The organism is Sulfitobacter sp. TMED3 (assembly GCF_002167505.1).
Classification (GTDB): Bacteria; Pseudomonadota; Alphaproteobacteria; order Rhodobacterales; family Rhodobacteraceae; genus Sulfitobacter; species Sulfitobacter pontiacus.
In genome coordinates this window covers 1-57,671 of record NZ_NHBI01000022.1, presented here as the reverse complement: position 1 = coordinate 57,671, position 57,671 = coordinate 1, and the positions used below count along the sequence as shown (strand labels likewise).

The 57,671-nt window shown below is 62.4% G+C and carries 48 protein-coding genes and 3 pseudogenes (1 of these 51 running past the window's edge); 18 read left to right on the top strand and 33 right to left on the bottom strand.

Going from position 1 to position 57,671, the window contains the following annotated elements; genetic code table 11:
* A protein-coding gene (locus tag CBB63_RS06380) for an S-(hydroxymethyl)glutathione dehydrogenase/class III alcohol dehydrogenase (RefSeq protein WP_286698634.1) crosses the window boundary here: on the bottom strand, positions 1-613 show its 5' portion. Its footprint begins 500 nt before the window's first position; 613 of the gene's 1,113 nt are visible here — the first part of the coding sequence; its start codon is at positions 611-613; its stop codon lies off the left edge, out of view.
* 234 nt (positions 614-847) lie between these two features.
* Here CBB63_RS06380 and pcaC point away from each other — a divergent pair.
* The 4 genes and pseudogenes from pcaC (at position 848) to CBB63_RS06360 (ending at position 3,385) form a co-directional block, all read left to right on the top strand.
* Positions 848-1,229 (top strand): annotated as a pseudogene (gene pcaC / locus CBB63_RS06375) (4-carboxymuconolactone decarboxylase).
* Positions 1,226-1,957 (top strand): protocatechuate 3,4-dioxygenase subunit beta, encoded by a 732-nt coding sequence (pcaH, locus tag CBB63_RS06370; RefSeq protein WP_286698541.1) that lies wholly within the window; start codon positions 1,226-1,228, stop codon positions 1,955-1,957. The pseudogene pcaC and the gene pcaH overlap by 4 nt, the downstream one beginning before the upstream one ends.
* Positions 1,957-2,562 (top strand): protocatechuate 3,4-dioxygenase subunit alpha, encoded by a 606-nt coding sequence (gene pcaG / locus CBB63_RS06365; protein ID WP_286698540.1) that lies wholly within the window; start codon positions 1,957-1,959, stop codon positions 2,560-2,562. Before pcaH ends, pcaG begins: the two co-directional genes overlap by 1 nt.
* Positions 2,555-3,385 (top strand): 3-oxoadipate:acetyl-CoA acetyltransferase, encoded by an 831-nt coding sequence (locus tag CBB63_RS06360; RefSeq protein ID WP_286698539.1) that lies wholly within the window; start codon positions 2,555-2,557, stop codon positions 3,383-3,385. Before pcaG ends, CBB63_RS06360 begins: the two co-directional genes overlap by 8 nt.
* Before the next feature lie 43 nt (positions 3,386-3,428).
* On the opposite strand, the gene CBB63_RS06355 is transcribed toward CBB63_RS06360, so the two are convergent.
* Positions 3,429-5,669, bottom strand: a complete 2,241-nt coding sequence (locus CBB63_RS06355; RefSeq protein WP_502695875.1) for a sulfatase-like hydrolase/transferase — start codon at positions 5,667-5,669, stop codon at positions 3,429-3,431.
* 865 nt (positions 5,670-6,534) lie between these two features.
* Positions 6,535-7,980: a hypothetical protein gene (locus CBB63_RS06345; RefSeq protein WP_286698536.1), complete on the bottom strand. Its 1,446-nt coding sequence runs from the start codon at positions 7,978-7,980 to the stop codon at positions 6,535-6,537.
* A 2,917-nt stretch (positions 7,981-10,897) separates the two neighbouring features.
* Here CBB63_RS06345 and CBB63_RS06330 point away from each other — a divergent pair.
* On the top strand, positions 10,898-11,968 hold the full coding sequence (locus CBB63_RS06330) for a glycosyltransferase family 2 protein (RefSeq protein ID WP_502695869.1): 1,071 nt from the start codon (positions 10,898-10,900) through the stop codon (positions 11,966-11,968).
* 74 nt (positions 11,969-12,042) lie between these two features.
* Here the strand turns inward: CBB63_RS06330 and katG are convergent, their stop codons facing one another.
* Positions 12,043-14,265, bottom strand: coding sequence for a catalase/peroxidase HPI (gene katG, locus CBB63_RS06325; protein WP_286698532.1), 2,223 nt, complete (start codon positions 14,263-14,265; stop codon positions 12,043-12,045).
* 164 nt (positions 14,266-14,429) lie between these two features.
* Between katG and CBB63_RS06320 the strand changes: the two genes are divergently transcribed.
* Entirely contained in the window at positions 14,430-15,311 is an 882-nt protein-coding gene (locus CBB63_RS06320; RefSeq protein ID WP_009826441.1) for a hydrogen peroxide-inducible genes activator, read from the top strand.
* Between the two features lie 28 nt (positions 15,312-15,339).
* Here the strand turns inward: CBB63_RS06320 and CBB63_RS06315 are convergent, their stop codons facing one another.
* The 12 genes from CBB63_RS06315 to CBB63_RS06270 form a co-directional block, all read right to left on the bottom strand.
* A complete protein-coding gene (locus tag CBB63_RS06315; RefSeq protein ID WP_037954268.1) occupies positions 15,340-16,500 on the bottom strand; it encodes a lytic murein transglycosylase in 1,161 nt (386 codons plus the stop codon).
* 93 nt (positions 16,501-16,593) lie between these two features.
* Positions 16,594-17,067 carry a CreA family protein gene (locus CBB63_RS06310; RefSeq protein ID WP_005852196.1) on the bottom strand — a complete coding sequence of 158 codons (474 nt, stop codon included), beginning with the start codon at positions 17,065-17,067 and terminating at the stop codon, positions 16,594-16,596.
* Positions 17,068-17,134: 67 nt separating this feature from the next.
* On the bottom strand, positions 17,135-18,232 hold the full coding sequence (locus CBB63_RS16360; protein WP_353744256.1) for a DUF6880 family protein: 1,098 nt from the start codon (positions 18,230-18,232) through the stop codon (positions 17,135-17,137).
* Positions 18,171-18,572, bottom strand: a complete 402-nt coding sequence (locus CBB63_RS16355) for a DUF6880 family protein (protein ID WP_353744255.1) — start codon at positions 18,570-18,572, stop codon at positions 18,171-18,173. The genes CBB63_RS16360 and CBB63_RS16355 overlap by 62 nt, the downstream gene beginning before the upstream one ends.
* A gap of 57 nt (positions 18,573-18,629) precedes the next feature.
* A complete protein-coding gene (locus CBB63_RS06305; RefSeq protein WP_502695874.1) occupies positions 18,630-19,346 on the bottom strand; it encodes an adenosylcobinamide-GDP ribazoletransferase in 717 nt (238 codons plus the stop codon).
* 35 nt (positions 19,347-19,381) lie between these two features.
* Positions 19,382-20,407 (bottom strand): nicotinate-nucleotide--dimethylbenzimidazole phosphoribosyltransferase, encoded by a 1,026-nt coding sequence (gene cobT / locus CBB63_RS06300; RefSeq protein WP_286698530.1) that lies wholly within the window; start codon positions 20,405-20,407, stop codon positions 19,382-19,384.
* Between the two features lie 50 nt (positions 20,408-20,457).
* Positions 20,458-20,994, bottom strand: coding sequence for a bifunctional adenosylcobinamide kinase/adenosylcobinamide-phosphate guanylyltransferase (cobU, locus tag CBB63_RS06295; protein ID WP_286698529.1), 537 nt, complete (start codon positions 20,992-20,994; stop codon positions 20,458-20,460).
* 54 nt (positions 20,995-21,048) lie between these two features.
* Entirely contained in the window at positions 21,049-21,672 is a 624-nt protein-coding gene (gene cobO / locus CBB63_RS06290) for a cob(I)yrinic acid a,c-diamide adenosyltransferase (protein WP_286698528.1), read from the bottom strand.
* 3 nt (positions 21,673-21,675) lie between these two features.
* On the bottom strand, positions 21,676-22,422 hold the full coding sequence (locus CBB63_RS06285; RefSeq protein ID WP_502695873.1) for an ABC transporter substrate-binding protein: 747 nt from the start codon (positions 22,420-22,422) through the stop codon (positions 21,676-21,678).
* Positions 22,423-22,538: 116 nt separating this feature from the next.
* Positions 22,539-23,516 carry a threonine-phosphate decarboxylase CobD gene (cobD, locus tag CBB63_RS06280; protein ID WP_286698526.1) on the bottom strand — a complete coding sequence of 326 codons (978 nt, stop codon included), beginning with the start codon at positions 23,514-23,516 and terminating at the stop codon, positions 22,539-22,541.
* A 12-nt stretch (positions 23,517-23,528) separates the two neighbouring features.
* Entirely contained in the window at positions 23,529-24,470 is a 942-nt protein-coding gene (gene cbiB / locus CBB63_RS06275) for an adenosylcobinamide-phosphate synthase CbiB (RefSeq protein WP_286698525.1), read from the bottom strand.
* Positions 24,467-25,204 carry a hypothetical protein gene (locus CBB63_RS06270; protein ID WP_286698524.1) on the bottom strand — a complete coding sequence of 246 codons (738 nt, stop codon included), beginning with the start codon at positions 25,202-25,204 and terminating at the stop codon, positions 24,467-24,469. Before CBB63_RS06270 ends, cbiB begins: the two co-directional genes overlap by 4 nt.
* Before the next feature lie 369 nt (positions 25,205-25,573).
* On the opposite strand from CBB63_RS06270, the gene CBB63_RS06265 reads away from it, so the two are divergent.
* Positions 25,574-31,441, top strand: coding sequence for a DUF6923 family protein (locus tag CBB63_RS06265; protein WP_502695868.1), 5,868 nt, complete (start codon positions 25,574-25,576; stop codon positions 31,439-31,441).
* Positions 31,442-31,579: 138 nt separating this feature from the next.
* Here the strand turns inward: CBB63_RS06265 and CBB63_RS06260 are convergent, their stop codons facing one another.
* The 3 genes from CBB63_RS06260 to CBB63_RS06250 form a co-directional block, all read right to left on the bottom strand.
* Positions 31,580-32,338 (bottom strand): MauE/DoxX family redox-associated membrane protein, encoded by a 759-nt coding sequence (locus CBB63_RS06260; protein ID WP_286698522.1) that lies wholly within the window; start codon positions 32,336-32,338, stop codon positions 31,580-31,582.
* 7 nt (positions 32,339-32,345) lie between these two features.
* A complete protein-coding gene (locus CBB63_RS06255) occupies positions 32,346-32,822 on the bottom strand; it encodes a DUF305 domain-containing protein (protein ID WP_009826428.1) in 477 nt (158 codons plus the stop codon).
* Positions 32,823-32,965: 143 nt separating this feature from the next.
* Positions 32,966-33,463: a lactoylglutathione lyase family protein gene (locus CBB63_RS06250; RefSeq protein ID WP_286698521.1), complete on the bottom strand. Its 498-nt coding sequence runs from the start codon at positions 33,461-33,463 to the stop codon at positions 32,966-32,968.
* Positions 33,464-33,556: 93 nt separating this feature from the next.
* On the opposite strand from CBB63_RS06250, the gene CBB63_RS06245 reads away from it, so the two are divergent.
* Positions 33,557-34,441, top strand: coding sequence for a LysR family transcriptional regulator (locus tag CBB63_RS06245; protein WP_286698520.1), 885 nt, complete (start codon positions 33,557-33,559; stop codon positions 34,439-34,441).
* Positions 34,442-34,461: 20 nt separating this feature from the next.
* Here the strand turns inward: CBB63_RS06245 and CBB63_RS06240 are convergent, their stop codons facing one another.
* The 10 genes from CBB63_RS06240 to CBB63_RS06190 form a co-directional block, all read right to left on the bottom strand.
* Positions 34,462-34,869: a universal stress protein gene (locus CBB63_RS06240; protein WP_037963283.1), complete on the bottom strand. Its 408-nt coding sequence runs from the start codon at positions 34,867-34,869 to the stop codon at positions 34,462-34,464.
* An 87-nt stretch (positions 34,870-34,956) separates the two neighbouring features.
* The gene (gene fnrL, locus CBB63_RS06235; RefSeq protein WP_009826423.1) at positions 34,957-35,709 is read right to left on the bottom strand and encodes a transcriptional regulator FnrL; all 753 of its coding nucleotides are present in this window, start codon (positions 35,707-35,709) and stop codon (positions 34,957-34,959) included.
* Between the two features lie 48 nt (positions 35,710-35,757).
* Positions 35,758-36,933: a kynureninase gene (kynU, locus tag CBB63_RS06230; protein WP_286698633.1), complete on the bottom strand. Its 1,176-nt coding sequence runs from the start codon at positions 36,931-36,933 to the stop codon at positions 35,758-35,760.
* Positions 36,934-36,944: 11 nt separating this feature from the next.
* Positions 36,945-37,775, bottom strand: a complete 831-nt coding sequence (locus CBB63_RS06225) for a tryptophan 2,3-dioxygenase (protein ID WP_286698519.1) — start codon at positions 37,773-37,775, stop codon at positions 36,945-36,947.
* On the bottom strand, positions 37,772-38,542 hold the full coding sequence (locus CBB63_RS06220) for a GntR family transcriptional regulator (RefSeq protein WP_286698518.1): 771 nt from the start codon (positions 38,540-38,542) through the stop codon (positions 37,772-37,774). Before CBB63_RS06220 ends, CBB63_RS06225 begins: the two co-directional genes overlap by 4 nt.
* Before the next feature lie 107 nt (positions 38,543-38,649).
* Entirely contained in the window at positions 38,650-39,609 is a 960-nt protein-coding gene (locus tag CBB63_RS06215) for a 2-hydroxyacid dehydrogenase (RefSeq protein ID WP_286698517.1), read from the bottom strand.
* A 177-nt stretch (positions 39,610-39,786) separates the two neighbouring features.
* A complete protein-coding gene (locus CBB63_RS06205; protein ID WP_286698632.1) occupies positions 39,787-41,133 on the bottom strand; it encodes an amidase in 1,347 nt (448 codons plus the stop codon).
* Positions 41,134-41,137: 4 nt separating this feature from the next.
* Positions 41,138-42,556: a TRAP transporter large permease gene (locus CBB63_RS06200; RefSeq protein WP_286698515.1), complete on the bottom strand. Its 1,419-nt coding sequence runs from the start codon at positions 42,554-42,556 to the stop codon at positions 41,138-41,140.
* A complete protein-coding gene (locus tag CBB63_RS06195) occupies positions 42,553-43,137 on the bottom strand; it encodes a TRAP transporter small permease subunit (protein WP_286698514.1) in 585 nt (194 codons plus the stop codon). Before CBB63_RS06195 ends, CBB63_RS06200 begins: the two co-directional genes overlap by 4 nt.
* Positions 43,138-43,210: 73 nt before the next feature.
* Positions 43,211-44,341 (bottom strand): TRAP transporter substrate-binding protein, encoded by a 1,131-nt coding sequence (locus tag CBB63_RS06190; protein ID WP_286698513.1) that lies wholly within the window; start codon positions 44,339-44,341, stop codon positions 43,211-43,213.
* A gap of 192 nt (positions 44,342-44,533) precedes the next feature.
* Between CBB63_RS06190 and CBB63_RS06185 the strand changes: the two genes are divergently transcribed.
* From CBB63_RS06185 to CBB63_RS06170, 4 genes and pseudogenes are all read left to right on the top strand, one after another.
* Positions 44,534-45,232 (top strand): ZinT family metal-binding protein, encoded by a 699-nt coding sequence (locus CBB63_RS06185; protein WP_286698512.1) that lies wholly within the window; start codon positions 44,534-44,536, stop codon positions 45,230-45,232.
* A 65-nt stretch (positions 45,233-45,297) separates the two neighbouring features.
* Positions 45,298-45,602, top strand: a pseudogene (locus CBB63_RS06180) (DUF6525 family protein).
* Between the two features lie 110 nt (positions 45,603-45,712).
* A complete protein-coding gene (locus CBB63_RS06175; RefSeq protein WP_286698511.1) occupies positions 45,713-46,663 on the top strand; it encodes a class II glutamine amidotransferase in 951 nt (316 codons plus the stop codon).
* A gap of 3 nt (positions 46,664-46,666) precedes the next feature.
* Positions 46,667-47,275 carry a poly-gamma-glutamate hydrolase family protein gene (locus CBB63_RS06170; RefSeq protein WP_286698510.1) on the top strand — a complete coding sequence of 203 codons (609 nt, stop codon included), beginning with the start codon at positions 46,667-46,669 and terminating at the stop codon, positions 47,273-47,275.
* Here the strand turns inward: CBB63_RS06170 and CBB63_RS06165 are convergent.
* Positions 47,259-48,197: an alpha/beta hydrolase gene (locus tag CBB63_RS06165; RefSeq protein ID WP_286698509.1), complete on the bottom strand. Its 939-nt coding sequence runs from the start codon at positions 48,195-48,197 to the stop codon at positions 47,259-47,261. The genes CBB63_RS06170 and CBB63_RS06165 overlap by 17 nt on opposite strands.
* Positions 48,198-48,540: 343 nt before the next feature.
* Here CBB63_RS06165 and CBB63_RS06160 point away from each other — a divergent pair, with 343 nt between their 5' ends.
* The 4 genes from CBB63_RS06160 (at position 48,541) to CBB63_RS06145 (ending at position 53,650) form a co-directional block, all read left to right on the top strand.
* Positions 48,541-49,491 carry an asparaginase gene (locus tag CBB63_RS06160; RefSeq protein WP_286698508.1) on the top strand — a complete coding sequence of 317 codons (951 nt, stop codon included), beginning with the start codon at positions 48,541-48,543 and terminating at the stop codon, positions 49,489-49,491.
* A 161-nt stretch (positions 49,492-49,652) separates the two neighbouring features.
* Positions 49,653-51,080 (top strand): alanine/glycine:cation symporter family protein, encoded by a 1,428-nt coding sequence (locus CBB63_RS06155; protein ID WP_009826408.1) that lies wholly within the window; start codon positions 49,653-49,655, stop codon positions 51,078-51,080.
* A 163-nt stretch (positions 51,081-51,243) separates the two neighbouring features.
* Positions 51,244-52,401: a saccharopine dehydrogenase family protein gene (locus tag CBB63_RS06150; protein ID WP_074635416.1), complete on the top strand. Its 1,158-nt coding sequence runs from the start codon at positions 51,244-51,246 to the stop codon at positions 52,399-52,401.
* 166 nt (positions 52,402-52,567) lie between these two features.
* Entirely contained in the window at positions 52,568-53,650 is a 1,083-nt protein-coding gene (locus CBB63_RS06145) for an SMP-30/gluconolactonase/LRE family protein (protein WP_286698507.1), read from the top strand.
* 35 nt (positions 53,651-53,685) lie between these two features.
* Here CBB63_RS06145 and CBB63_RS06140 read toward each other — a convergent pair whose 3' ends face one another.
* Both CBB63_RS06140 and CBB63_RS06135 read right to left on the bottom strand, forming a co-directional pair.
* Positions 53,686-54,864, bottom strand: coding sequence for an amino acid aminotransferase (locus CBB63_RS06140; RefSeq protein ID WP_286698506.1), 1,179 nt, complete (start codon positions 54,862-54,864; stop codon positions 53,686-53,688).
* A gap of 5 nt (positions 54,865-54,869) precedes the next feature.
* Positions 54,870-55,790 (bottom strand): DMT family transporter, encoded by a 921-nt coding sequence (locus CBB63_RS06135; RefSeq protein WP_240790793.1) that lies wholly within the window; start codon positions 55,788-55,790, stop codon positions 54,870-54,872.
* Positions 55,791-55,904: 114 nt separating this feature from the next.
* Here CBB63_RS06135 and CBB63_RS06130 point away from each other — a divergent pair, with 114 nt between their 5' ends.
* Entirely contained in the window at positions 55,905-56,363 is a 459-nt protein-coding gene (locus CBB63_RS06130; protein ID WP_286698505.1) for an Lrp/AsnC family transcriptional regulator, read from the top strand.
* 6 nt (positions 56,364-56,369) lie between these two features.
* On the opposite strand, the gene CBB63_RS06125 is transcribed toward CBB63_RS06130, so the two are convergent.
* The gene (locus CBB63_RS06125; protein ID WP_286698504.1) at positions 56,370-56,843 is read right to left on the bottom strand and encodes a MarR family winged helix-turn-helix transcriptional regulator; all 474 of its coding nucleotides are present in this window, start codon (positions 56,841-56,843) and stop codon (positions 56,370-56,372) included.
* 96 nt (positions 56,844-56,939) lie between these two features.
* On the opposite strand from CBB63_RS06125, the pseudogene CBB63_RS06120 reads away from it, so the two are divergent.
* Positions 56,940-57,671 (top strand): annotated as a pseudogene (locus CBB63_RS06120) (NAD-binding oxidoreductase); the annotation flags it as partial.

The following is a 57,671-nucleotide window of genomic DNA, read 5'->3' as shown; positions in this document are numbered from 1 at the left end:
GAATGACGTTCAGCCCGATGCCGCCCAGGCCAAAGACCACGCAGCGCGCGCCGATCTCTACNTTGGCGGTGTTGATCACCGCGCCGATGCCCGTGGTCACACCGCAGCCGATATAGCAGATCTTGTCAAAGGGCGCGTCCTTGCGGACCTTGGCAAGGGCGATTTCAGGGATGACCGTGTGATTGGCGAAGGTCGAACAGCCCATGTAGTGGTGGATCGGCGTGCCATCCATCATCGAGAACCGCGTGGTGCCATCGGGCAGCAGCCCNTGNCCTTGGGTCACGCGGATCGCCTGACAGAGGTTGGTTTTACCCGANAGGCAATANTCACACTCGCGGCATTCGGGCGTGTAAAGCGGGATCACGTGATCGCCGACCTCGAGCGTGGTGACGCCCTCGCCGACCTCAAGCACGACGCCTGCGCCCTCGTGGCCCAGAATGGCCGGGAAAATCCCTTCGGGGTCGTCGCCCGAACGGGTGAATTCATCGGTGTGGCACAGGCCGGTGGCCTTGATTTCGATCAGGACTTCACCCCGCTTGGGGCCTTCGAGATTTACGTCCATCACTTCAAGCGGTTGACCTGCGGCAACGGCGACGGCGGCGCGTGTTTTCATCATAAGAAGCGTCCTTTTGCTGTTTCGGCCAAAAGGACGAAAAAGCGCTGCGATGTCAAGGTCAGGGGGATGCCGGACAGGCCTAAGGGGGCGCTGCCCCCGGCACCGCTTTGCGGCCCCTCCCCCGGGATTTTCAGCCATTTGGAAGGGCGGATATGCGTTTGCGCGCCGCGTGTTTTTCCTGTCCAATCGGCAGCGCGACAATGAACACCCACCGTGACCGAGGAGAAGAACATGGCCGACCGAACCGAGATCGGTATGACCACCCGCCGCGCCGTTTTGGGCGATGCCCATGTGGACCGCGCCGAAGCCGCCAAGACCGAGCTGGACGCGCCGTTCCAAAGTCTGATCACCGAAAGCGGCCTGGGGCACCGTCTGGGCCAGCGACAAGATCAGCCGCCGCGAACGGTCGATGCTGACNNTGGCACTGCTGGCGGCGACCGGCAANTTCGAGGAAATCCCCATGCACATCCGCGCCACCGCCAATACCGGTGCCAGCAAATCCGATGTGATCGAGGCGTTCCAGCATGTTGCCATTTANGCGGGGGTGCCAAAGGCGAACCATGCGCTTAAACTCGCCAAACAGACCTATCAGGAAATGGAAGCCGCCGAATGACCGATCAGAACGGAGCGTTCTTTCACCGTGACCGGAGCTGGCACCCGCCCGCGCTGGCACCGGCCTATAAGACATCGGTGGTGCGGTCGCCGCAAAAGGCGCTGATCTCGATGAATACCACGCTGAGCGAGCAGACCGGCCCGGTCTTTGGCCACAATATGCTGGGGGCGCTGGATAATGACCTGATCCTCAACTACGCCGCCGAGGGCGAGATGGCGATTGGCCAGCGGATCATCGTGCATGGTCGNGTGCTCGACCAGAACGGGCGCGGTGTGCCTGGTGTGTTGCTCGAATTCTGGCAAGCCAATGCGGGGGGGCGCTATCGCCACAAGAAAGAGGGNTATCTGGCCCCGCTCGANCCCAATTTTGGNGGNTGNGGCCGCACGGTGACCGATGNNANCGGCGGCTANAGCCTGCGCACNGTCAAACCNGGTGCCTACCCCTGGCCCAANGGGGTGAATGACTGGCGCCCTGCGCATATCCACTTTTCCGTTTTCGGACAGGGTTTTGCGCAGCGCTTGATCACGCAGATGTATTTTGAGGGTGACCCGCTGATCTGGAAATGCCCCATCGTACAGACAATCCCGTCGCGCGCCGCGGTAGAGCAGTTGATCGCGCCGTTGGACATGGACAATACCGTGCCTATGGATGCGCGGGCCTATAAATTCGACATCGTGCTCAGGGGCCGCCGGTCCACCATGTTTGAAAACCGGATGGAGGGGAACTGATGCAAGAGCTGACCCAGTTGAAAGAAAGCCCGTCGCAGACCGCAGGGCCCTATGTGCATATTGGCTGCGTGCCGAATTTCTGCGACATCACCGGCGTCTACCCCGAGGATCTGGGCGCGCGTATGGTCAATGCCGAGACCAAAGGCGAACGGATCACGGTGAAGGGCACGATCTATGACGGCACCGGCACGCCGTTGAAAGACGCGCTGGTCGAGATCTGGCAGGCCGATGCGGCGGGGCTGTATCCGGGCAATGACCCCCGCGGGGCCGCCGATCCGAACTTTACCGGATGGGGCCGCAAGGCGGGCGATTATGACACCGGCGAATGGCAGTTCGACACCATTCGCCCCGGTGCCGTGCCCTTTCCCGACGGGCGTATGATGGCCCCGCATATCAGCTTGTGGATCGTCGCGCGCGGGATCAATATCGGCTTGAATACACGTATGTATTTCCCCGATGCCGATAACAGCGCCGACCCGTTGCTGACCCGTATTGAACATCAAAACCGCGTNGCGACCCTGATCGCGGAGAANGAANCCGATGGCNTCTATCGGTTTGATATTTACCTTCAGGGCGAGAAAGAAACAGTGTTCCTAGATGTCTGATCCATGCATTCTTTGCGTTGCCATCACCGGCAGCGTACCGACCAAAGCCGCCAACCCCGCCGTGCCCGTCACGATCACCGAGCAGATTGAAAGCACGCATGAAGCTTTTGAAGCCGGGGCAAGCATCTGCCACGCNCATGTGCGCAATGANGACGAGACGCCCTCCTCTGACCCAGAGAAATTNGCGCGGTTGAAAGAGGGGCTGGAGAAACANTGCCCCGGGATGATCATCCAGTTCTCGACCGGCGGGCGGTCAGGTGCGGGCAAGGCGCGCGGCGGCATGCTGTCGCTGCGGCCTGATATGGCCTCGCTGTCGGTGGGGTCGAACAACTTTCCCACCCGCGTCTACGAGAACCCGCCGGATNTGGTGGATTGGCTGGCGTCCGAAATGCGCNCCCATGAGGTTGTGCCCGAGATNGANGCCTTNGATCTGAGCCACATCCTGCAGGCGATCCAGCACCACNAGGACGGCAAGCTGTTCGGGCGGCTTTATGTGCAATTCGTNATGGGGGTGAAAAACGCCATGCCCGCGGATAAAGAGGTTTTTGACTTCTACGTCGCGCAGTTGAANGCCCGCGCGCCCGAGGCCGCGTGGTGTGCCGCAGGGATCGGGCCGAACCAGATCGTCGTGAACGAATGGGCGATTGCGGCGGGCGGTCACACNCGGGCCGGNCTGGAAGACAANGTGCGTCTGGACCGCAACNCGCTCGCCCCATCCAACGCGGCGCTGATCAAACGCGCGGCGGATCTATGCGAGAAATACGAACGCCCCGTGGCGACCTGGCAGCAGGCGCGCGACATTCTGGGGCTGCGCAGCGCCTAAGNCATCCGCTGTCGNCCCGGGCTTTCGGCGGGCGACAGCGCTTTCATCGGCTTTGCTGGATNTGCGACTGTAATTGACTGGCGCTGACGGCGGCGTTGATCCGCACGACGGCGACGCCGAGCCTCAGTTCCGCACCACGGCCTTCGTCGATTGTGATGGTCGGGGCGGCCGGCCAGTCGGATAGGTCGAGCGTATAGTCGTCCTCCCATCCGGTAAGTGTCGTCACGCCGCCATAGGCCACGTGGAAGGTCGCACGCCCCTTGCCGGGTTCAATCGTGTTGTGCCCGCTGCCGATATAGATCGTATCATCCCCGCCTGCGGATTTCACGCGGTTACGGCCGGGGCCGGTGTGGATTTCGGACCCGCCTTNGCCNTCGGAAATATCGTCATTGCCCGGCCCGCCGTAGATCTTGCTGCGCCCTGCCCCGCCACGGATCACGTCGTTGCCCGCGCCCCCGTCGAGGATGTCGCGCCCNTTGCCGCCGATCAGCGTGTCATTGCCCGCGCCNCCGTAGAACAGGTGCACATCCTTGCCGCGCCCNGATTTGGCGATCAACATATCGTCGCCGGCACCGCCATAGAAGGTCGCGCCCGCGTATTTTGCACCGATCATCACATCGGCCCCGCGGCTTCCTTGGACATTCACCGCGACCCTTTCGGAGGTTTCGAAGTTCATCGGGGTATCGGGATGCGCCACAACCGCAATGGGCTTGCCCTTCGAGGGGTCTTGCTCTTCCCGGGCGACGACAGTGGCGATGCGGATATTCTCGATATAGGCGGGCATATGCAGCACATAGTCATCTGGCCCCGCCATATACCACAAGGTGTCATTGCCGCCGTCTTCATCTTCCGAAATCTTCTCGGCATTGGCCCCATAGGCCCAATAATCATTATCCGCCGTGCCTCCTGCCAGCACCACAGAGCCGTCCAGCGCCATCATCGCATTGACCCCGCGCTGCGGGTTCTCGAACCCGCGCAGGTCAAGCCCGAGGTCGAGCGCATTATCCACCATNGTNCGGCGCAACNCGTCGAGCGGGGCCGTTTCCACGATATTTGTCGTCTCGCCGGGGTCGGCGACCAGATCATAGATATGCTCTTCGCCGTTGGGGTAGCGGAAGTAGCGGTATTGGCTCAGATCGGGATCGGCGGCGCGCACGGATAGCGTGCCGAAAACGCTCGTCACCGGAGACTTGCTATGGTCATACGATCCGAAACTGTCGTCGATCAGCGGCAGCAGGCTTTGGCCCGACGTCCAGTCGGGGCGGTATGGCAGCCCTGCCAGGTCCATGATTGTCTTAGGCACATTGTGCAGCGATACGGGCATCTCGACCACGCGGCCCTGCGTCATGCCTGCGTGCCAGATCCCCAGCGGCACATGGGCGGCGCTGTCCCACTGGCTCATCTTGTGNAAACTGTCGTGGGTGCCAAGGTTGAACCCATTGTCTGACAGCAACAGGACGGTGGTATTTTGCGCCAGNTCCGAGCCGCGCAAGGCGTCCATGAAGCGGNCGATTTCCGCATCCACATGGCTGATGGCCGCGAAATAGGCGCGNACAACCTGTCGCCACGCATGATCGCCCGCCTTCTCCGGGGTCCAGGGACCGTTGGCGATATAGGCGGCCTCGTAGACGGCCATGCCCTCCTGCGGGCCAAAGTAATCTTCCGGCGCGGCNGAATTGGGCCAGACAATCTGGTCGGGATCATACTGCTGATANAANCGGTCGGGGCATTGCAGGTTGTAATGCGGGTGCTTGAAGCCCAGCTGGATCAGGTGCCGCCGCGCAGGGTCGGCCCGATCCAGATAGTCGATNGCNTTCTGCGCCACCCTATTGTCGTAGAAGCGGTCATCCTGGCTGCCATCGTCATCGGGATGGTTCACGCCCGCGATCCCCGGCCCCTTGTCGAGGTATTTCTTGACCTTGGATCGCCGCCCCGCNTCCTTTGCCTCNGGCTGTTCATGAAAGAGGATGCGCGCATATTCATGGGGCATNGGTTTGTAGTTGCTGTCGACCTTGCCCGTTGTGAACGTGCGAAACCCGTTGCGGCGCAGATCGTATTGCCAGCCCGCCGTTGGCGGCAAGATATCGCGCCANAACCGGTTGAGATCGACCAGCCCCGTGCGAAACGGTGACAANCCCGTCGCCAGTTCCGCCCGGCACGGCGCACAAAGCGGCACGGTGGCATAGGCNTTGGAAAACCGCGTCCCCTCGGACATGAAGCGGTCGATATTGGGCGTGCTGATCTGCAGCCCGAAGGCCGTTCGCCACGTGAAAATATCGATCATATCATCGATCCAGATGACACAGATATTGCCGCCAGCGGTGTCGGTTCTGGTAAAGCTCATGGGCGTTCCCCTGTGTTTCGGGGCGCTTCGGCATAGCGGCAAGCGCGCGCGACCTGTTCAAGGGCGGCGGGCGTGCTGGCACCGTGATCAAGCCAGATCAGCACATCATGAACTACCGATGTGCCCAGGGTCTTGAGGATCCCCTTGCGGTGGGACCGGCAGCCGATGAACAGATCAGCCACACCGTTCAACTCTGCCGCCAGTTCAGCGCTTGGTCGGGTGCTCTTCTGCGGGATCGGAAACACATCCCCGACCGGTGCGGCGGTCAGNTGCAACTGCCCTTGGTCAAAACCTGCCAGCACCCAATAGTCNTTGCCCGGTGCGGGNATNGANACCTCGACCATACCCGCATCATCCCGCCAGATCAGCCGGCCCTCGCTTTCGCTGAGAAACAGGTAGTTGTCGCTGGCGTCGGGGTTCACCGTCAGGAGGCTACGCGCCTCTGCGTCGGGCGAAGTGACGCGGATGGCAAGGCAAAAGCAGTCCTGCTCGACCAGTGCCGCATCAACGACAAAGCCGCAATTCACCCCGCGCGTGAATGCCACCCCGCCGCGCTCCAGCAGCGTGCCATTGTCGTCATTCGGATCGACAGGGCGCGCGGGGGTGCCAAGGCCGTTCTCGGCGGCCCATTGGGCAATCGCCTTTTGCGCATTGAAGGTCATCGCGGGGGCATGGGCGTGATACCAGATTGCCTGCGCATCATTGGGGTGACAGGCGTCCACGACGCTGGCCTGCGCTGCGTCATCGCGCAACAAGACACCTTCGGGCAGGTCGATATCGACATAAAGGGGCGTGAAATCTTCCATCAGTGCACCGGAAGCGCGGCTGGCAGCGCCCAACGGTGTAACATCTGTCCGGTTCGGCTGGCATAGCAGAACCCGTCGCGCAGCGCCCCTCGATTGGCGGGCATCCCGTCGTCGCTGGGTGCGGCCCCGATGGCATAACACAGCGTCAGCCCCTCCCCCGCCGGAGGCTTGTCGCAGGTGATCAGCAGATCGTTACGGTCTTTGGCATCAAGCTGCACGCTGGTAATCTTGGCACCGGCGCTGTCCCCTTCCAGACGGAAACCACAGGCACGACCGGCATTCAGCGGGTCGGCGGCATCCAGCACAAAGGGGCCCATCCCCTCCCCGCGGCAACGGATCACGCTGGGGTTGTCGGGCTCACGCTCTGCCAGCAGAAGAACGGGACAGTTCCACGGTTGGTCGCTGTTGCGCGCCTCGATCGCGCAGGCCTCCATCTCGGCCATCTGCAGCCGCGCGATATCTGTGGGCCGGCCAAATTCATCCAGCGCGAACATATAGCCCGGTGCCGCGTAGACGTGATCGTGCCCGCCCTTGTTCCATGCCAAATCCCACTGCGCGCGCAGCACGCCCGCGTCCGATACATCCCACGTCCCTGCATCAAAGACAGCCGTAAATAGCGGCTTGCGCAGTCCGTGGTCGGCGAAGATATCCGTGATACGGCGCATCAGCGCGTGCATGGCGGCGCACCATTCGGGCCCCGTGCTCAGAACATCTTCGAGCGTGAAATCAAGCCCCACAGACAGGACCTTGGCCGGTTTACCCAATGCGCGCGCGGCGGCACAAAGGTTGGCGACAGTCTGGTGAAAGCTGGTAAGGGCGGCCCCGTCGATCAACGCGGTGATGCTGGCGCTGCTGTCGGTTTCGGTGCGCGCATAAAGCAGTGGCAAGGCCCGGTGCTCCGCGTGCCTGCGACGCAGAATTTCGCCGGCGATCAGGCTGTCGCGGGTCTGTTCGGTCAGGCGCTGCATCAGGTCAGTGGGTGCCAGCGTTTCTGTCCCCGCAGCCCCAGCGGGCCCCAAGTCGTCACCGGTGGTCACCACATGGTAGGGGAAGGACAGTGTTTCATCTGCAGTCACCGCCCGCCGCGTGCCCCCGATGGCCAGAACACCAAAGACCGCACCCGACGTGTCGGCGATAATGTCAGGCGCGCTGGCGTCCGGGGCAGCGGTGATCTTGCGGCGGAATTGCCGCGTGCCTTGGGCACCGGGCAGGTTCGCGTCAAACACGTACCATTCCCCCTGCTCTCGAAGGTTCCACGCATCGACATCGCCCAACACAGCCGCATCGACGGGCAGCGTCTGCCCTCCGGCAGGCAGGCGGCGGTGGATGTCGGCGATGACGCTGTCCGAGAGGTTCAGGCGCAGGCCCGTTTCGTCAAAGCCGATCACGTCGCCGTTCTTTGCCCGAAGAAGGACACCGCGTTTACTGGGGGCGTGGTCTGGCATTTGATACGTTCCTATTGGCGGGTCGGGCGCCGTTTCGCGCCCCCTTCAGCATCGTTTATGTCACCATCCCCGAGGCGGCAAAAGCACCGCAGCCTCCACCCCCTTCGGGAAAGCAGTCTCAGGTCGCATGGGCAGCCTGCTTTGGCTCGATGATAACAAACTCGGGCATGCTTTGGTCCTGGTCGGGCGACAGGCTCGGGTCTTTGACCTTGCTCCGTTGCGCGTGGAATGCGGCCACGGCAGGCCCGAACAACACGACACGCGTCACAGGACCAAGCGTCACCCGGCTCAGCAATCTGCCGCCCAGTTCCTCGTAGCTGATGCGCAGCACATCCGGCTGATGGTCCGCGATCATCTGGTTCACCCGCGCAAGGGTTTCGGCATCGTTGTCGCAGATCACCGGCGTGTCGATCATGGACAAACGGTCGCCCAGTTCAAGCGCGTTATGGTCCAGCACGTCGCGCATGATCGCCAACCGCGAGCTGTTATCCTCTTGCGCGAGGACCGTTGCACCTGACACCGTTTGCGCGGCATGAATCGACAGAAAACCGATCCCCGCGCCAAGGTCGAGCACCTTTTGGCCAGCTTCGACCATGCGCCCGGTCATGCGCGCCATACGTCTTTGATATTTGCCGCGCATCACAAGCTCGAGCGTGCTTTGCGCAAAGATACGTACATCCGCAGGCAGGGCGATGTCGTGGTTGGGCACCCAGTCCACCGCCGTTTGAACCGATACGTCAATGTCGCCCGGAACGAACCCGTCGCCGCCCTCTGCGACATCCGCGAACGCGGCTTCCGGCACGCTACGGCGTTCCTCGGCGGGGCGGGCGGCGACGTTTTTCTCGACCTGAGACATCAGCTTGGCGATCTCTTCGGGGTCGCGGGCCTTGGGCGGTTTAGCCACGATCTGCGTGATCGGCACCTCGGATGCCTCAAGCAGCGATTGCTTCAGTTCTGCATAGGCGTCGGTCGCGCGGTATTCTTCAAGCCGTGCCTCGACCTTTTCGATGGCGGCATAATGGAGACGCGACAGAACCGGATCAGTCAGCAGTTCGTCCATGATCTGCTTGCGTCGTTCGGTATAGCGCAGGATCTTGTCGTCATAGACCTCGTTTCGGTCCTGCAGCGACCAGTAGTCGGCGTTATACTTGTCTTTCTTGTTGTTCACATTGCCGCGAAACTTGCGGATCGCATAGCTGTCGATCGATTTGACCGCATAGTGGTTCATCTGCGCCCATTGATAGCCCACGGTGCGCCGGATCGACCGCCAGCCGCGAAACTTGAAGTAATCCTCCATCGGCTGGCCGGATCCGTTGAGCCATTTCACAGTGTCGGGAAAGCCGGTTTCCAGATGCTTGTTCTTGATCGACGGNCGATGGATGCCGATNTTCCANTTGTCAGGGTCNAACTTGAACAGCGTCTTGACGCCCCAGCCCTTGTTCCACGTGGGCGGNGCCGCATAGAGGTATTGTTCGGTCACCGGATCGCGGGACCAGTCGACCACATTGCCAGAGCCGAAGATGCGCCAGGTGATCACGATNCCNTTGGCATCCCCCGCCGCGTCCAGCATCGGGTCCAGCGTGCCGTCACCATAGTTGATGCAGAGGAATTCATCGGCATCGAACATCAAGATCCAGTCNGCCTCGGCGACTTTGGGTTCGGCCTGCGCGTATTTCATCGCAGATGGCTGCGGCTTCACCCCTTCGGGGATGTCGTTGCGCCGGTGGTAGCCCAGACCCAGCTCTTCAAGCCGGATCAGCATGTCATCGGTGCCGTCGGAACAATCNTTNGTGTAAACGAGTATCTTGGTGAACCCCACGGCAAGGTGATGGGCNTACCACTCCAGCAGGAATGGNGCCTCGTCCTTCATCATAGAGATGGCCAGCAGCTTGCCGTGCCGGCTGGTGTGCGGTTTCAGATTNATGGCAAAGGCCCTCTGTAACGCGGCTTAGCGCAGCGCTTTGGACGGGTCGATCCCGATCTTCTCGCACATCCGCGCGGCATAGGAACCGGGCAGAGGTTCGTTCTTTTCCCACCACGGTTTCGTGCCATTGGTATAAAGGTGCACNGANAGNGTNTNNTCGGTGAAATGCCCTTCGACNCGGCCATGCGGGTCATAGAAGATGTCGTTCAACTGGAACGGCACCGGATACAGCACCTCGCGTTCGCTGGCTTTTTCATACTGGCCGGTCTGCTTGGCGAAATAGGTAAACGCCTGCGGGCCAAAGGCCGTACGCTCGGCATTATAGATGCGGTGCGCGTGGGTCAGTTTGGGGTCTTGGCGGTCGTATTTCTTGCGCTGGTTCTTGTTCCACCATGCGGGATAGTCCGGCAGGTTATCGTAGTAATCCAGAAGTTGGTCCATCAACTCGCATTCCTGCGGCAACCCCACCACACCACAGTTGAGNGCGCCGGACATGCCGTGGCGGCCAAAGATATATTCCTGATCCTCGGGGAAAGGCTGGTGGCAGAAAGCGTCGCAGTCGATCCAGATCGCGCCGGTCTTCTGGATCATCTTGTAGCGGAACACATTCGACAGGAAAGACGCGCTGGTCGCGGCGACCAGTTCGCGGTCAATCTCCATGATCTCGGACGCGGGGCGNACCTCGACCCCTTCGGGGGCGTTGTCCACTTTATCGGCGCAATANAGGATCGTTTTATGACCCGCAACGACATGGGACTTGAGGCAAAGCTGGTTCAGATAATGAAGCTTTTCGCCGATCCAAAGGGAGGCGACAGGGCGACGGGTGTTCATGATATANGGGGCCTCTCTGGTGGCGCGAAACGCGGGGCTGAAATGCACCGTGGTGTTTTACAAATACATTGGCATAACGATAGCTTAGCCGACCCCAGCTTGTAAACAATCCTAAGCCGGCGCNGCATCGCCCNTGGCAAAGATTGACTTGCCCTGACCCGCATGAGAGTCATTTACCCAACCTTTTGCCACCCTGACCCAAGGGACCGCCCGCCCGTGACACGTATCCTTGCCGTAACCTGCATGCGCAACGAAGGGCCCTATTGCCTTGAATGGATCGCGCATCACCGCGCGGCGGGGGTGACGGATTTTCTGATCTTTACCCATGATTGCACCGATGGCACGCCGGCCCTGCTGGACCTGTTGGATGATGTCACCCATGTGCCCTTCACCCCCGAGGGCGACACATCGGTGCAATGGCNGGCCATGCGTCTGGNCGACCGCCATGAGCTGATGAAACAGGCCGATTGGGCGCTGTTTTTCGACGCGGATGAGTTTCTAACCCTCGCAGCACCGATGCGNNGGCTGCCCGATCTGATCGCCTCTGTCCCCGCGGATACCGANGCGATTGCCCTGNCGTGGCGGTTTTTCGGNGCGGACGGGCAAGAGGCGTTGCAAGATACGCTCACCCCGCTGCGGTTTCGCCATGCGGCCCCTGATCCGTTCTTNCTGCCTGCGGGNAGCTTCTTCAAGACCCTGCACCGGCCCGCTGCCTTTCAGAAGCTCGGCGTGCATCGGCCCAAGAAAAAGCGCGGTGTCAGCCCGCTGTGGAATCTCGGCGGTGTTCAGGCCGCCCCCGGGGGCTTTGCCGAAAATGATAACCGGATCAACTTGTTCGGCGTGATGCAGAGCCAAGCGCGGGCGCGGCTGAACCACTATTCCCTGCGCTCGGCGGGCGAGTTTATGGTCAAACGCGGGCGCGGCCTGCCCAACCGGACGACAAAGCGGCTGGATCTGCATTACTGGGCGGAGCGTAATTTCAANACCGTNNCTGACACGATGATTGACCCGATGCTGGACGCAACAATGGCAGAGGTCACCCGCCTGCGCGCCCTGCCCGGTGTCGCCAACGCGCACGCGCAGGCGGTGCAGTGGCACCATGACANCTTTGCCGCATTGATGACCGATCCGGCAGAAGTGCAATTCTACTGGCATCTGCTGTTGCTGGGCAGCAGCACCCCGCCCACGGCAAAGCAGGCACAGGCCCACCTGCTGCGCCACGCGGGCAGCTAAGCCCTGTTTCATCTGACACCACGACACCAAAAAGGGCGCGACCGGATACCGGCCGCGCCCTTGGCACTCGTTACCTACCCTNAGGCGAGGTCAAAACGGTCGAGGTTCATCACCTTGGTCCANGCGGCGATGAAGTCGGTCACGAATTTGTCTTTCGCGACATCACCTGCATAGACCTCTGCAATCGCGCGCAGCTGCGAGTTCGACCCGAAAAGCAGATCAACAGCNGTCCCGGTGTGCTTCAGCTCACCCGTGGCGCGGTCGCGGCCTTCATAGATGTCGTCCGTCGCGGTCTCTTCCGCCTTCGACCACACGGTGCCCATATCCAGCAATGTGGTGAAGAAGTCGTTGTTCAGCGTGCCGGGCGCATCGGTGAACACGCCGTGTTTGGCGCGNCCCACGTTCACGTCCAGTGCACGCATCCCCCCGACCAGAACCGTCATCTCTGGCGCGGTCAGCGTCAGAAGCTGGGCNCGGTCGACCAGCAGCTCTGCCGTGGTGACNGAATANCGGGTCTTGGCAAAGTTGCGGAAACCGTCGGTGACGGGTTCAAGATAGGCAACGGAGTCAACTTCGGTCTGTTCAAGCGAGGCATCGCCGCGGCCCGGTGCGAAGGGCACGGTCACGTCGTGGCCCGCGTCCTTGGCGGCTTTCTCGATCCCCGCGGCACCGGCCAGCACGATCAGGTCAGCGACAGAGATTTCTTTGTCNCCCGACTGCGCGTTGTTGAAGTCTGCGCGGATCGTTTCCAGCACGCCAAGCACTTTGGCCAACTGATCGGGTTCGTTCACCGGCCAGTCTTTCTGCGGTGCCAGACGGATNCGCGCGCCATTTGCACCGCCGCGCTTGTCNGACCCGCGGAAGGTCGCGGCAGAGCCCCAAGCGGTGGCCACCAGTTCCTGAACGCTCAGCCCCGACTCCAGCACTTTGGCTTTCAGCGATGCAACGTCCGCGTCATCGACCAGCGTATGCGTCACGGCGGGGATCGGGTCCTGCCAGATCAGCTCCTCGCTGGGGACGTCCTTGCCCAGATAGCGGGCAATCGGCCCCATGTCGCGGTGGGTCAGCTTGAACCATGCACGGGCAAAGGCGTCGGCGAATTCCTCGGGGTTTTCGTGAAAGCGCGTGGCGATCTTGAAATACTCGGGGTCTTCGCGCAGCGCGAGGTCAGAGGTGAACATNATNGGCGCGTGACGTTTGGACGGATCATGCGCATCCGGCACGGTGCCTGCGGCGTCGCCGTTCTTTGGGGTCCACTGTACGGCACCGGCAGGGCTTTTGGTCATTTCCCATTCGAGCCCCAGCAGGTTGTCGAAGTAAGTCATGTCCCAGCTTGTCGGGTTCTGCGACCATGCGCCTTCAAGCCCGCTGGTCAGGGCGTGGATGCCGTGGCCTGTCTCGTGCTTGTTGGTCCAGCCAAAGCCCTGAGCTTCCAGCGGCGAGGCTTCGGGATCGGGGCCGGCATTCTCGCCACCCACGGCACCATGCGCCTTACCAAAGGTGTGACCACCCGCGATCAGCGCGACGGTTTCATAGTCGTTCATCGCCATCCGACCAAAGGTGTCCCGGATGTCGTTGGCCGACCCTTGCAGATCGGGTTTGCCGTCCGGCCCTTCGGGGTTCACATAGATCAGGCCCATCTGCACAGCGGCCAGCGGGTCTTCCAACGCGCGTTCCTGGCTGTAGCGTTTGTTGTCCAGCCATTCGTCCTCGGGGCCCCAATAGACATCCTCTTCGGGTTCCCAACGGTCCACGCGGCCACCGGCGAAGCCGAATGTTTTCAGCCCCATCGATTCCAGCGCGATATTGCCGCACAGGATGATCAGGTCACCCCAGGAAATCTGGTTGCCGTATTTCTGCTTGATCGGCCACAGCAAGCGGCGCGCCTTGTCGAGGTTGGCGTTATCCGGCCAGCTGTTAAGAGGCGCGAAACGCTGCGTGCCCGTGCTGGACCCGCCACGGCCATCCGCCGTCCGGTAGGTGCCTGCCGCGTGCCATGCCATACGGATGAAGAACGGGCCATAGTGACCATAGTCCGCGGGCCACCAGTCTTGCGAATCCGTCATCAGCGCATGCAGGTCAGCCTTGACCGCGTCAACGTCGAGCTTCTTGAACTCTTCGGCATAGTCAAAGTCTGGCCCAAGCGGGTTCGAATCGATGGTGTTCTGGTGCAGCAGCTTGAGGTTCAGCTGGTTCGGCCACCATTCGTTCAACGACCGCGCACCGCGCTTTGAGTTGCGGCCGTGGCTGCCGACGACCGGGCATTTGCTGATGTTTTCGACGTCATTTCCGTCCATGGTGGTCTCCGATATTATCTGTCTGGTGCGCGGTTTTGCACCGCGTCACGGGGGATGGATGTCGGGGGCGCGATACGATCTGCCCCGTCTTTCTGGAATTGTTCTAACAGCAGTTATTGATTAGTTTAAGTTGGCATTTCCTATCAGTTTGATAACAATAAACTATGACCAACATCACCCTTAAACAGCTTCGCTACTTTGAAGCCGTTGCCCATCACCGTCACTTTGGCCACGCCGCCGAGGCCTGCGCGATCTCGCAGCCCGCCTTATCCGTGCAAATCAAGGAGTTGGAGCAGAACTTGCAAACGCCCCTCTTTGATCGCGGCGGGCGGAATATCACGTTGACCAGCTTTGGCGTCGATTTCGCGCCGCGCGCGCGGGCGATCCTGCAGGGGGTGGACGAGCTTCAGGATATGGCGCGCGCCTCCAAGGACGGGCTAATGGGCCGGCTGAGAATCGGCATCATCCCCACCATCGGCCCCTATCTGCTGCCCTCGATCATCACCAAGCTGACCCGGATGAACCCCGCGCTGGATATCCATGTGCGCGAAACCATGACCCCGCGGCTGATCACCGAGCTGACCGAGGGGCGCATCGACACTGCCATCGTCGCCCTGCCCGTGTCAGAACCCTCCCTGACCGAAGTCACCCTGTTTGACGAGAAATTCATGCTGGTGCGCCCCGAGGCTGATCGCGGCAAGCCGATCCCCAGTAGCGCACATCTGAACGAGATGAAGTTACTGCTGCTTGAGGAAGGGCATTGCTTTCGCGATCAGGCACTGTCGTTTTGCGATATGCAGTCGGAAACCGCGCGCGAGGGGCTGGATGCGAGCTCCCTGTCCACGCTGGTGCAGATGGTCGGCGCGGGCATCGGCGTGACGCTGATCCCCGAAATGGCCGTCGCCGTGGAAACGCGGTCGGCGCAGGTGGCGGTCAACGCCTTTCCCGCGCCCGAGCCGACGCGCCGTGTGGGGATGATCTGGCGCAAGACCAGCCCGCTGGCCAGCAAACTGTCCGAAATTGCCGATCTGATCCGCCCGAGCTAAGCGGGCGGATCATCGTTTCATCGTGGTATCAGCCCAACCGCGCCAGCAGCTCGCGCGACGGGTCACCGGTTGCGGGCAGCCCCTGGCTTTGCTGATAGGCGGTGATTGCCTTGCGGCTGTTCGGGCCGATCACACCATCGGTGCCGTCCGTGTCGAAGCCACGGGCGGTCAGCCGTTCTTGCAACGCCTTGCGATCATCAATGGTCAACCCGTATTTATCGGGGCCAAAGCTGGCCTGAATAGGCCCGCCCCCTGCGATACGGTCCGACAGATGCCCGACGCCAATCGCGTAATTGTCCGAGTTGTTATAGCGCTTGATCGCCTTGAAGTTGTTAAAGATCGCAAAGCGCGGCCCGCCCGCATCCGGCTGGAGGATCTGCACCGGTGTGGCAGAGCTTGCCGCCGCGGTGCCCATCTCTGCGCCCCATTTCTGGCCGGACTTCCAGCCCGACTTCGCCAGATAGGCGGCCGTGGAGGCCAGCGAATCCGACGGGTCGTCAGACCAGATGTCGCGTTTGCCGTCGCCGGTGAAATCTACGGCGAAGGATTGATAGGATGTGGGGATGAACTGCGTGTGGCCCATGGCACCGGCCCAGCTTCCGGTCAGACCGGCAGCCGAGACATCGCCGCGCTCAAGGATACGCAGCGCCGCAATCAGTTGTTTCTCGAAGAAGGCCCCGCGACGCCCGTCATAGGCCAGCGTAGATGTCGCCGACACGACCGGCACATTCCCGCGCCGTTCCCCGTAAAAGCTTTCCAGCCCCCAAACGGCGGTGACGACTTCGGCAGGCACACCGTAGCGCGCCTCTATCTGGCGCAGCACGCCTTGGTGGCGCGCGAATGCTGCGCGCCCTTTGGTGACACGTTCGTCCGATGCCGCAATGGCAAGGTAATCTTCAAGCGAGCGGCTGAATTCCGTCTGGTTGCGGTCCCGTTTGACCACCCCCGGCAGATAGCCCGCCCCCGCAAAGCCGCGACGCAGCGTGCTGTCGGAAATGCCCTGCGCCGCAGCGCGTGACTTGAACGCCGAAACCCACGCATCATAGCCCGCATTCGGTTGGGGTTGCAGGTCCGGTGCCAGCGCCGCATCGCTGCGCGGCGCAAAGCTGCCTGCCCTGTTGCCGGTGCTACAGGCCGCAAGGCCCAATGCTGCCAATCCGACGGTGAAACTTCTTCGAGAAATGCTCATACTGCCCGCGCCCTTGTTTGTTATGACTTCGGCATAGAATAGCCGAAGCACGGGGGCGGGCAAAGCGGATGATACGCCTTGGCAAAGCTTTGCCTATTTGGTCGGCACATAGAGCGGCACGGTCGACATCGACATTTTGGCAGACCCGTTCTGCACATCGCGCGCGTGGCTGATATAGACCAAGGTGTTGTTTTCCTCGTCGAAAATCCGTTTGACCTTCAGCGTCTTGAAGATCACGGACCGGCGTTCGCTGAACACCGTCTCGCCCTCGTCATCGCGCGAGATGTCCCCAATCTCGATCGGGCCGGTCTGGCGGCAAGAGATGGAGGAATTCGACGGATCCTCGAACCAATTACCCTTTTGCAGACGGTCGATCAGGCCCCGTTCAAAATAGGCCAGATGGCAGGTGACCCCCTTGACCTCGGGGTCTTGGACCGCCTCTACCACGATGTCATTGCCCAGCCAGTCCACATCGACATTGCCCACCACATCAGCGGTAGCTGCAAGAGGAAGGGCAAAGCCAAGGGCGGCAATGGGGGCGAAGGCGGCGCGTTTGAAAATACTCATGCATCCATACGCGCGGCGTGCCTGTTGGTTCCCACGTCGTGGCAAGAAAAGACCCAGTACGCGCAGATCAGGTCACCCGCGTCCAGAACCCTGCTTTATGGGCATAACGTTTGCGCAAGCGCCGGACAAAGGCGTCGTGGCTTTCGAAAGCTCCGTAATCCTCGATCTCGATATCCGCGGCGGCGCAGTCCATCAGATGATCTGCCGCCTGCGCGTACCGCGACTTGGCGCTTTCCCACAGCGCGGCTTCGATCATGGCGCGCCAACACAGCGCTGCCGCCAGAGGATGGCGCGCCCGCAGCGCATCGGCGGCATCAGAGAGTGGGGCGACATGGGTGCCGTTCAACGTCTCGGCGCGCGCCTCGATCATCGCTGCAAGCCCGCGCAGGTCGGGCCACGCGAGGAAAAAGGCGATCGCCGCGTTGAGATCCTTGAACGTGGCCGCATGGGCCTTGGCGGCCTCCTCTACCTCAAGATCATCGAAATCCGGGAGCTGTTTGAGGTGCGCCCGCAGCATCTCGGGGTCGAGCGTTTCGGTAAAACAGAGCCAGCGGTGGGCTTGCGCCTCGTCTTCGCGCCCCGATGCGATCAGCGCGTGGAGATAGGCCGCGTCCCACGCCTGCNGCCCCGCCTCTTTACCCTTCGGGCGCGCACCCTCAAGAACATCAAGCGCGGCATCGTGATTGCCNGCNGCCGACCAGAGCGCCGCCACCTCGACCGCAACGGTGGGCCGCGCCAGATCGGTGGGAGAGAACAGCGAGATGTAGGTCTCCGTATCNCCCTGNGCCNAGGCCACCTCGCGCAGGTGCATCTGGACAAAGCGTTTNTTGCGTTGCGCNGCGTAGTTTGCATTGCGCCCGCGCAGCTCGCGCAGCTCGCGCAGGAATTGCAAGGCGGGGTGATCCTCTGTCGCGTCCAGNGGNGCCGCGTCAAAGCTTTGGATCAGCCCCTTCAGATGTGCGAGCCCNCTGTCGCCCAAGGACGGGGCCATGCGCGTGATAATCNCGTCAAAAGCGCCATCCGTATTCNCCTGCACCGCCTCCCACGTGCGTTCCGCCAGCGCGATCGGGTCCAGCGGGGCGCGGGCGGCAATCTGGCNGATCTCAGCAAGCGCATCGGCAAAGACGGCCCCCACGTCCCCCTTGCTGTCGTCCACCCGATCCATGACCGAAGGGNCNAGCTGCNAGAAACTCCCACAGCAGGTCGAAGGCGTCGGCGGGGGCGTCTGGCGCGATCTTGTCGATGATCATCGCGGATTGGGTNCGCAGGTCTTTGATCAGCGCCGTCCGCTTGCGCCACCCGACATAGCTTTTGGCCCGCCGGATCGTGACCAGCCGCTTGCGCACATCACGCGCGAGTTCAGCAGGGCCGAGNTTGTGGCTCAACTCAAGCCGCAGACGGCGTTTCATATCGGCGCTGCCGGTGCTGACCTCGATCAACAGTTCGGCCAGCCGCTCCGCCCCGAGGGCGGCAAGATTTGCGGTGTTCAGGGTCTTTTTCGACATGGGGCCTTGCTACATCGGATTTGCGGCCGGTCAAAGGGGCCGCGCGGCTCGAAGGTGTCAGGCAAAGANATAGACGGTGACGCCCCAGCCCGCCAGTTCGGCCAGTTTCTGCATCGCGCCGATCACGTCGCCGGTCTGCCCGCCGATTTGCCGCAGCGCCAGCGCGGCCACCAGCGCGGTGGCCACAANGNCCCCCGCAAAGATCACCGCCGCCGCGCCAAAGCCCAGGGGCAGCAGCCCGACCAAGCCAANGGCGACCGCGATATAGACGCAAGTCGCCGGCACCTGCGCCGCGCCGTGCCCCAGCCCGTCGGCCCGCGCGGCGGGCATCCGCGCCAGCCAGAACGGCAGCATCGCGCGGCTGGCCATCGACAGNCCAAGCGCGGCAGGCACGACCAGTGCAGGATGATCCAGCCGTGNGATCAGCGCCACCTGCAGCGCCACCGTCAGGATCAGGGCCATCACCCCGTAGCTGCCAATGCGGCTGTCGCGCATAATCTCGAGCTTGCGNGCGCGGGTCTGCCCGCCNCCGAACCCGTCGGCCATATCGGCCAGCCCGTCTTCGTGCATCGCGCCGGTCAGCAGTGTCGTGGCAAANATCAGACCAAGGGCCGCAACNGTCGGGCCAAAGCCCGCCGCNTGCAGCGCCCAGTAGATCAGANNGGCAGGCAGCATCGCGACCGCCCCCGCCAAAGGCCAGCCCCAGGCCGAGGTTCCTGTCGCGGGGATCGGATCGCGCAGATATCCCACGGGGATACGGGTCAGCAGCAGCATCGCCAGCCGCGCCTCTGCCACCCGGGCGCGCAGCATCAGCCGTCCGCCACGCCGGCTTCGGCAAANGTCGCCATGCCGCTNTGGCACGCCAGCGCCGAGCGCAGGATACCAAGCGCCAGCGCGGCGCCCGATCCTTCGCCCAACCGCATGTCGAAATCGAGCACGGCCGTCTTGCCGATCGCATCCAGCAGACGTTTATGNCCGGGCTCGACGCTCAGGTGCCCGATCAGACAATGGTCCAGCGCCGCAGGGGCCAGCGCGAAAAGCGGTGCGACAGAGGCGGTGCAGATGAACCCGTCAAGGATCACCGGTATACGCCGTTGCCGCGCGGCCAGCACCGCGCCGCAGATCGCCGCCTGCTCGCGCCCGCCCAAGGTCATCAGGATAGACGCCCCGTCCTGCGGGGTGGCGGCGTGGCGGGCAAGTCCGCGGGTGATGGCGTCGACCTTGCGGCGCAGACCTTCGTCGTCCGAACCGGTGCCNCGCCCGACCCAATCTTGCACAGCCCCACCAAAGACCGCCGCCGTCAGCGCTGCCGCGACGGTGGAATTNCCGATCCCCATNTCGCCCAGGATCAAGACACTNGCCGCNGGATGCAGCGCCGCCGCCCCTGCGTTAAGGGCCGCGACACANTCCGCCTCGNTCATCGCGGGGNCTTGCGTGAAATCGGCAGTGGGGCGGTCAAGGTCCAGNTCAATCACCGACAGCTGCGCGTCATTGGTGCGGCACANCTGGTTGATCGCAGCGCCCCCCGCCTTGAAGTTCTGCACCATCTGGGCNGTCACCTCTTGCGGGAAAGGGTTCACCCCCTGCGCGCAGATCCCGTGGTTACCGGCAAAGACGAGGGCCTGCGCCATGTCGATCTGCGGCACCNCCTNTTGCTGCCANCCCGCCATGAACACCGCCAGNTCCTCCAGCCGGCCCAGTGATCCGGGCGGTTTGGTCAGCGCATTCTGCCGGTCGCGCGCGGCGTCTTGGGCGACGGCATCAANCTGAGNCAAATCGCGGGTCAGCGCGTCAAGGTCGGACAGGGAAGTCAGGGGAAAAGTCACATGCGCCATGCAAAGGGGTCTCTTTCGTTTGGAAATCTATCGTATGTCGGGATCATGGGTCAGGCAAGCGAGGCCGGAGCCTGCGCACTGCCCTTCAGCGTCAGGGGCAAACCACAGCTGACCAACACCACATGCCCCGCCACCGCTGCAATGCGCTGGTTCATCAGGCCCGAGGCATCGCGGTAGCGCCGNGCCAGCGCNGACATCGGCACGATGCCCCCGCCCACCTCATTCGTGACCAGCACCACCGGAGAGGACTGTGNNCGCAAGCTGTCCAGCACTTTTTCAAGCTCCGCCTGCCAGTCGCGTTCGGCGTGCATCACGTTGGACAGCCACAGCGTCATNCAATCGACCAGCCGCGCGCCCACCCCATCGGTGCGCATCAGCGCGCCGCATAGATCAAGNGGCTCCTCCACCGTGTCCCAACCGNCACCGCGTTGNACNTTATGTGCGGCGATGCGGTCCTCCATCTCGGGGTCGAAGGCCTGGCTGGTGGCAATATAGACCAGCGGCAGCCCGTAGGCGCGNAGGTGGTTTTCGGCAAAAAGGCTCTTGCCCGATTTTGCACCGCCGGTGACCAGCGTGATCTTGTCCATGATATCCGCCCTTTGCCAAGCGGGGCGCGGGCNAANGCCCTGCCCCGGTNGCGATCAGAATTCCACACCGGCCTGTGCGGCGATACCCTGTTTGCGGAAAGGATGTTTGATTTCCTTCATCTCGGTCACCAGATCCGCAATCTCGATCAAGGCGTCGGGCGCGTTGCGGCCGGTGATCACCACATGGGTCATATGCGGCTTCTCGGCCTGCAGGAAATCGACCACATCCTGCACCTCGATATAGCCATAGCGCAGTGCGATGTTGAGCTCGTCCAGCAGCACCATGCGNTTGTTGGGGTCGCGGATCAGCTCTTTGGCTTTTTCCCATGCGCGTCCGGCGGCGGCGATGTCGCGTTCGCGGTCTTGCGTGTCCCAGGTAAAGCCCTCGCCCATCACATAGACCTGACAGATGTCGCTAAAGCGGTCCTCAAGCAGTTGACGGTCCGCCGACACCCGTGCGCCCTTGATGAACTGCACCAGCGCGCAGGGGAACCCGTGCCCGATGCAGCGCATGATCATCCCGAAGGCAGAGCTGCTTTTACCCTTGCCGGTCCCGGTGTGGACGATGATCAACCCCTTGGTCACGGTCTTTTCCGCCATCATCTTGGCGCGGGCNGTCTGGACCTTCGCCATCTTTTCGGCGTGGCGCTTGTTCTGGTCTGGGGTGCTGTCGGTCATCTGTTATCTCTCCTCGTGGCGTATCTGGTTGCCTGCCCTGCGTACGTCTTGCACCGCCCGCAACGCCAGCGGCGTGCCGCAGACCCAATCGGGCGAGCTATACACCATCCGGCCGGTCTTGGCGTATTGTGCGAGCGCAGGATGTAGCATGATCTCTTCGGATCGGGAACCTCCCGGATAGGGCGTCGTGGTGACCAGAACATCGGGGGCGTTCATCACCAGGTCTTCCAGCGCCAGACGCCCACTGTTCCGGCGTCCGAGTTTCTGCGAGAGGTTGCGCAGTCCGCCGGTGGTCACGATGTCGTGGCCCAAAGTATCCACCCCCAGCGAATAGCCGTTCGGGTAATAGAACGCCGCAACAGGGGCATCGGAGGCCAGTGCGGGCTGCGCGGCCANTGTCTGTTCGACGTCGCGGGCCATCGCCTCTGCCCGCGCGGGCTGCTGCAAGAGGTCGCCCATCCACCGGATCTGCGCGGGAATATCGTCAAGCGCCTTGGTGATCGGCATTTGCTCTACCCGCAGGCCAAGGTGGCGCAGCATCGCGAGGGTCGCTTTGTCGGAGTATTGCCCCGCCAACACCAGATCCGGCGCGGAAAGGTATATTTCTTCAGCACCGCCCGCGTTCTGCGGATGTGCCGAGGCTTCCTGCGCCAGCGACGACGATCGCGGATCGCGCGCCAGACGAGAAAGGGAGGTGATTTGATCAGGGTCCGCCAGCAGCAGTACCATCTGGTCCGTGCATAGGTTCATCGACACCACACGGGGCAGGTCTGCGGCGCTGGCTGACGTGACGGCTATCAGGGCGGCTATCAGGGCGGCCACCAGCCCCAGCAGCACCCGCCGCGCCGTCAAAGTGATCCGCCGGATCACGCGCCGTCTTTCAACGCGGTCTCTAACCGGGCCCAATCACCGGCCGGACCGGGCAGGCCCAGACGGATCCAGCTGTCGGAATAGGGGAAGATCCGCGACCAGATGTGATGTGCGGCCAAGGCGTTTTGCGCAGCCGTGGCATCCGGCGTCGCGTAAGTGCGAAACAGCGGGGTGCCGCCCGCCAACACCCACCCTGCCCGCGCCGCCATCGCATCCAATTGCGCCGCCTCGCCTTGCAGGCGCGCAGTGGTCTGCGCCGCCCATTCAGTATCATTCAGCGCGCGCAAGGCGACCTCTATCGCCATGCCGGAAACCGGCCAAGGCCCCGTCATCGCGCGCAGTCTTTCGGCCAAAGGCTCTGCCCCCAGCACAAAACCCAAGCGCAGCCCCGCCAGCCCGTAGAACTTGCCAAAGGACCGCATCACAAGGATATTCTTCGCCAGTTCGGCCCCGCCGCGGACCAGCGACACCTCTGGATCAGGGTCGGCAAAGCTTTCATCCACGATCAAAAGCTCGACCGTTTCGGCAAGCGCGCGCAAGGCGTCAGGGGCGTGGCGCTGCCCGTCGGGGTTGTTAGGGTTGACCACCACGGCAAGGGCATACCCTTCAAGCGCGGCAAGATCCGTGGCTTCGGTGACCTGCCAGCCTTCGGCCCGCAGTGCGGCGGCATGCTCATTATAGGTGGGCGACAGGATCGCGGCTTGCCCGGGCGCGATCAGGCGCGGCACCAGTTGGATCGCCGCCTGCGCCCCTGACACAGGCACAACAGCACAGCTTGCGCCATAGGCCCACCGCGCGGCGTCTTCCAGCGCGCCAAGGGCACTGCGTTCGGGCAGACGGGTCCATGCCTCTGGCGAGATCGGCCCCACCGGATAGGGCACCGTGTTAATCCCGGTGGACAGATCGATCCAATCGGCGCGGTCACCGCCGAACGCCTTGATCGCCCCATCCAGATTGCCGCCGTGGTCCCGCATCGCTTGCCCCTGTCAGATCAGCGCCACCAGCGCCAACACGACTGCTAATACGAACATGGCGCGAAGGTAAAGCGTCAGCGCCCGTCGCAGGCTGGTTGCATCGGCCTCGGTCCCTTCGGCATTGAGCCAGGGTTCATCCGCGATCTCTGCGCCGTACACACGCGGGCCGGACAGGCGCACGTTCAGCGCACCGGCTATCGCCCCTTCGGGCCAACCGGCATTGGGGGACCGGTGGTGGCGCGCATCGCGCAGCATCACGGCGGCGGCGCGACGTGGCTGGCCCGAGACGATCACGAACAGCAGCCCCGTGGCCCGCGCCGGGATCAGATTTACCAGATCGTCGAGCCGCGCAGCCACCATCCCGTAGTGGCGGTAGCGCGCGGACCGGTGCCCGATCATCGAATCCATCGTGTTGATCGCCTTATAGGCCACCAGCCCCGGCAGCCCCAGCAGCACGCCCCAAAACACCGGAGCCACCACCCCGTCCGAGGCATTCTCGGCCAGGCTTTCAATAGAAGCACGGGCAATCGCGGCAGCGTCCAGCTGATCAGGATCGCGCCCGATGATCATCGATACGGCATAGCGTGCCCCAGCGATGTCGCTCTGCACCAAAGGCGTGGCGACGGCCTGAACGTGGTCGAACAGCGACCGCGGTGCCAGAAAGGGCCACGCCAGCAGCCCGCCGACAACGTAGCCCGCCCAGCCAGACGGCAGCAACGCGGCGACCACAATCGCAGGCAAGACGGCAAGCGCAAGCACGAGGCAGACCCCGACACCGCCCAACAGGCGCAACCGTGCGGGCGATGTATCAGCGCTATTCAACCGCGCTTCGATCGTGCGAATGGCGTGGCCGATCCAGGACACCGGATGGCCGATTTTCGCATAAAGCGGCGCAGGCCAGGACAAAGCCGCCTCGATCACAAACCCCAGCAGGATGCCTGCCGCGCCGATCATGCGTCCCCTCCGGTTGTGAACCGCATCGCGCCGGTCAGCCCGTGGTCGGCCAACAGCTGTTCAGCATCATCCGGGGCAGTGCCCGGTGCAAAGATGAACGCGCGCGCGGACCCTGTGTGCGCACGCGCATAGCCCAAAGCACCGAGACGCTGCGCCAGTATCGTGCTTGGGTCGTTCAGAGGGCCGCGCAACGCGGTGGTGCGGTCTGCGCTGATGCGCGCCAATCGCGCCACCTGAGGCAAATCACCCCGCGCCACCGCGCTTTCCCACGCGGGCAACAGGTCGGCAATATCCGCAAAACCGCTGTCCGCCGCATCGGTCCGGATCGGCTCGCCAAAATAGCCGCCGATGATGTCAGCCCGTGGAGGCGCGCCCAGCGCGCCTTTACTTTGTGCCAACCGCGAGGCCCAGATCACGCGGTCCGGATGCGGTAACATTAACGGATCGGTGGCCCCTTCCACCGCCAGACACAGCGACGGCAAACGGTCCTCGGCAATGCCCGCAGCCCGCGCCAAAGCCACCAGCGCCGCAGTGGATGCACCTGCCCCGACCCCGACAGGAAGGTTACCAGACAAGGTAAAACTGCCCGCATTTTCCCCTGCGGCCTCTAGCAGGTGTCGAAGCTGCGCGAGGCTGACCGCTGCGGGTTCACCCTGCGTCAGGTCCAATGCCCCCCCGCGGGTAAACCGCGCCCGCACCCCATGTGCACGGCACAGCATCGTGACCAGAACCACCGGGCCCTCCGGCCCCAACCGCCCCTGCACCCATTCACCGAAGTGACCGAAAACAGGTGGAGTTTCTGCAGACGCTCCTGATTTGTCGAAAATTGTCTGCAAAATACTGGCTTTCGTGCGGCGCGAGAGAATTGGTGCCGACATATTCACCATCCACGGGCAAACGGCAACAGAGCAAGGGCCTATGGATTAAAGGCTTTTCCGCATCGCACCGCCTACCGATTCTGGGTGGGACGCTCTCGAAAGTATAGGGCGCTATTCTGGAAGGCAGGGGGATTGTACCTGCGCATTGTCGCTCGCGTTAACCTTGTATGAGAACTTTAGACATATCCCGGGGGGCAGGAAAGACGGCGAGGTCGTCTCCGGCCAATGTACAAGGTGTTTGGGACACCGCAACAAGAGGTCCGTCTGATGTCGATTTCAAAGTTAACCTTTACAACACTGAATTGTGCCGCCGCTTTGGCGGCTTTGGTCGTTACAGGCACCGGCAAAGCTGATGCCGGCGAGTTCGAACTTGATTGGGGCACCTACGACTGGCCCGGCGGCAATCTTGGCCCGCTGACGCGCACCTTGCGGGACCAATACGGGTTCGAGGTTGACCTGACCTTTGAACATACAGGCAACTACACCGGCTTCAGCGGCGAAGGGACACCCAACGATTCGACCATCTTTGGCGGCAATGTGGAATCGCTCGTGGTCATTTCGAACGCGCCGCCAAACCGCGGGCGTATCGGGGATGCGCGGACAACGTCCTCCATCTCCTCCAGTTCGGGCGGGGTCGCCTTTCCGATCGACAATCTACAGATCGACATTTTGGATATTGACGCCAGCGATAGCAACGCCGGGTCTGACCGTTGCGATTTTGTGACCGCCTTTGGCGATAACGGCAATCCGGCGCTGGCACCGGTTAGCGCGGCACCCGCACTTCTGGTTGGCCCCGGTCCCGGGTCTGGCTTCACCGGCACCATCGCCGCGAACCAGGCCCAATGTATCTATGTCGAAGGGTTCGGGGCCTCGCCCACATCGAACAACGATGACACCGGCACCGTGCGCGCGACCTTCCCCGACAGCACCTCGACGGTCACCTTCTGGTATGATGAATCTATTGCCGACGTGCGCAATTATAACCAGTTCACCAATTATGACCCCGCACCGCGGGGCATCGGCATGTTTGGTGCGGCAACGTTCAATGTGGATCAAAGCATTTCGTTGACACGTACCGCCAGCCCCAGCACAGGGACGCAGGGTGAGACTGTGACCTATACTTACACGGTCACAAACACCGGCGCGTTGCCGTTCAACACCGGGCAGGACATTGTGATCGACGACGATCTGCTGGGGCCTGTGCTCTGCCCCGCGATCACCACGCCTGTGGCCCCCGGTGGAACGGTCGTCTGTCAGGAGGACTACACCATTCAGGCGGCCGATGTGCTGACAGGGTCCGTGGACAGCAACGCGGTTGCGGGCATTGGCCGTATCGGCCAGCCTTTTGTTTCACGGTTGCAGTCGAATTCTGAATCCCTGTCCATCGTCAGCAGCGTGCTGTCAGGCGAGACCGGTTCGCAAAGCTGCACGCCTCAGTCCGTCTTCCGCCAGCCATCGACCCAGTTGGCAGGGTCCGGCAGCCGGACGAATGTAACCCCGTCAGACATCTTCCTGTTCGACGACGTGACAACCGATATCAACGGCAACCCGATCGATGTCGTCATGCAGGTCACCAGCATCAATAATGCGACCGCGCTTGAGCTGGACACCTCGCTTGAGGCGCGCATGACGCCAGAGGACGACGCATACATCACCTACCGTCTGCGGTTGGTTCAGGATGGCACGGCCACAGCGGCCAACCCACAAGGTCTGGCCATTGACCAAAGCCGGATTAACGGGGTCATTGTCCAGCAAACGGATGTCGACAGCCGCGGCGCGGGCGATGACTCTTCGGATGTGGTGGGCTCGCTCACCAACCCGACGGTGACCTCTTTCTTCAACACCGCGCCCTTATCCTCCTTTCCCGCCGGACCGAACGCGATCGCGATGGATCCTGCAAAGGTGGGCGACCCGTTTGATTGGGAAGACGAGCCGAATGAATCGAGCTTTGACAACTACGCCACCTATGAATTCAACACCTTCGTAGAAGCTGAATTTATCCACGGCTACACAGGGTCATCCGACCGTAGCGCGACGCGCGGGTCCGGCATCCAGCTGTGCGCAATCTCGAACACCTCGCCCGATATTGTGGCGCAAGACGACGACTACACCGCGTCGCCCGTGAACACCTTGCTGGGCGGCACCGCAGGCGAGGTTATGTCGAATGACACGATCAACGGCCTGCCCGCCGCCTTCCCGACCGCGACGCTGACTGTATTGACCGAAGCCGTGCCGCAGAACACGGGCGATCCTGTGCCGGTTTTGGAAACAGCCGGTGCCGAAGCCGGTCGCGTTATTGTGCCCGCGGGCGTTCCCGCTGGCGTCTACACCATCGAATACCAGCTCTGCGATGCGCTGGACCCCGCTGATTGTGACCGCGCGTTGGTCACCGTGGCGGTCTTTGCCGGGCTGGGTGTGGACTTTGGCGATGCACCGCTTAGCTACCTCACACCGACCCACGGCGTTGATGCCTCTCCGGGTGTGTATCTGGGCCTGATCGAGCCGGATATCGAACTGGTTGCACAATCGGATGCGACGGCAACGGCGGATGACCTGATCGGCACCGACGACGAAGACGGGATCACCTTTCCCGTCCTGACCCAAGGCACGATCAGCACGCTCGACGTCACCGTAACAGGCAATGGTAACCTGCAAGCCTGGATCGATTTCAACGGCGACGGTCTGTTCGAAGAGACCTTGGGCGAGCGTATCGCGCTTGACCTCAAGGACGACGGCACCCAATTCGACAATGTCGCGGGCGATGGTGTGATCCAGATCGACGTGACCGTGCCTTCGGATGCGACCACATCGACCACCTACGCGCGCTTCCGCTACGGCTCCGAGACGGGGTTGAACACATCGGACTTTGCCGTGGATGGCGAGGTAGAGGATTATTCGCTGGTCATTGCGGCTGCTGATCTGTCCGACCGCGGCGATGCGCCTGCAACCTATGGCGATCCGCGTCACATCGTGGCGCAGGACATCTATCTGGGTGCCGGCGAACCCGACACCGAACAGACCCCACAGCATAGCCCCGATTCCGATGCGGATGACCTGTCGGGCTTTGACGACGAGGATTCCATCGCCGTCTTTCCCATCCTGGAGGCTGGCACAACCGTGCCCCTGACCATCGTGACCCATGAAACCCTGAGCGCTCAGCTTGCCTTGGGCATTCCGGTAACCGCGGGGATCACCAACCTGCAGCTTTGGGTCGACTTTGACCAAAGCGGCACCTTCGATCCCTCAGAACACATCGCGGTCGACTACCGTGATGGGGGCGCGGGCGATACGGATGGGGTGTTCAATAACCAGATCACGCTGAACATTCCTGTCCCTGCGAATATCACCAGCGGCTTTACCCATGCACGTATCCGCTGGTCGACCTCCAGCGCCGTCGCGGCGGACCCTTTTGATGGTCTGAATTTCGACGGTGAGGTCGAGGACTACAAAGTAATCCTCTCGGCCGGGGCGGTGCCCTTTACCTGCGATGGCTCGCTCTACCGTGTGACGCAGACGGATACGCAGCTGCAGCGGCTCAGCTTCGCGGAAAGCGCTGGCGTGTACAGCATCACTGCGACCGACATCGGTGCCCCTGCGGGCGTGCAGTATGACGGCGGCTGGGGCTATAATGCGCTCGACGGGTTGTTCTACGGGGTGCGCAGTGCAACGCGCGAGCTGATCCGCCTGGACTCCACCGGCAACTACGAGGTCGTCTCGACGCTCCCCGCGTCGGCGGCGGTGGGCTCCACCGCGGGCGACATCCTGCCCAACGGGGTGATGGTCTATCGTGTGAACGGCGCCAACGCGTTGCAGCTGCTGGATCTTTCCGATCCGTCCGCCCCCGTTGATCTGGGCCTGATCACGCTGTCGGCTGCGGTTGAACCGTCGGACATCGCCTATAATCCGAACGACGGCATGCTGTACGGCGTCAACGAGGCCTCTGACCGTTTGTTCTATATCGACCCTGCGGATGGTACGTCAGGCACCCGCGCGCCGGTTGAATTCGGCCCGACCGCCTGGACNGGTTCCTATGGCGCGGTGTGGTTCGATTTCTACGGCCGCATGTACATCAACCAGAACGNCACAAACGAGGTATACGAGGCCGACGTGGGACTTCAGGGCTCCGGCTCNGGCGGGGGTCAGTTGATCAATACGGTGCCTGTCGGCGAGGGTGGCCTGAACGACGGTGCCGCCTGCCCGTCGCGCTTTGGCCCGCTGCCGCCCGAAGGTGACCTGTCCGGCGTCGTCTACCGCGACACCAACTACTCGGACAGCTACCAGCCCGGTGAAACCGTGCTCAGCGCCGTGACCGTGTCNCTNTACGACGACAATGGCACAGCCGACACCGCGGATGACACGTTCCTGACCAGCGTAGAGACAGCCAGCAACGGCACCTATCTCTTCTCTGACCTGTCTGCCACAGCGACCTACCGCGTAGAGGTCGACGCAGCCGATCCCGANATGCCCCCCGGGCTTGTGGCCGGTACCGTGAACCCGCAGACGGGCGTATCAATCACCGCCGGCAGCGTGCGCACCCTTGATTTCGGGTTTGTGAACGGCGGGGCGACGGCGGANCTGTCCCTGACCAAGGGNGNGTTCGACACCANCGGCCAGCCGGTGACCCAAGCGGGCCCGGGCACAGAGCTTGATTTCGTGCTCACCGTGACAAACGACGGCCCTGACGGTACCACCGGTGTGCGGGTCCGTGATCTGATCCCCGACGGGTTCACCNTTGTCTCTGCCACACCCGCGGATGGCACCGATACCTATGACGCCNACACCGGTACATGGGACGTCGGCGAGGTGGCCAATGGCGCGAGCGAGACCCTGACCGTGCGCGTGACGATGAACGCAACAGGCGAGCATACCAACGTGGCCGAGATCATCGGCTCTGACCTGCCGGATCCCGATAGTGATCCGCTGGTGGGCCCGCTGACGGACGATCTGGGCGACGGNGTTGCCGATGACGACGAAGCCGCCGTGAGCGTGAGTTTTGCCGGGTCCGGCCCAAGCTTGTCTGGTAAGGTCTTTATCGACAATGGTGCAGGTTCCGANACAGCCTATGACGCGCTGCAAGGGGCCTCGGAAGCCGACACCGGTGCGGCNGAAGTNCGGATCACCGATAGCAGCGGCACGTTGATCGGGTCGCCNCAGGTTGCCAGCGATGGCAGCTGGAGCCTGACCCTGCCCGAAGGCTTTGCCGATNACGTCACCATCACCGTGGTCCCGGACAACGGCTTGCTCACCGTGTCCGAAAACCCCGGTGCCCTGCCCNGCNTGGTCAACCCGGCCAGCGGCGATGGTACCTTTACCTTCACGCCTGCGGCGGGGACATCCTATCCTGATCTGGATGTCGGCCTGATCGAGGACGCCCGGCTGAGCGAAAGCCAGCAAAGCGCGATCCGTCCGGCACAGGTGGTGACCCTGCGGCATGAGTATCTTGCCGATGCAGAAGGCTCTGTGGTGTTTGACACCGATATCCAGTCGATCACCGCGCCGGGGCTCTTTTCCGTCGCCCTGTTCGAGGATGCCGCCTGCGACGGGACGGCCACCAGCCCCATCACCACCGCCCTGCCCGTGACCCCTGACACGCGTATCTGTCTGGTGGCTCGTGTCGCCGCCTCGGGTGCGGCGGCACCGGGGTCGACCATCGCCTTTGATGTGGTCGCCGACACGACCTATGGCGCGACCGGCGCGACCGAGCAGGACCGCAACACCGATCTGGTGCGGGTAGAATCCTCCGAAGGGGTGCTGAAACTGCGCAAGACGGTCCGCAATGTGACCCAAGGCACGCCCGAAGGCGTCAGCAACGGTGCCGCTGCGGGGGATGTGCTTGAATATCGCATCTTCCTCGANAACCCTGGCGAACTGCCCGCGACCAACATCGTGATCCACGACCGCACGCCGCCCTACACAGANCTGGCATCCGCCATCCCAAGCCCCGTNTCCATCGGCGGCGATGTGGTCTGCACGATGACCACGCCCGGGGCNGATACGGCGGGCTATGCGGGGGCGCTGCAATGGGANTGCACCGGATCACATGAACCGGGTGCAACGGGGTCTGTGTCCTTTGAGGTGCGGATCGCCCCCTAAGGCGGCCCTTTTGGTCAGGCACGGANGGGGGTNNTNCCNTCNCCCCANACGAACNAAAATCCCCCCGTACCGCGGATGCGGCGCGGGGGGATTTGCAATAGGAATAGGCNNCAANNCCGCTGAGCAGNTGCCAGAATATCACCCGAAGAGCCGTACCAGCATCCAAAGCCCCATGCCCAGCATCATCACGTTCTCGGTCAGGGACACAAAGCCNAGCGGCACATTGCTACTGCCGCCCACGCAGGCGCATTTCAGCTCGCGTTTGTCGATATAGACCGCCTTGATCACCGAGATCGCCCCGATACCNCCGATCACGATCGCGATCGGTGCTGCCAGCCACAGCAGCGCCCCTGCGGTCATGGCGATGCCTGCAAAGGCCTCTCCGAACGGGTAGATCTTACCGTAGGGCACCCAGCGTTTCGCCAGCAGGTCATAGTTCAGGAACATGGTCGAGAAACTCTCGATNTCCTGCAATTTCTGCACGGCGAGGAAACACATGGAGATCGAGATAAACCACTGGAACGCCTGCACGGTAAAGATGCTTTCGAAGGCAAACCACGACAGGCCAAGCGCCATCAGAAAGGCGACCGAGAAGATGGCGATCACCGGCTGGTACGACGTGTCAGATTGCTGATCCTTGGGTTTGTCCAAGCCNAAATAGACCCGCAGATCGTCATAGCCGCCGATCCGTTCCCCGCCGATAAAGCTCTGCGGCGTCGTTTCGACATCATGTTTCGCCTTGAACGCGTCTGTCTCTTCGCGCGTTGTCAGNTGNTGATCCTCGACCTCGAAGCCCTGACGCTCCAGCAGGTCTTTNGATTTCAGACCGTAGGGACAGGTATGGTCAGGCATCACCATACGGTAGAGTTTTGCCGGTTGTGTCTGCTGTTGCGTCATTNTGTCCTCACTTCCCGTCGATTTCNGGTGTGGCGGCCGGCCCGCCTTCAAGATCCGCGATCAGGGCCTTCATCTCGTCGATCTCAAGCCGTTGCGCTTCGATGATATCATCCGCCAGCTTGCGCACCCGCGGGTCCGAGATATTGGCACGCTCGCTCGTCAGGATCGCAATGGAATGGTGCGGGATCATCGCACGCATCCACGCTGTATCATCGACCGTGGACTGGCTGCGCACCAGAAACAGCGACACCGCAAAAACCAGCGCGCTGCCTGCAAAAATCGCGATATTCACCCCACGGTTGCTGTACATCCCCAGCATGAACGCCAACATGATGACCGCCATCACCGCGCCCATATACAGCGCCATATAGCTGCGGGTTTCGCTAAAGAACACGTGATCGATTGCGTAGGTGTTCAGATACATTAAGCCGAACATCACCACGGTAGANGTGATGATCATTGCAAAGAAGCGCCAGTATGACATGAGAAGACCTTTCGTGATGTTGCTATGACAACAAAACCGCCTTCCCGCGCAGGAGGGTTCCCGCCGACCTGCATTATTTGACATATCTTGCGCTAATGACTGCGGGCGAAAGCCCTGCCCTCGCCCGCAGANCNGACTTGNGATTAGCTATAGGCACCGGCGGAATAGGTCAGCTCGTAGCTGTGGCTGTACAGCTCGAACACGATGCCAAAGGGGTCTTCGACATAGACCATGCGATAGGGTTTATCATCGGGGAAGTATTCGCGCACCGGCATCCGCTGCTTGCCACCTGCCGCGACAATCTTGGCCAGCAGGTCTTCGAGGTTGGGATCCTGAATGGCGAAATGGAACGTGCCGTGCTGGCGGAAATTCAGCGGGTCTGCGGGCGCGTGGTTGCCGTCAAATTCAAACAACTCGATCCCGATACGGTCTGCCGTGGCAAGATGCGCGATACGCAGGCGGCCCCAGCCTTCGCCAAAGACATCGGTACACATCTGCCCGATATCGCTGCCGTCTTCGACAANCTCTGTCGGTTGCATGATGACGTAGAACCCCAGCACGTCGGCGTAGAATTTTACGGCTTGGTCCAGATCGGGCACGGAAAGCCCGATATGAGAAAAACTGCGTGGTGTCGGTGTCATGGTCTATCCTTTGTTCTGTGATACCCCGTGATTTAGGTGGACCGAGCGCAAACATAAAATTATCACATGGAATTAAATTGATAACTTTATGGAATGGTCCGCGTGTTAAACGCCTCATGGCTCGAAACCTTCACCACCCTGTGTGACATCGGGCATTTCACCCGCACCGCAGACCGGCTGGCCATGACCCAGCCCGGGGTGTCGCAGCATATCCGCAAGCTGGAACAACAGGTCGGCCAGCCGTTGATCCTGCGCGAGGGAAAGTCGTTCACCCTCACCCCCGCCGGAGAAGAGCTGCTGTCGATCGGCCGTGCCCGCCGGACAGAGGAGCGCGCCTTGCGCGAAAGGATGCAGCGCGATGATCCGTTGTCAGGCACGGTCAGGATAGGGTGTTCTGGCAGTTTTGCATTACGACTTTATCCGCATCTGATCGCGCGGATGCAGCAGGCCCCGAAGCTGGAAATGCACCTCAGCGCCGCGCCGCAGGCGCGTATTCTGGCGGATATACTGGCAGGGACGCTTGATCTGGGGGTGGTGACCGCGGTGCCCGATATGCCCCGCGTTCAGGCCACGCCCCTGTCGCAAGAGGAACTTTGCCTCGTGCTGCCCGCCAGCTTTAACGCGGCGGATCTGACCCTGCAGAGGCTTGATGACTTGGGGTTCATCGCGCATCCCGATGGCAATGCCTATGCCGATGATCTTCTCGGGCGCAACTTTGATGACTACCGCGGGGCAGAGCATTTGCGGCTGCGCAGTTTTATCAACCAGATCGGGCAAATCCCCCTGCCCGTGGCCCAAGGACTGGGCTATACCATCCTGCCGCGGTCGGGGGTGGAGGGGTTTGCGCACCGCGACGCGCTGGCGGTGCATACCCTGCCCCAACGACGGTTTCACGACCTCTGGCTGATCGCACGTAAAGACCGCGCTGCATTCGCTCGCGTTGCCGCCACCGCTGACGGCATACTTGGGCTGCAATAGCCCGTTGGCAGTGCCCCGACCTATCTGACCACATGCACCGCGCATTTGGCGTGACGCACCACATATTGCGCGACCGACCCCAGCAGGATGTCAGACAACGCGGGCTGATGCGACGCGATCACGATACAGTCGGTCCCGTTTTCCTCGGCCCAGCGTGTCGCCCGTGGCCCGGCGCGCCCGTCCGCAATCGCTGTCGCGGCCCCCGGCACGCTTAGCGCCAGCGCATCCAGCCGCGCCTGTACCGCCTCGCGCGTGGAGGTCACGATGTCGGTGGGGATGTATTCTGCGACATAGACCGGCACTGCCTCTATCACATGCAGCAGGGTCAATCTGGCATCCGGTGCCGCCAGCGCCTGCGCCGCATCAAAGGCGGTCTGGGTGATCTCGGGGGTTTCGAAAACAACGGGGATCAGGATATTCTTGTACATACTGCACTCTCCTATGAAGGTGCAGACAGTGAACGCCTTGGGGCGCCCTGCGTCGTTGATACAGATCAAATCAAAGGGGATATTTCCCTAGTCGCAATCATCGCCCGAGGCCGCGTGCAGCGCGTCCACATCGGCCACGCGAAAACGGCGACGGTCGACAAAGCTCAGGATACCCTCTTTCTTCATCGCGCCAAGCTGGCGGCTGACCGTTTCAAGCGTGAGCCCCAGATAGTTGGCGATCTCGTACCGTGTGAGAGGCAAGACCAGCTCTTGCCCAGGGGTATCCGCATTGGCCAATTGCTGTCGCCGCGCCAGCATTTCAATGAAGGTCGCGATCTTTTCGCGCGCGGTTTTGCGGCCCAGCAACAGCATCCAGTCACGCGCCGCGTCCAGTTCATCGAGGGCCATCTCCATCAGCCTTTGGGCGATATGCGGCGTGGTTTCGATCAGCGCCTCGAAGGGTTTGCGCTGGAAGCAGCACAGCGTCACATCGGTAACGGCGACCACGTCGAAATCAATCGCCGCGCGGCCCGGACGGCCGATGAAATCCGACGGGAAAAGCAGCCCCACCATCTGGGTGCGCCCGTCCTCCATCGTTTTGCCAAGGCTCGCGACGCCCGACACGACCGACGCAACATAGGTCAGCCCGTCGCCACGCCAGAGCATCGGATCACCCGCCTTGAACGACCGATAGGTCTTGATCTGCTCCAGCATCAGCAGTTCATCATCATCGCACCGCGCACAAACGGCGCGGTGGCGGATCGGGCATTCACTGCATTTCGGGCGCGACTGAAGATCAAGCATGGCGCGATCATAGCGTCCATTCGCGCGGACCACCATCACCAAGACGCACCGCCACCGCGCTGTGTCCCGATGTCGCTTGCCCCTTCAGGTCACGTCGCGCTTCTGGTGATACTCGGGCCGGTCCCAACTGCGGGTCGCAAGGATGTCGGCAAGGATATCGACCGCGCCACGTACGTCACCTTCGTCGATATACAAGGGCGTGAAGCCAAAGCGCATGATGTCAGGCGCGCGGAAATCGCCGATCACGTCCCGTGCGATCAACGCCTGCATCACCGCATACCCGTTCTTTGACGCGAAAGACACCTGACTGCCGCGCTGGTTTGCATCCCGTGGGCTGGCCAGCACAAGCTCGGGGCATTTTTCTGCGACCAGCGCGATGAACAGCTCACTGAGCGCGACAGACCTCTCGCGCAGCTCGGCCATATCCACCGCGTCCCAAAGCCCAAGCGCATGCTCCAGCGCGGTCATCTGGATCACGGGGGGCGTGCCGACGCGCATGCGCTCGATGCCCGCAGCGGGGCGGTATCCGGTCTCGAAGGCAAAGGGTGCATCATGCCCCAGCCATCCGGCCAAAGCGGGCTGGATATCCGCGACGATATCGGGCCGTGCATAGATGAACGCAGGGGCCCCCGGCCCGCCGTTGAGGTATTTATAGGTGCAGCCGACGGCGAATTCCGCGTCGCAGGCCGCCACATCGACGGGCACCGCGCCTGCGCTATGGGCCAGATCCCACAGCATCACCGCCCCTGCCCCATGAGCCGCCGCGGTCACTTGCGCCATGTCATGCATGCGGCCCGTGCGGTAGTCGACTTGGGTGATCATCGCGACAGCCACGTCATCGGTCATGGCGCTGGCGACATCTTCGGGGGCGACAATGCGCAGCTCGTAGCCTTGCCCCAACTGCTGGATCAGCCCCTCGGCCATATACAGGTCCGACGGGAAGTTGCCACTGTCCGACAGGATCACCCGCCGGTCGGGGCGCATCTTGAGAGCGGCAGACAGGGCCTGAAACACTTTGACCGACAGCGTGTCGCCCATGGTGACCGACCCCTCGGGCGCGCCGATCAGGCGGGCAATGCGGTTGCCGACCCGTGCGGGCTGCGCCATCCAGCCGTCAAGGTTCCAGCCCTTGATCAGATGCGCGCCCCATTGCGCCTGCACCACATCCTGCACCTTTTCGGCCGTCCCCACAGGCAGCGGCCCAAGCGAGTTTCCATCAAGGTAGATCATGCCCTCGGGCAGGGAAAAGCGGTCTTTCATCGGCAATCGGGTCACAGGGCACCTCGTACGTTCCAGAGTTCGGGAAAAAGTTCGACCTCGAGCATCCGGCGCAGGTATTTCACCCCCGACGTGCCGCCCGTGCCGCGTTTGAAGCCGATGATGCGTTCCACCGTGGTCACATGGTTGAAACGCCAGCGGCGGAAGTAGTCTTCGAGATCGACGAGCTTTTCGGCCAGCTCGTACAGCTGCCAATGGGCGCGCGGGTCTTGATAGACGCGCACCCATGCCTGCATCACCGTGTCATCCGCCGCATGAGGCGTGTCCATCGCATAGGCTTGCGGGTCAAAGGTTTGCCCCGTTGCCTCTGCCAGCAGATCAAGCGCCACATGGTAGAGCGATTTTGTACCCAGTTCCTGCGTCAGCATGTGGTGCAGTTCGGGGCGGTGTTCATGCACTTTCATCATCGCGCGGTTGCGGTTGCCGAGGATGAATTCGATCAGACGGTATTGATGCGACTGAAACCCCGAGGACGCGCCAAGGTCGTCGCGGAAATCGCTGTATTCACTGGGGGTCATGGTGCGCAGCACATCCCACGCGCTGTTGAGCTGTTCAAAAATGCGCGCCACACGGGTCAACATTTTCATCGCCGGCGCAAAATCACCCGCCGCAAGATGGGTGCGCGCCGACGACAGCTCGTGCAGGCACAGGCGCATCCATAGCTCTGAGGTCTGATGCTGGATGATGAACAGCATCTCGTCATGGGCATCGGATTTGCAATTCTGCGCCCCGAGGATCGGGTCGAGCGACAGGTAATCGGTATAGGACATATCCTTGGCAAAGGACATTTGCGCCCCTTCGTCAGCGGGGTTGTAGCCGGTCATGCGGGGGTCTCCGATTGGGGGCCGAGGGTTCTTGCAAAGGGCGAATGGGCCGGCATCAGCGTCGAAAGCTCCTCGAACGCGGCGATGCTCAGGCCGGTGTGATGGCGAAAGGCCGCAAGCGCCGCCGCCGGATCATGATCAACTGCGGCCTGATAGAGCGCGCGATGCGGTTCTAGCGCCATACCGGCAGAGAATACCTCTGCCGCTTTGGCCGCAAGCGGGCGCGCGCTTTGGGTCAGATCGCGCAGGCCCGCCTGAATAAAACGGTGGTAGCGTCCCAACTGGTCCTGCAACTGCCCTGCAAACCGCGCCATCCATTCAGAGCGCGCCCCTGCCACCAATGCCTGATGAAAGGCCAGATGCCGCCGTGTCCATTGGTCCAGGGCCTCGTCATTATGGATCACCGACGGCACGGGGGTTTGCGACAGATGGTGATAGGCACCGATCACCCCTGCCTCCCACGCGTCATCGGCGTGGCTGACGGAATGGGCCAGCATCGCGCCTTCGATGGCATCGCGGCTGCGTTCCAGATCCAGAAGATCGGCACGGGTCAACGGGGTGACGCAAAAACCCTTGTTATGCTCGGGCACGACAAGCTGTTCAGCCGCCAGCCGGTTCAGACATTCACGCAGCGGCGTCAGGCCGATGGCATAGCGTTCCGACAGGGCCGGTAGGCGCAGCGCCATGCCCGGTGGCAGATCCAGCGTCAGGATATCGTGGCGAAGCCGGTCGAATAGAATGTCCGATTTCGATTGCCGAAGTGTCATGATGCGCCCCTTTCGAAACACACCATGACAAATAAATACGATCGTGTAAATCGTATACGATTTTTTTTCGCGTAGGTCCGCATTGAGTTCTTCGGACCCTTTCTAGACTAGAGCGCGTTCGGCGGGGACTCTCCACGGAAGAACGCGTCAAGATTGTCCAGCGCCTTGAACCCCATCGCATCGCGTGTCTGCATCGTGGCGCTGCCCACATGGGGCATCATCATCACGTTGTCATAGGACGCGAAGGCCGGATTGCCCCCGGGTTCGGTGACAAAGCAATCCAGCCCCGCCGCCCCGATATGCCCCGCATCCAGAGCGTCGACCAAAGCGGCCTCGTCGATCAGATTGCCGCGGGCCGTGTTGACCAGCACTGCCCCTTTGGGCAGCTTCGCCAAACGGTCGGCGTTCATGAGCCCGACCGTATCGGGCGTCGCGGGGCAATGGAGCGACAGGAAGTCGGACACGGCCAGCAGGCTTTCCAGTGTCTCGTGATAGATCGCGCCCGCTTCATCCTCGGGCGAAAGACGGCTGCGGTTGTGATAGTGGATCTCCATGTCAAAGCCGCGTGCCTTGCGGGCAAAGGCACGGCCCACACCGCCCATCCCCACGATCCCCAGCCGCGCACCGGTCAGCTGTTTGCCCACCAGAAAGGCCGGCGACCAGAAATCCCATGTGCCGGACCGCACAGTCCGGTCCCCCGCGACCGCCTTGCGCGCAGCCCCCAGCATCAGCATCATCGCCAGCTCTGCCGTGGCATCCGACAGCACATCGGGCGTATTGGTCACGACGATCCCCTTGCCGCGCAGCGCGTCCAGATCGCAATGGTCCACCCCGACCGAATGGTTCGCGACGATTTTCAGCCGCGGGTCGAGCTGCGCCACGACATCGGCGCTGAAATGTTCGGAGTGGCACGGGATGATCCCGTCGACGGATGCGCTCATCTTGATGATATCCTCGGCGCTGCCGGGGGTGTCGGCGCCATCCCAGATCACCTCGTAGTCGCGGCGGGCGCGTTCCAGCGTGGCATTCGACAGGGTGCGGGTGATCCAGATCACGGGCTTGGACATCGGCTAGTCTTTCTTGTTGCGACTGGAGGTGAACAGATCAAAGGCGATNAACGCCAGCGTGATCGCCACNATGATCACNAGATCGGGGCTGGGCACCTTGACNGCCAGNATCAGCAGAAAGGTGGTGATGGTCGCAAACGCCANAANTGCGAGAAGTCGGTTCATATCAGATATCCTTTATGCAGAGGCACCGGCGGCCCAGTCGNTCAGCCATTGTGCCGTGCGCAGCAACCGCGCGTCATTGTGGCGNGCGCCGACCAGTTGGACGCCCATGGGCAGCCCTTCCGTCGAGGTGAAAAGCGGCAGGTTGATGCAGGGCGTGCCGCAGAAGGTCCACAGCCCGTTGAACACCGGATCGCCCGTGGTTTCCAACCCTTTGGGNGCCGGACCGGGGGCCGAGGGGCACAGGATCACATCGCAGCGGGTGAACATCTCGTCCAGCGCGGCGTTCAGCACCTTGGGCATGTCGCNGGCAGACAGGTAATCGCGGGCNGGCACGGCGTTGCCTTGCTCTATCGCGTCGCGGGTGATCGGCCCCAGCGTGTCCGCGCCCCGGTGCCAATAGGGGTAGTAGTGATAGGACATCTCGGCCAGATTGATCAGCTTGCGCTGGTCTGCTGCCGTGTCGAACACCGCGGGCAACGGAAGCTCGAACGCCTGATCGCCAAGCGCGTCCAGCAGCTCGGCAAAGGCGTCATGCAGTTGCGGCTCCGCATNCTCCCANCCCGGCGGGCGGATGAAACCGAACACGNGCGGCAGCGGCGGGGCCGAAGTCGCCGCCGCATGCAAGGCGGGCGCAGCACAAAGCGTGGTCGCGNTGTCTTCGTCATCCTGCCCGAAAAGCACCTCGGCCANNAGTGCNGCCCCTGCGGGNTCGCTGGCAAAGACCCCGATCGTATCAAGCGAGGGCGATTGCGTCAGCACCCCCCGCCGCGGGATCGCGCCGAAGGTGGGTTTATATCCGGTCACCCCGCAGAAGGACGCCGGTCGGATCACCGACCCGCCGGTCTGGGTGCCGATGGCAAGCGGCACCATCCCGTCCGCCACCGCCGCGGCAGAGCCTTGCGACGATCCGCCGGGCGTATGCGCCAGATTATGCGGGTTCNCNGTCTTGCCNGGCTGCATGAAGGCAAGCTCGGTCGTGACCGTCTTGCCCATCAGGATCGCTCCTTCCTTGCGCAGCCTCTCTACCACAAAGGCGTCGCGCAGGGGCACGCGCCCCGCATCCTGAACGCAGCCGTTTTCCGTGGGGATACGTTGTGTGTCGATCACGTCCTTCAGCGCGACCGGCAACCCGTGAAGCCGCCCCAAGGGACGCCCTGCCCGGCGATGCGCATCCAGCGTGCGCGCCTGTGCACGCGCGAATTCGGGATCGAACCACGCCCAAGCACCCACCTGCGGCTCGCGCGCCTCGATCCGNTTGATATAGCTGTCGACCAGCGCCAGCGCATCCAGCGCGCCGGACGCCAGCCTGTCGCGCAGTAGCGTCACGCTGGGGGTGCCGTCCACCCCGTGACCCGTCATCCGATTACCGTCCATAAAACAGATCCGGCAAATAGAAGACGATCTGCGGGAAGACATACATCAGCACCATCGACAGGATCACGCAGAAGAGGAACGGCATGACCCCNTTGAAGATCTGCGTCANCANGAGCGACGGCGGNGCGATGCCTTTGAGGTAATAGGCCGACATCGCCATCGGCGGGGTCAGGAAACTGGTCTGCAGGTTCAGCGCCACGAGGATACCGAAGAACANCGGATCAATCTCGAANACCGCGAGCAGCGGCAGGAAGATCGGCACGAAGATGATGATGATCTCGGACCATTCCAGCGGCCAGCCCAGCAGGAAGATGATGAGCTGCGCCATGATCAGGAACTGGATCGGCGACAGGTTCATGGATTGCACGAANTCCGAGATCACATGNTCCCCCCCGAGATAGGAGAACACGGCAGAGAAGGTGTAGGAGCCGACGAACAGCCAGCAGACCATCGCCGTGGTGCGCACGGTGAGATANACGCTTTCACGCAAACGCTGCCATGTCATCGCGCGGTAGATNAAGGCAAGGAAGATACCGCCCAATGCACCGATNGANGCCGCCTCTGTCGGGGTGGCGAGACCGAAAAGGATCGACCCGAGCACNGCAAAGATCAGGAAAGCCAGCGGCACGAAAGAGGTGATGATCATCATCACCAGCTTGCCCATCGGCATGTCCGGCACCTCATCCGCCGTAGGCTTTGGTGCCGACGATGGCTGCAGCAAAGACCGCCCGANGATATAGACCAGATACAGCCCCACCAGCGTCAGCCCCGGCAGCAGCGCNGCCGCATAGAGNCGCACGATCGACACGTTGGTCGCCGCCGCATAGACGATCAGCATGATCGACGGCGGGATCAGGATNCCCAGGGTGCCGCCCGCACAGATGATGCCCGCCGCNAAGGACGGGTCATAGCGCGCTTTCAACATCGCCGGCAGCGCCAGCAGGCCCATCAAGGTCACAACCGCGCCCACGATCCCTGTCGCCGTGGCAAACAGCGCGCAGGTGATCAGCGCCGCCACCCCCATCGATCCGGGGACATTCTTGGACGCGATGTTCAGCGTGGTGAACAAACGGTCCACGATGTTGGAGCGTTCGACGATATAGCCCATGAACAGGAACAAGGGCACNGCCGTCAGCACCTCGTTCGACATCACGGTAAAGGTCTGGTTCACGAAGAGGTCAAATATTCGGTTGTTATAGAATCCCTCTATCCAACTCGACCATTGTTCCCATTGTCCGGCGGTTTCATCCAGCCGGTCAAAACCGCGCCACATGCGGCGCGCNTCGAAATAGGCNTAGTAGCCAAAGCCGATGCCCATGGCCATCAGGGTAAAGGCGATCGGGAAGCCCANNAANACAAAGATGATGAACAGCCCAAGCATCATCAGGGCGATTTGCGGATCGGTCATGTGATATGGTCTTTCTCGGCCATGTTGGCCTTCTGGATCAAAAGGTCTTCGGTCTCGAAAACGTCTTCGTCCGCTTCAAGCCAGTAATTGTCCCGGATCGCGATAATGCAGCGGCATACCTGCGCGATCCCCTGGATAAACAGCAATATGCCCGCCGCCACGATCACCGCTTTGAACTGATAGATCGGCACACCCGCGGGACTGTTGACGGAGACCTCTCCGTATTGCCAGGACCGCGCGGCGTATTTCCAGCCGGACAGGATCAGGGCCAGCACACCGGGGAAAAAGAAGACGATATACAGCACGATATCGATCTTGCCCTGGGTCTTGGGTTGCAGCAGCCGGTACAGGAAATCGCCCCGCACATGCCCGCCACGCGACAGCGTATAGGCCCCGCCCATCATGAACAGCGTGCCGTACATGATAAAGGAAACGTCCAGCGCCCAGGCCGTCGGGCTNTTNAGCACATAGCGTACGAAAACCTCGTAGCCCGTGCCGATGGACATCAGCAGGATCAGCCACGCGAATGACTTGCCAAACCATGCCGACAGGCTGTCGGCGAACCGTATAAATGAAATCATGATGTCCCCATGCCTCGTCTGAAACCCCGGCACACAAAGGTGCCGGGGTTCTGTACTTTACCTGTCAGCGGGATCAGAGCTTGATCTTGCCAGGGAAGTAATGCTCGTAGGCCAGACCGTAGTCGGGCGAGTTCATCAGCTCGTANTACGACACACGGCTGACCCACTCGCGCTGGCTGTCGAGGGTCTTTTTCATGAACGGATCGGCTTCCAGCTCGGGGATCAGTTCGTCCCATGCCTTCAGCTGTGCGTCCAGAATCTCTTTCGAGGTGCGACGCACGGTAACCCCTGCTTCATTCTGCAAGAACTGAAGATCCGCGGAATAGCGGTTCATCGCCTTGGCTGTGTTCGCGGTAGAGGCCGCTTCGACAGCATATTTCAGGATCGCCTGCAGGTCCGGGTCCAGATCTTCAAGGAAGGTCCGCGAGAACAGGAACTCGAAGCTTTCNGACGCCTGGTGATAGGACGACAGATAGTAGTTCTTGGCCACGTCCTGCGCGCCNAAGTCCTTGTCCGACGAGGGGTTGTTGAACTCGAAAGCGTCGATCACGCCACGCTCCATCGCGGGCACGATTTCGCCGCCCGGCAGCTGAGCGACGGACATGCCCAGCTTGGCCATCAGATCGGCCGCCAGACCCACGGTGCGATATTTGAACCCTTGCAGATCCTCGACCGAATTCACCTCTTCCTTGAACCAGCCAAAGGGCTGCGCNAACATNGGNAAGCCCATATAGCCNACCACATCGAGGCCCATGATGTCCTGTGTCAGCTCGTTATACAGCTCTTGNCCGCCGCCTTCGTAGAACCACGACAGCATNGTCGTTGCGGAGCCGCCGAAAACCGGACCTGTGCCGAACAGCGACGCGGCCTTGTTCTTGCCGTACCAATAGACAGGCACCGAATGCGCAGCATCGATCAAGCCGTCNTTCACAGCGTCCAGCACCTGGAACGCCGCAACAACCGCGCCCGCAGGCAGCACATCGACCTTGACGCGCCCGCCCGACATTTCTTCGACGCGGGTGGCATAGTCGCGTGCGAAGTCCTGCCAGATGTTNGCNTCATTCCATGACGTTTGCATTTTGATNACCAATGGCGCTTGCGCCAGAACCGCCGGAGCCGCCAGCATGCTGCCAGCCGCAGCCCCGCCAGCGACGGCCGATTTGGTCAAAAACGAACGTCGATTAATAGTATTATTAGTCTTCATTTTGTTCTCCTCCCAGAGCGACTGCGCGGCCCTTTTTCGAGTTCCCTACCGGCAATCGTGTCCCGACCTTACCGCCTTGACTGATTTAATCAAGAATTCTGATCATTGNTNTCCGCGNNGNTTGCNTNTAGNGAAATNGTTACGTTATAACATAACNAATCANTTCNCTACCGATCCTGAATGGAGCCCATGATGACCCGCATCCACACCGCATTTCTNTCCGCTCTGGCNGCGACCTCTCTTGCCGCCACAGCCCTNCCCGCCCTTGCGGATCACGCCAAAGACAAGGCGCATGACCACGAAGCCCATGATCACAGCCACGATCACNACCATGATCACAAGCACGACCACGGCGACGACGACATCTACAAAGGCTACTTCGACGATGCGCAGATCAAACCGCGCCCTCTGGCCGACTGGGAGGGCGACTGGCAGTCCGTCTACCCGCTGNTGCAAAGCGGTGATCTGGACGCGGTGATGGCGNNNAAGGCNGCCAANGGNGACAAAACCGCCGAGGCATACAAAGCCTATTACGCCACCGGCTATGCCACCGATGTCGACCGGATCGTATTCTCGGGCGATACCGCAACCTTCTACACGGGCGAGACATCGGTGCAGGGGCGGTATGAAAGCGACGGCTTCGAGGTGTTGACCTATGAAAAGGGCAATCGCGGTGTGCGCTATATCTTTGAAAAGGTCAGCGGNGACGCCGAGGCTCCGATGTTCTTCCAGTTCAGTGACCACAAGATCGCGCCCGCCAAGGCGGATCACTATCACCTTTATTGGGGGGATGATCGCGCGGCCCTGCTGAAAGAGGTCACCAACTGGCCGACATATTACCCCGCGGCCCTNAGCCCCGCCGACATCTCTGCNGAGATGCAGGCGCACTGACATCCTGCGCCGCTGCCTGCCTTGACGGTGGCGGCGCACCCCTTGCTTCCAGCGACAGACTTACCATGCCGAAAACCACCCCTCGCCAGCCCAACTGCCGCAGCAGCCTTGCCGCACGCCGCCGCACACAAGACCCGATGGCCGCCTATGACCGCTTGCCGCCGGAACTGCGCGGCTGGCTGGCCCAGCGGCATTGCCTTGGTCCGCACGCTCTGCCCTGCGGGCGTGGCAGCGCGCCTTGCAGCGGTTCAGTGGCGATACGGATGCCGCAAAACAACACCTATCCCGCTGTGAGCGCAACACGCTGACCCGCGACCGTCTGCATATGCCGGACGGCCCTGCCACATGCGCAGGTGTTCGCCCCCTCTGATCCGCTGATCTGGCCTTTGGCCCGCGCCGCCCTACCTGAGCTGACAGAATGATACGGGATGCCGCCGCTTGGTGGTGCCCGTGATCGACCCTTGATGTGATAGGAAAGCTATGTGCCGCGTTCTCGCCTATATCGGGCCTGAAATCCCGCTTGAAAGCCTGCTGATCAAGCCGGAAAACAGTCTGATCAACCAAAGCCTTGACCCCGAGCTGCACCCGAACCTGCAGCTGGCCGGTTGGGGCTTCGGATTATGGAGCGCGCATCTGCTGAAGCCCGAGGAACCGCTGCTGTATCACCGCCCCATGGCCGCGTTCCACGATGACAACGCCCCCGGCATCATCCCCAGCCTACAGGCCAGCACCATGCTCGCCCATGTCCGCGCTGCGGCCTATGATGCCCGCAACGTGCTGGCGGACGAGAACTGCCACCCGTTCTCGTTCAAGGGCACCCCGTGGATCATCGCGCAAAACGGAGCCCTGCCCCATTGGCGGCTGCTGCAGCGCGAATTGCTGCCCCTGTGCAAAGACGATTTCCTACGGCAGATGAAAGGCACGACAGACACGGAATTCTTCTACGTGCTGCTGCTGTCCCTGCTGGAGGGCGATAGCGATGACGACGTGCAGGCAGCGTTCGAGAAGCTGCTTGATGCCGTATTGCAGGCGATGCGCAAGCTGGATCTGGTCGCCCTGACCAAGTTGAAGATCGCGCTGGTATCCACCGATCGGATCATCGGCGTGAACTATGGCGCCGGGCACAAGGGCGAAACCGCGCCCGAAACCGACTGGAAAGAGCTGCGCAAAGCCGGCCCCGGCACGGATGACTACGCCCTGTCGATGCTGCTTGAACCGATGTACCTGTTGATGGGCGAGAATTTCGAGGACTACGCCGACAGCTACAAGGTTGATGCCAGCCCCGAGGGCGAAGCGACTTCGGCCATTTTCGCGTCTGAACCGTTGACCGAGGATGGGTCAGACTGGCTGCACATCCGCTTCGGAGAGATGGTGAGCCTGCGTCGCGTCGGCGGCAAGATCAGCAAAACGATCACCAAGCTGGACGTCTAAACTATGGCCGACCGCTACCCCGATTTCGCCACGCTCGCCGCGGCGCATGATCACGACAAGGACTACCGTATCACCGTGCAGGATCGCGGCACGCGCGTCGCGATCCTTGCGCCCCACGGGGGGACGATCGAACCGGAAACAGCAAACATCGCACGGGCTGTCGCCGGAAATGATCTGTCGTTCTACTTGTTCGAGGCGCTGCGCGCCGGGGCGCATGGCGATTACCACATCACCTCGCATCGGTTTGATGAACCTCGGGCGCTGGCACTGGTGGCAGGGGCGGACACGTCGATTGCCATTCACGGGCGCAAGGATGATGGCACCGACACGGTCTGGCTGGGCGGGCGTGACGAAATCCTGCGGGATGCTGTAGGCGACGCACTGCGCGCGGCGGGCTTCGGGGCCGCGCTGAATACGGCCCTGCCCGGCGTACACCCCAGCAACATCTGCAACCGCACCCGCAGCGGCGCGGGCGTGCAGTTGGAACTGCCCCGATCCCTGCGGCGCAGCCTGGCAGAGAATGGCAGGATGATGGCGCGCTTTAGTACAGCGCTTCGGGCGGTCATTTCAGCGGCGGGTCTGGACGGCGACGCGGCTACCCGCCCAGCTTGATGCTCACCGGTCCGACCGACAGGGATTGCGGGGCCAGCGCATCGGCGTCTCGCAACCCCTTTATCAGCGCGATGGCAGAGGCAGAGGTGCCCGGCAGGAAGTGATTGCTGCCCGTGTCGGCGATGCCCGTCATATCCACCACGAAGACGCCAAGCCCTTCAAGCTGGTCCAGATCCTCTACCGATCCCAGACGCGCAGCGCCCCCTGACAAGCCCGACGACAGGCGCAGCAGCCGGTCGTTCTGTGCAATCGCCACGGTAAAGGGCTGCGGCAAATGGCCAAGCGCATGGGCCTGCGCGCGGAACAGATCCATATCGATATCGGGCGAGATCAGCGTCGTCGCAGACAAACGGTCCAGCAAGGCGCGGTCCCCGCTCAGCGCGATCTGGCGCAACGTCTCCATAATCAGCAGCCCGCCCATCGAATGCCCCACCAGCGACACGCGCAGCCCGTCCTCGCGCAGCAGGCGCCGCAGCAATGTCGCCAGCGCATCGCGGGCGATCAGCACGCTGTCGCGGTCATAGGTATATTCGAACGGGTTCGCTGCTGACGACCACGAAAAGTGGATCTGCGGCCCCTTTAGTTCATAGTCCCACGCCACCTGCGCATGACGGTATGCGGCTTTGGCAAAGCCGTTGTTATAGCCATGCACAAAGACCACCGCCTCTTGCCCCGGTGTCGACGCGGCGCGGGCGGCAGTGACCAGCGCCTCCAGATCCGGCAAGGTCTCTGCCCCGGTGAGGGCGAAATGGCGTGCGGGGTCGGCCCGCGATCCGCGGCTGCGTTCGATCTGCCCGACCTTGTGGTTCGGCGGGATCGAGATGGCAAGCCGCGCGAAATCCAGCGTTTTGGCCCGCCCCGCCCCATAGGCGATCGGCGCGGGATCGGCGGTGCGTGTGGTCGCAACGAGCAGCTGTTGCACGCCNGCGCCNACATCCGCCCNTGCACCTGCGCTGGCGTGGTCCGGATCAACGACAGAGAACCCGNCCTGCCCGCCACATCCGGCGACGGCACCCGCACTGGCAAGGGCNATAAANTGGCGGCGGGTCGGTGTGCGCATCNGGGNGCCTTCCGGTCGTGTCGGGCGTATATACGCGCCGCCGCACCCTGCCCGTCAAGCCGGATGTCACGTCATAGCGGCTTTGGCCCCATGCGCCGACGGTCAGCAGGCTTGACAGCGACNGGCGCTTCTGGTCCGCCTGCGGCAGTTTTAGNAGGGCTCCGGACGGGGCATATTNGGCGGCAATCAACACAAAGGGCGCAGCATGGCGANACTCTTGATCCACACGGGCGGCACGATTGGCATGGCCCAGACCCCNGACGGNTTNGCCCCTCGCGACGGGGTGGTCGAAGATGCGGTCGCGGCGCTGGTGGCCAGCGGCAAGNTCACCGGAGAGGTCGANGTGCTGCGCCTTGATCCGCTGATCGATTCCGCGCTCGCCACGGCGCAGGATTGGGCGCGCATCGCGCAGACCATCCATCAGCACCGGGGCCGCTTTGACGGCTTCGTCGTGACCCACGGGACGGATACGCTGGCCTATACNGCCGCCGCCCTGTGCCTTGCGCTGCCCGGTCTGGCGCAGCCTGTGATCGTGACCGGCGCGATGCNACCNCTGACTGTGGCTGACACGGACGGCACNGCCAATCTGATCGATGCGCTTGCCGCAGCGCGTACCGCACCGGCGGGGGTCTGGGTGCAATTCGGCGGCAAACGGCTGCATGGCGGGCGGGTGCGCAANGCCCATTCNCANGCGCTGNACGCCTTNACCGCCGCGCCAACCGACAGGGCACCGCGTGTCACCGCCCCCGACCCGCAGCTCAGCCCCCTNCGCCCCCANNAGGTTGCCCTTNTGACCGTCACCCCCGGTTTCAGCGCCGCNCTGCTGGATCATGCGGCGACCACCTGCGACGGGATCGTTCTGCGCTGCTTTGGCGCGGGCACGGTTCCCGACAGCCCCGCCCTGCGNGCNGCCTTGCGCAAAGCGCAAGGCAAGGGCGTTCCCGTGGTGGCCGTCAGCCAATGCGCCGAGGGCGGCATGCAGATCGGCACCTACGCCGCGGGCAAGGCGCTGCGCGACAGCGGGGTGGTCGACGGCGGCCAGATGACAGCCGAGGCGGCCTTCGTCAAAATCCACCTCGCGCTGAGCTGCTTTGCGCAGTTTGACGCGCAACACGCCTATCTGGCTGCGGATCAATGCGGAGAAATGGCCGANTAACGCGCGAAGAGCCAACCCGCTAGAGTTGAATTGCGAAATAACCTGTATAAGGATCAACGCACTAGACGTCGCNCNGGGGCTGCGTGCTTCGCGCTGCGTCATTCGGCTTTACGCTTTGGCCAAGAACACCGTAAAACGCGGCAAAACAAAGGGACANNTATATGGAATTTCTACAAACGCTCTTCGGCTGGATCGGAGACTTCACNTGGGGATGGTCGCTGATCCCGATCCTCGTCATTTTCGGTATCTTCATCACAATCGCGACCGGTTTTGTGCAGATCGAATACTTTGGCCGCATGTTCCGCGTGCTGTCGAACAAGAACAACGCGGATGATTCCAACCAGATTTCAGCGCGCGAAGCCTTGCTGGTGTCGGTCGGTGGACGTGTCGGNGGCGGCAACATCGCGGGCGTCGCGGTTGCGATCACCCTTGGCGGCCCGGGTGCGGTCTTCTGGATGTGGGCCATCGCGTTGGTCGGTATGGCCACGAGCCTTGTCGAATGTTCACTGGCACAGCTGTTCAAGCGCAAAGTCGGAGAGCACAGCTACCGCGGCGGCCCTGCAGCGGCCATCATCCACGGGTTGGGCAAGGAATACCGCTGGCTGGCNGTGGTCTATGCGATCTGCCTGATTGCGGCCTTCGGTCTGGGCTTCAACGCGTTCCAGGGCAACACGGTTGCGGGGTCGATGCAGGACAGCTTTGGCATTGACCGTCTGTGGACCGGTATCGCGCTGGCGGCCATCTCCGGATTTATCATCTTCGGCGGCATCCACCGCATTGCCAAAGTGTCGGACGTTGTCGTGCCGATCATGGCCATCGGCTATCTGGCAATGGCGCTGATCGTGATCCTGCTCAACATCACCAGCCTGCCCGGCGTGATCTATGACATCGTGACCAATGCCTTCGGCCTGCAAGAAGCCGTTGGTGGCGGTATGGGTGCTGCGGTTGCGCAAGGCCTGCGGCGCGGTCTGTTCTCGAACGAGGCGGGTCTGGGCTCTGCCCCGAACGTCGCGGCCACCGCCGAGGTACGTCACCCCATCAGCCAGGGCATCACGCAGTCGTTTTCGGTCTTTATCGACACGATCATCATCTGCTCGTGCACGGCTTTCGTGATCCTGCTGGGGGATGTCTATGTCCCCGGTGCCGAAGGCATCGACGGCGTGGCGCTGACACAGCAAAGCATGGTGTCGCATCTGGGCACATGGGTGCAGTATTTCCTGAGCGGCGCGATCCTGCTGTTCTCGTTCTCGTCGATCATCTACAACTACTATCTGGGTGAAAACGCGATGACGGTACTGACCAAGAGCCCCTTGGGTATTCTGGGTCTGCGGATCGCGATCATCGCGATTGTCTTCCTTGGGGCGACAGCACCGGCGGCGACTGCGGTGTTCTTCTTCTCGGATCCGATGATGGGTATCCTGGCGTTGGTCAACTTGCTGGCGATCATGATGCTCTTCCCCGTGGCCATGCGCCTGCTGCGCGACTTCCGTCGTCAGCTGAAGGCAGGCGTCGAACGCCCCGTGCTGAACCCGGACGATTATGCCGATCTGGATATCGACCGCGACGCATGGAAGCTCCCGGCAGAGTGATCCGGACGCATCCTACCTGAATTCGAGACGGGCCGTAGCATCTGCTGCGGCCCGTTTCTTTTGCCCCCCGACGCAGCGTTCTGAAACTCGGCAATGGTCAATACCGTCTGCGCTGTCCCATAGTCGGCGCAAAGACATGCAACCAATCGGGGAGGAACGGCACATGGCTGAATTCGATATCATCATCTACGGCGCGACAGGGTTTACGGGGCGGCTGGTCGCGGAATACATCCACGCGACCTATCCGGACCGTCCCTGGGCGATGGCAGGGCGCAGCGCGTCCAAGCTGGCGCAGGTGCGCGACGAGATGGGCCTGCCCGCCGACACCCCCCTGATCGAGGCCGATGCCTCTGACCCGGCCTCGCTTGACGCGATGGTCGCGCGGGCGCGGGTTATCATCACCACGGTCGGCCCCTATCTGCTGTATGGCGAGCCGCTGGTCGCAGCCTGTGTCAAAGCGGGCACCGATTACGTCGACCTGTCGGGCGAGCCGCCCTTCATGTGGGACATGATCGAAAAGTACAACGATGCCGCCAAGGCCAGCGGGGCCCGGATCGTACACTCCTGCGGCTTTGACAGCATCCCCTTCGATATGGGCGTCTATTTCCTGCAGCAAGAGGCACAGAAACGCTTTGGCGCGCCGCTGAAAGACGTCAAAGGACGCGTGCGCGGGATGAAGGGCACGTTCTCGGGCGGGACGGCGGCGTCGGGCAAAGAGACGATGAAGCTGGCCATGGGGGATCCTGATGTGATGAAACGTCTGGTCTCGTCCTTCGCGCTGACACCGGGGTTTGAGGGGCCGACACAGCCTTACGGCAACAAGCCCTACGAAGACCCTGATTTCGGCATCTGGGTCGCGCCCTTTGTGATGGCGTCGATCAATACCAAGAACGTGCACCGGTCCAATATGCTGATGGGCCACCCCTACGGCACGGATTTCACCTATGAAGAGATGATGTTCACCGGCAAGGGCGAAAAAGGCGAGGCGATCGCCAAGAGCATCGCCAAATCCAACCCTATGGGCGACGATGATATCAAACCCGGCGAAGGCCCGTCGAAAGAAGAACGCGACAACGGCAGCTATGACCTGATGTTCACCGGCACCTCCGCTGACAAAGAGCGGCTGACCGTTGGCGTCAAGGGCGACCGCGATCCGGGCTATGGCTCCACCTCCAAAATGCTGACCGAAGCGGCGCTTTGTCTGATCGAGGAAGCCGCCGACACCCCCGGCGGCGTGCTGACGGCGGCCCCTGCCTTTGGTGGTGCGATCATTGACCGGCTCACAGCCAATGCAGGGCTGACCTTCGAGGTAGAGAGCTAAGCAGCACCCCCTCGCGGTGTTCACCACTGCGGGGGATGCGACCTCGGCGCGGGCCAAAGCGGCTGACATAAATCGCGCGGCGTAGCCTCTTGCACCTGCCCAAGGGATCGGCAACCCTACGCTGTGCGCCACTACTTCGACGCGAACTCTGGGGAGGAGATCACCGATGAAAAAACTATTTACACTACTGGGCATCGCCCTGCTGGCCTTGCTTGCCTATCTCGCGTTCTGGCCCGTATCCGTCGCCCCCGTCGCGTGGGAGGCACCGCCGGATCAGGGCTACACCGGTGATTTCGCGGTCAACGACCGTTTGACCGCATTGAAGATCGTCGAGCTTGAGGGCCGCAGCGGGCCGGAGGATGCCGATATCGGCCCGGACGGGCTGGTACATGTCGCCACCCATGATGGTGAAATCCTGCGGATCGAAGAGAACGGGGCCATCACCGTCTTTGCGCAGACCGAGGGCCGCCCCCTTGGGATCGAATTTGACGACAACGGCACGCTTTACGTCGCCGACGCCTATCGTGGCCTGCTGTCGGTGGACCGCGGCGGCAAGGTGACCCTGCTGGCCGAGACGACCAAGGACGGCAGCCCGATCCTTTACGCCGATGATGTGGATATCGCCGCCGATGGGAGCGTCTATTTCTCGGATGCCTCGACCCGCTTTGGTGCGCAGGATAACGGCGGCACGCTGGCGGCGTCGGTGCTGGATCTGGTGGAGCATTCGTCGAACGGCCGCATCCTGAAATACGACCCCGCATCGGGCGAAACGACTGTCTTTGCCGACGGTCTGAACTTTGCCAACGGGGTGGCGGTGGATGACGCGAACAGCGCGGTATTTGTGGTCGAAACCGGCAGCTACCGCGTTTGGCGGTTCCCCACGGACGGCAGCGCAGGCACGGTGGTGCTGGAGAACCTGCCGGGATTTCCAGACAATATCAACAACGCCCCCGATGGCACATTCTGGGTCGGCCTGGTCAGCCCGCGCAATCCCGTCATGGATCAACTGGCAAACAGCCCCTTCCTGCGCCGCATGATCATGCGCCTACCCGACGCAATGAAACCCGCGCCGCTGCGCTATGGCTTTGTCCTGCGAATGGATGCCTCGGGCAAGGTGCTGGAAACGCTTCAGGATCCGGCAGGGGACTATGCGTTGACCACGGGTGCCGTGACCCTGCCCGACGGGCGCATTGCCGTGACCTCGCTGACAGAGCCACGTCTGGGGATGCTCGACGCCGCTCCGCGCTAAGACCTACAGACGCTGGCCCAGGGGGCGGGCCAGTGTCACGCCTGTGACACCTCCCGAAGCGCCGCCGCGACCTGTTCGATCTGCGTGCTGCGCAGACCGGCGATATTGATCCGACCGGTGGCCGTGCCATAGATCGCGTGGTCACGGCGCAAGCTGTCCATCTGGTCGGGCGCGAGGGGCAGCAGGGAAAACATCCCCTGATGGTGCCGCAGCGCTTGAAATGCGGGGGGCGCATCTATCGCGGCCAGCGCATCGGCCAACTGCTGCCGCAGCGATTGGACACGGGCGCGCATGCTGTTGAGCTCTTCCTCCCAGATGGTGCGGGTGTCAAAGACGTGGCAGGCGACAGCGGCACCATGTTCGGGGGGCATCGAATAATTCGCGCGGGTCAATGTCTCTAGGTGGCGACCCACATGGGCGATGGAGGCCGCATCGGGCCCCAGCACCATCGCCGCCCCGATACGTTCGCAATATAGACCCATGTTCTTGGACCCGCTTGCCGCAACCATCGCCACGGGCACCGCATCGACCATCACCCGAAGCCCCGCCGCATCTGCGTCGAGCCCGCGGCCAAAGCCCTGATAGGCAATGTCGATCAACGGGATCAGCCCCCGCGCCGCGCAAAATCGGGCCAGCGCATGCCACATATCCGCATCGGGATCGAGGCCCGTGGGGTTGTGGCAGCAGCCGTGCAGCAGCACCACATCCCCCGGCTTCGCCGCCGCCAGATCCGCGAGCACGCGGTCAAGATCCAGCGCGTCGCCCTTGGCCTGCCAGCGATACAGTTGCAGCTTCAGCCCGGCCCCCTCGAATATCGGACGGTGGTTCACATAGCCGGGGTCCGTGCTCCAGACCGTGGTGTCGGGGCGCAGGCTGGCCAGCATATCCCCCAGCACGCGCAAGGCGCCTGTCCCGCCGACCGTCTGGATCACATGGCTGCGCGCGATCCGCGCGGGCGCATCGCCCAAGACCAGCCGCGCCATGCCCGCGTTGAACACTGCATTGCCCGCCAAAGCGCGGTAGGTTTTCGGCGCACTGTCCTGCGCCAAGGCGCGCTCGGCCATGCGCACCGCCTTCATATTCGGCGTGGCCCCGTTGTCATCGCGGTACACGCCGATGACCATGTCGATCTTATGGGCGCGCGGATCGGCGCGAAAGGCAGAGGTCAGCCCCCAGATCGGGTCTTCGGGTAGGGCGGCAAGCGCGTCGAGCATCGGGTTTACTCCTTGGGGCGGTTGGCCAGCATGACGCCAGCGCAAATGATGAGAACGGCCAAAATCGTGCCAAGCGTCAGGGCCTCGTGCAGCAGCGGCACGGCAAGCACCGCCGCAATCGCAGGGGCGAGCGACCCGATCGCGGCACATTTCGCGACACCAAGACGGGCGATGGCGATGGCGTAGGTCAGGCTCGAGACAAGGCCGACGCCGACCCCTTGGGCAAGGATGAACGGCATCGCCTCGGCCAGTCGCACCTGCGTCAGATTGCTGGGCAGCACCCCCGTGGCGAGCAGCGGCAGCAGCACCAGCGTGGACGGCAGTGCCAGCACCAGCGCGCAGCCAATCGGGTCCAACCCGCTGCCCCGCAGCCCCAGCGTATAGCACCCCCAGAGCAGACTGGCCGATAGCAGCAGCGCCACGCCGGTCAAACTGCCTGCGGCCAAATTGCCCGAGGCACCGATGAGCGCCGCCACCCCCACAAGGATGATCCCCAGCGGCAGCAACACCGCGGGGCGCTGCCGGTAGATCACCCACGTCAGAACCGCCACCGACACCGGTGTCGTCCCGGCAATCAACGCCCCCACATGCGTGGCCGAGGTCTGCGCCCCGCCCATAGCCGCGAGCCAGAAGAACGGCAGCCCCGCCCCCGCCGCGATCATCAGCCAGCGATGCGCGGGCAACCGCCTTAACACGGCGATACGTTTTGGCAGGAAGGGTAAAAAGAACAGCGCCGGAATACCCGACCGGATCAGCGCCACATCACCAAACGTCAACTGCGCCCCGCTGGCGGCACGGGTGGACAGCGCGAACCCCGCCCAGACCAGCACGGTCACCGCAATCGCGAGATAGCCAACCAGGGGCCGAAGGGGGATCTGCCGCGGACCAAGTCCATGTGCGGCGGGCAGTGAGGGGGAACTGAGCATATTCGTCCTGCGCGTTGTATCTGCGCTGTTTTACGCTGTATCCACGGGCAGATGCTTGCTAATGATTGCGCGATATTATGAATTTGGGGCATATCCTGCCCTTAGAGGGCCAAGATGGACGGCAAAGATCGCGAGATCATCAAAGCGCTGCAGCGTAACGGGCGTCTGACCAATCAGGATCTGGCAGCTCAGGTGAATCTGTCGCCCTCGCCCTGCTTGCGGCGCACCCGCGCGCTTGAGGAAAAGGGCGTGATCAAGGGCTATACCGCGATTGTGGATGAACGCGCCTACGGGCTGCCCGTGACCGCGCTGGTGCGCATCCGGCTAAGCAGCCACACGGGAGACGTGGTGAAACTGTTCGAGAAGAAGGTGCACGAGACCGAACAGATCCTCGATTGCTATGTTATCACCGGCAGCGAGGACTATCTGTTGCGCGTGCTGGTCGAGGACCTGAAAAGCTACGAGGAATTCGTGCGCCACAAGCTGCACAATATCCCCGGCATCGCGTCGATTGATTCCAGCTTTGCCTATGGCGTGCTGAAGCAGTCGAACGTCTTTCCCGTGATGACCTAAGCCACCCTACGGATCATCGAACCGGTCGTGAACCCCTTCAAGCAGCGTATCCAGCGCGGATAGGAAATGTGCCGCCGCTTGGGGGTCGAGCTTGTCCAGAAACCGCGCCTGATGCGCGTCAACCAGCACCCGCGCACGCGCCAATAGGTCTTGCCCCGCCCCGGTCAGCGTGATCGCACGGGCGCGCCCGTCGCCTTCCGTCAGGTTCTGCACCAGCCAGCCTTTGTCGCGCATCTGCTTGAACGTCCGCGAGGCCGTAGGGCGGGTGATGCCGATATTCTCGGCGATACCAGAGGGCGCGGTGATGCCTTCCAGCGCGATACTGGCCAAGACGCACCATTCCAACCGTGTCAGCCCAAGCTGCGAAAGCTCTGCATCCAGACTGGCACGCATGACCGCGGCCAGCCGCGACACGCGAAAGCCCAGCCTGTCGTGCAGACGATAGGAGGCAGGGGCAGAGGTGTTCTCGGGTCCGGTCATAAGGCATGAATACTCCATTTTTGCCGCGCCGCTACTGTTTGCTTGCAAAATAGTTGATCTAGGACAACTATAGCGCCGAATTAAGAGGCAATACCCATGACCCCACGGCTGCGTTCCCGCAAAAACCGCCCCATCCATATGGGTGCCTATCCGACTGAAAAGCTGCGGCGGGCGGAGGGTGTTGCAGGGCCGGCGCCGGTCTTCACCCCCTTGGGGGTGACGGAGGACGCGCGTCCGCTGGCCCAAGCGACGCGGGATCACCGCGCCATGCTGGATGCGATCCGCGAGGGTCTGGTGAACAAGGCTTTGGCCGAGATCCCCGCCGATCTGACCGAGCGGGCGCAGCATCTCAAGGCGTTTGCCCATTTCAACGATGCGACGATGGTGGGGATTTGCAAACTTGCCCCCGACCACCATCTGGCACAGCCCCTGCGCAACGCGGATGTGGCGCGGCTGGCGCAGGATTTGCAGACGCGTCAGGTCAAAACGCTCGCCTCTGGTGTGGATGCGATCATGGCCGACCTGCGCGACTCCGTCACCGCACCCGAGACGGATATCGCAGGCCATACCCACGCGCTGGTGCTGCTTGTCGCGCATCCCCGCGCGGTCGAAGAGGATGAACCCGGTGCGCCATGGATCACAGGGATGGAGGATCACCGGTCGTCCCTACTGGCTGCGGAATCGGCGGCGGTATTGTCGAATTACATCCGACTGCTGGGGCGTCCGGCACGCGGGCATACGATGACGGCAAGCGATATGGACCTGAACCAGCTGGCGGTCGCGGCGGGTCTGGCGCTGCCGCAAGACGGTCAGCTGACCGCTCCTTTT

What these genes read in the sequence shown, in the direction of transcription:
- CBB63_RS06345 (WP_286698536.1), bottom strand. Translation starts at nt 7,980, where the DNA reads ATGCCAGACCACGCCCCCAGTAAACGCGGTGTCCTTCTTCGGGCAAAG.
- CBB63_RS06225 (WP_286698519.1), bottom strand. Translation starts at nt 37,775, where the DNA reads ATGACCGGCTACAACCCCGCTGACGAAGGGGCGCAAATGTCCTTTGCC.
- CBB63_RS06310 (WP_005852196.1), bottom strand. Translation starts at nt 17,067, where the DNA reads ATGAGTATTTTCAAACGCGCCGCCTTCGCCCCCATTGCCGCCCTTGGC.
- fnrL (WP_009826423.1), bottom strand. Translation starts at nt 35,709, where the DNA reads ATGGTGGTCCGCGCGAATGGACGCTATGATCGCGCCATGCTTGATCTT.
- kynU (WP_286698633.1), bottom strand. Translation starts at nt 36,933, where the DNA reads ATGAAAGACCGCTTTTCCCTGCCCGAGGGCATGATCTACCTTGATGGA.
- cobD (WP_286698526.1), bottom strand. Translation starts at nt 23,516, where the DNA reads ATGCGGGACCACGGCGGCAATCTGGATGGGGCGATCAAGGCGTTCGGC.
- CBB63_RS06215 (WP_286698517.1), bottom strand. Translation starts at nt 39,609, where the DNA reads ATGTCCAAGCCCGTGATCTGGATCACCCGCACCCTGTCGAATGCCACG.
- CBB63_RS06135 (WP_240790793.1), bottom strand. Translation starts at nt 55,790, where the DNA reads ATGCTCAGTTCCCCCTCACTGCCCGCCGCACATGGACTTGGTCCGCGG.
- CBB63_RS06220 (WP_286698518.1), bottom strand. Translation starts at nt 38,542, where the DNA reads ATGACACTTCGGCAATCGAAATCGGACATTCTATTCGACCGGCTTCGC.
- CBB63_RS06320 (WP_009826441.1), top strand. Translation starts at nt 14,430, where the DNA reads ATGACCAACATCACCCTTAAACAGCTTCGCTACTTTGAAGCCGTTGCC.
- CBB63_RS06240 (WP_037963283.1), bottom strand. Translation starts at nt 34,869, where the DNA reads ATGTACAAGAATATCCTGATCCCCGTTGTTTTCGAAACCCCCGAGATC.
- CBB63_RS06245 (WP_286698520.1), top strand. Translation starts at nt 33,557, where the DNA reads ATGGTCCGCGTGTTAAACGCCTCATGGCTCGAAACCTTCACCACCCTG.
- CBB63_RS06175 (WP_286698511.1), top strand. Translation starts at nt 45,713, where the DNA reads ATGTGCCGCGTTCTCGCCTATATCGGGCCTGAAATCCCGCTTGAAAGC.
- CBB63_RS06170 (WP_286698510.1), top strand. Translation starts at nt 46,667, where the DNA reads ATGGCCGACCGCTACCCCGATTTCGCCACGCTCGCCGCGGCGCATGAT.
- CBB63_RS06145 (WP_286698507.1), top strand. Translation starts at nt 52,568, where the DNA reads ATGAAAAAACTATTTACACTACTGGGCATCGCCCTGCTGGCCTTGCTT.
- cbiB (WP_286698525.1), bottom strand. Translation starts at nt 24,470, where the DNA reads ATGATCGGCGCGGCAGGCATCCTGCTGGGGTTTGTGATCGAGGCGGCT.
- CBB63_RS06125 (WP_286698504.1), bottom strand. Translation starts at nt 56,843, where the DNA reads ATGACCGGACCCGAGAACACCTCTGCCCCTGCCTCCTATCGTCTGCAC.
- CBB63_RS06150 (WP_074635416.1), top strand. Translation starts at nt 51,244, where the DNA reads ATGGCTGAATTCGATATCATCATCTACGGCGCGACAGGGTTTACGGGG.
- CBB63_RS06140 (WP_286698506.1), bottom strand. Translation starts at nt 54,864, where the DNA reads ATGCTCGACGCGCTTGCCGCCCTACCCGAAGACCCGATCTGGGGGCTG.
- CBB63_RS06315 (WP_037954268.1), bottom strand. Translation starts at nt 16,500, where the DNA reads ATGAGCATTTCTCGAAGAAGTTTCACCGTCGGATTGGCAGCATTGGGC.
- CBB63_RS06130 (WP_286698505.1), top strand. Translation starts at nt 55,905, where the DNA reads ATGGACGGCAAAGATCGCGAGATCATCAAAGCGCTGCAGCGTAACGGG.